Origin of the sequence: Pedobacter kyungheensis (assembly GCF_000812965.1) — a bacterium.
Classification (GTDB): Bacteria; Bacteroidota; Bacteroidia; order Sphingobacteriales; family Sphingobacteriaceae; genus Pedobacter; species Pedobacter kyungheensis.
Window position 1 is genome coordinate 1 of sequence record NZ_JSYN01000033.1, and the last position, 57,671, is coordinate 57,671.

At 39.5% G+C, this 57,671-nt stretch carries 47 protein-coding genes and 3 tRNA genes (1 of these 50 running past the window's edge); 18 read left to right on the forward strand and 32 right to left on the reverse strand.

What is annotated here, in order from left to right; genetic code table 11:
* Nucleotides 1-224: 224 nt before the first annotated feature.
* Nucleotides 225-1,304, reverse strand: a complete 1,080-nt coding sequence (locus tag OC25_RS22700) for a mechanosensitive ion channel family protein (RefSeq protein ID WP_039481182.1) — start codon at nt 1,302-1,304, stop codon at nt 225-227.
* Between the two features lie 148 nt (nt 1,305-1,452).
* Here OC25_RS22700 and pnuC point away from each other — a divergent pair, with 148 nt between their 5' ends.
* From pnuC to tsf, 6 genes are all read left to right on the forward strand, one after another.
* A complete protein-coding gene (gene pnuC, locus OC25_RS22705; protein ID WP_039481321.1) occupies nt 1,453-2,115 on the forward strand; it encodes a nicotinamide riboside transporter PnuC in 663 nt (220 codons plus the stop codon).
* Nucleotides 2,116-2,200: 85 nt separating this feature from the next.
* Nucleotides 2,201-2,734, forward strand: a complete 534-nt coding sequence (locus tag OC25_RS22710; RefSeq protein WP_209435624.1) for an ORF6N domain-containing protein — start codon at nt 2,201-2,203, stop codon at nt 2,732-2,734.
* A 207-nt stretch (nt 2,735-2,941) separates the two neighbouring features.
* Nucleotides 2,942-3,385, forward strand: coding sequence for a 50S ribosomal protein L13 (gene rplM / locus OC25_RS22715; RefSeq protein WP_039481184.1), 444 nt, complete (start codon nt 2,942-2,944; stop codon nt 3,383-3,385).
* A 3-nt stretch (nt 3,386-3,388) separates the two neighbouring features.
* Complete coding sequence (rpsI, locus tag OC25_RS22720) at nt 3,389-3,775, forward strand: 30S ribosomal protein S9 (RefSeq protein ID WP_039481187.1); 387 nt, start codon at nt 3,389-3,391, stop codon at nt 3,773-3,775.
* Nucleotides 3,776-3,793: 18 nt separating this feature from the next.
* Nucleotides 3,794-4,627, forward strand: coding sequence for a 30S ribosomal protein S2 (gene rpsB / locus OC25_RS22725; protein WP_039481189.1), 834 nt, complete (start codon nt 3,794-3,796; stop codon nt 4,625-4,627).
* Between the two features lie 129 nt (nt 4,628-4,756).
* On the forward strand, nt 4,757-5,602 hold the full coding sequence (tsf, locus tag OC25_RS22730; RefSeq protein ID WP_039481192.1) for a translation elongation factor Ts: 846 nt from the start codon (nt 4,757-4,759) through the stop codon (nt 5,600-5,602).
* Nucleotides 5,603-5,723: 121 nt separating this feature from the next.
* Here tsf and OC25_RS22735 read toward each other — a convergent pair whose 3' ends face one another.
* On the reverse strand, nt 5,724-6,929 hold the full coding sequence (locus OC25_RS22735) for a purple acid phosphatase family protein (protein WP_039481197.1): 1,206 nt from the start codon (nt 6,927-6,929) through the stop codon (nt 5,724-5,726).
* Between the two features lie 85 nt (nt 6,930-7,014).
* Between OC25_RS22735 and nagA the strand changes: the two genes are divergently transcribed.
* From nagA to frr, 3 genes are all read left to right on the forward strand, one after another.
* A complete protein-coding gene (gene nagA / locus OC25_RS22740) occupies nt 7,015-8,112 on the forward strand; it encodes an N-acetylglucosamine-6-phosphate deacetylase (protein ID WP_039481199.1) in 1,098 nt (365 codons plus the stop codon).
* A gap of 64 nt (nt 8,113-8,176) precedes the next feature.
* Complete coding sequence (gene pyrH / locus OC25_RS22745; RefSeq protein ID WP_039481204.1) at nt 8,177-8,881, forward strand: UMP kinase; 705 nt, start codon at nt 8,177-8,179, stop codon at nt 8,879-8,881.
* Nucleotides 8,882-8,920: 39 nt separating this feature from the next.
* On the forward strand, nt 8,921-9,484 hold the full coding sequence (gene frr, locus OC25_RS22750) for a ribosome recycling factor (RefSeq protein WP_039481207.1): 564 nt from the start codon (nt 8,921-8,923) through the stop codon (nt 9,482-9,484).
* A 60-nt stretch (nt 9,485-9,544) separates the two neighbouring features.
* On the opposite strand, the gene OC25_RS22755 is transcribed toward frr, so the two are convergent.
* From OC25_RS22755 to OC25_RS28015, 3 genes are all read right to left on the reverse strand, one after another.
* The gene (locus OC25_RS22755; RefSeq protein WP_039481211.1) at nt 9,545-10,561 is read right to left on the reverse strand and encodes a LacI family DNA-binding transcriptional regulator; all 1,017 of its coding nucleotides are present in this window, start codon (nt 10,559-10,561) and stop codon (nt 9,545-9,547) included.
* Nucleotides 10,562-10,706: 145 nt separating this feature from the next.
* Nucleotides 10,707-10,851, reverse strand: a tRNA-Asp gene (locus OC25_RS28010).
* Nucleotides 10,852-10,922: 71 nt separating this feature from the next.
* Nucleotides 10,923-11,039 (reverse strand) — tRNA-Asp (locus OC25_RS28015).
* A gap of 156 nt (nt 11,040-11,195) precedes the next feature.
* On the opposite strand from OC25_RS28015, the gene OC25_RS22760 reads away from it, so the two are divergent.
* Complete coding sequence (locus tag OC25_RS22760) at nt 11,196-11,672, forward strand: Lrp/AsnC ligand binding domain-containing protein (RefSeq protein ID WP_025145395.1); 477 nt, start codon at nt 11,196-11,198, stop codon at nt 11,670-11,672.
* Between the two features lie 258 nt (nt 11,673-11,930).
* Here OC25_RS22760 and feoB read toward each other — a convergent pair whose 3' ends face one another.
* The 24 genes from feoB to OC25_RS22880 all read right to left on the reverse strand — a co-directional run bounded on the left by feoB (nt 11,931) and on the right by OC25_RS22880 (nt 47,479).
* Nucleotides 11,931-14,039: a ferrous iron transport protein B gene (feoB, locus tag OC25_RS22765; protein ID WP_082018695.1), complete on the reverse strand. Its 2,109-nt coding sequence runs from the start codon at nt 14,037-14,039 to the stop codon at nt 11,931-11,933.
* A gap of 11 nt (nt 14,040-14,050) precedes the next feature.
* Nucleotides 14,051-14,266: a FeoA family protein gene (locus OC25_RS22770; RefSeq protein ID WP_039481214.1), complete on the reverse strand. Its 216-nt coding sequence runs from the start codon at nt 14,264-14,266 to the stop codon at nt 14,051-14,053.
* Between the two features lie 144 nt (nt 14,267-14,410).
* On the reverse strand, nt 14,411-17,182 hold the full coding sequence (locus OC25_RS22775; protein WP_039481218.1) for an outer membrane beta-barrel family protein: 2,772 nt from the start codon (nt 17,180-17,182) through the stop codon (nt 14,411-14,413).
* A 100-nt stretch (nt 17,183-17,282) separates the two neighbouring features.
* Nucleotides 17,283-18,197, reverse strand: coding sequence for a pentapeptide repeat-containing protein (locus tag OC25_RS22780; RefSeq protein WP_039481223.1), 915 nt, complete (start codon nt 18,195-18,197; stop codon nt 17,283-17,285).
* 218 nt (nt 18,198-18,415) lie between these two features.
* Nucleotides 18,416-21,217, reverse strand: coding sequence for an outer membrane beta-barrel protein (locus OC25_RS22785; RefSeq protein WP_039481226.1), 2,802 nt, complete (start codon nt 21,215-21,217; stop codon nt 18,416-18,418).
* A 260-nt stretch (nt 21,218-21,477) separates the two neighbouring features.
* On the reverse strand, nt 21,478-21,804 hold the full coding sequence (locus OC25_RS22790) for a VanZ family protein (protein WP_245222130.1): 327 nt from the start codon (nt 21,802-21,804) through the stop codon (nt 21,478-21,480).
* Between the two features lie 86 nt (nt 21,805-21,890).
* Nucleotides 21,891-22,271 (reverse strand): glycine cleavage system protein GcvH, encoded by a 381-nt coding sequence (gcvH, locus tag OC25_RS22795; RefSeq protein WP_039481232.1) that lies wholly within the window; start codon nt 22,269-22,271, stop codon nt 21,891-21,893.
* Nucleotides 22,272-22,512: 241 nt separating this feature from the next.
* Entirely contained in the window at nt 22,513-24,678 is a 2,166-nt protein-coding gene (locus tag OC25_RS22800; RefSeq protein WP_052266399.1) for a carboxy terminal-processing peptidase, read from the reverse strand.
* Between the two features lie 223 nt (nt 24,679-24,901).
* On the reverse strand, nt 24,902-32,098 hold the full coding sequence (gene sov, locus OC25_RS22805; protein ID WP_039481235.1) for a T9SS outer membrane translocon Sov/SprA: 7,197 nt from the start codon (nt 32,096-32,098) through the stop codon (nt 24,902-24,904).
* A 12-nt stretch (nt 32,099-32,110) separates the two neighbouring features.
* Entirely contained in the window at nt 32,111-32,695 is a 585-nt protein-coding gene (gene ruvA / locus OC25_RS22810) for a Holliday junction branch migration protein RuvA (RefSeq protein WP_039481238.1), read from the reverse strand.
* Between the two features lie 6 nt (nt 32,696-32,701).
* Entirely contained in the window at nt 32,702-35,020 is a 2,319-nt protein-coding gene (locus OC25_RS22815; RefSeq protein ID WP_039481240.1) for an NADP-dependent malic enzyme, read from the reverse strand.
* Nucleotides 35,021-35,156: 136 nt separating this feature from the next.
* Complete coding sequence (locus OC25_RS22820; protein WP_039481243.1) at nt 35,157-36,560, reverse strand: lytic transglycosylase domain-containing protein; 1,404 nt, start codon at nt 36,558-36,560, stop codon at nt 35,157-35,159.
* Nucleotides 36,561-36,769: 209 nt separating this feature from the next.
* A complete protein-coding gene (gene gatA, locus OC25_RS22825; protein ID WP_039481247.1) occupies nt 36,770-38,188 on the reverse strand; it encodes an Asp-tRNA(Asn)/Glu-tRNA(Gln) amidotransferase subunit GatA in 1,419 nt (472 codons plus the stop codon).
* 18 nt (nt 38,189-38,206) lie between these two features.
* Entirely contained in the window at nt 38,207-38,407 is a 201-nt protein-coding gene (locus OC25_RS22830; RefSeq protein ID WP_029986031.1) for a Sec-independent protein translocase subunit TatA/TatB, read from the reverse strand.
* A 12-nt stretch (nt 38,408-38,419) separates the two neighbouring features.
* On the reverse strand, nt 38,420-38,779 hold the full coding sequence (locus tag OC25_RS22835) for a Sec-independent protein translocase subunit TatA/TatB (RefSeq protein ID WP_039481250.1): 360 nt from the start codon (nt 38,777-38,779) through the stop codon (nt 38,420-38,422).
* A gap of 47 nt (nt 38,780-38,826) precedes the next feature.
* A complete protein-coding gene (locus OC25_RS22840; protein ID WP_039481253.1) occupies nt 38,827-40,122 on the reverse strand; it encodes a murein hydrolase activator EnvC family protein in 1,296 nt (431 codons plus the stop codon).
* A gap of 144 nt (nt 40,123-40,266) precedes the next feature.
* Nucleotides 40,267-41,058 (reverse strand): lipoprotein insertase outer membrane protein LolB1, encoded by a 792-nt coding sequence (gene lolB1, locus OC25_RS22845; RefSeq protein WP_039481256.1) that lies wholly within the window; start codon nt 41,056-41,058, stop codon nt 40,267-40,269.
* A complete protein-coding gene (locus tag OC25_RS22850; RefSeq protein ID WP_039481259.1) occupies nt 41,036-42,733 on the reverse strand; it encodes a tetratricopeptide repeat protein in 1,698 nt (565 codons plus the stop codon). Before OC25_RS22850 ends, lolB1 begins: the two co-directional genes overlap by 23 nt.
* 51 nt (nt 42,734-42,784) lie before the next feature.
* The gene (gene dut / locus OC25_RS22855; protein ID WP_039481262.1) at nt 42,785-43,216 is read right to left on the reverse strand and encodes a dUTP diphosphatase; all 432 of its coding nucleotides are present in this window, start codon (nt 43,214-43,216) and stop codon (nt 42,785-42,787) included.
* 43 nt (nt 43,217-43,259) lie between these two features.
* Nucleotides 43,260-44,738: a lipopolysaccharide biosynthesis protein gene (locus OC25_RS22860; RefSeq protein WP_082018694.1), complete on the reverse strand. Its 1,479-nt coding sequence runs from the start codon at nt 44,736-44,738 to the stop codon at nt 43,260-43,262.
* Between the two features lie 78 nt (nt 44,739-44,816).
* Complete coding sequence (locus tag OC25_RS22865; protein ID WP_039481267.1) at nt 44,817-45,089, reverse strand: acylphosphatase; 273 nt, start codon at nt 45,087-45,089, stop codon at nt 44,817-44,819.
* Between the two features lie 120 nt (nt 45,090-45,209).
* Nucleotides 45,210-46,166: an NAD(P)H-dependent flavin oxidoreductase gene (locus OC25_RS22870; RefSeq protein WP_039481272.1), complete on the reverse strand. Its 957-nt coding sequence runs from the start codon at nt 46,164-46,166 to the stop codon at nt 45,210-45,212.
* A gap of 3 nt (nt 46,167-46,169) precedes the next feature.
* The gene (locus OC25_RS22875; RefSeq protein ID WP_039481275.1) at nt 46,170-47,330 is read right to left on the reverse strand and encodes an amidohydrolase family protein; all 1,161 of its coding nucleotides are present in this window, start codon (nt 47,328-47,330) and stop codon (nt 46,170-46,172) included.
* A 76-nt stretch (nt 47,331-47,406) separates the two neighbouring features.
* Nucleotides 47,407-47,479, reverse strand: a tRNA-Thr gene (locus OC25_RS22880).
* Nucleotides 47,480-47,764: 285 nt separating this feature from the next.
* Between OC25_RS22880 and OC25_RS22890 the strand changes: the two genes are divergently transcribed.
* From OC25_RS22890 to OC25_RS22900, 3 genes are all read left to right on the forward strand, one after another.
* Nucleotides 47,765-48,079 (forward strand): hypothetical protein, encoded by a 315-nt coding sequence (locus OC25_RS22890; RefSeq protein WP_039481280.1) that lies wholly within the window; start codon nt 47,765-47,767, stop codon nt 48,077-48,079.
* Between the two features lie 84 nt (nt 48,080-48,163).
* A complete protein-coding gene (locus OC25_RS22895) occupies nt 48,164-48,478 on the forward strand; it encodes a hypothetical protein (protein WP_039481283.1) in 315 nt (104 codons plus the stop codon).
* A gap of 69 nt (nt 48,479-48,547) precedes the next feature.
* Nucleotides 48,548-49,879 carry a sigma-54-dependent transcriptional regulator gene (locus tag OC25_RS22900; RefSeq protein WP_039481287.1) on the forward strand — a complete coding sequence of 444 codons (1,332 nt, stop codon included), beginning with the start codon at nt 48,548-48,550 and terminating at the stop codon, nt 49,877-49,879.
* A 253-nt stretch (nt 49,880-50,132) separates the two neighbouring features.
* Here OC25_RS22900 and OC25_RS22905 read toward each other — a convergent pair whose 3' ends face one another.
* The gene (locus OC25_RS22905; RefSeq protein WP_039481290.1) at nt 50,133-51,230 is read right to left on the reverse strand and encodes a hypothetical protein; all 1,098 of its coding nucleotides are present in this window, start codon (nt 51,228-51,230) and stop codon (nt 50,133-50,135) included.
* Between the two features lies 1 nt (nt 51,231).
* Nucleotides 51,232-52,041, reverse strand: a complete 810-nt coding sequence (locus OC25_RS22910) for a hypothetical protein (protein WP_039481294.1) — start codon at nt 52,039-52,041, stop codon at nt 51,232-51,234.
* Between the two features lie 686 nt (nt 52,042-52,727).
* Between OC25_RS22910 and OC25_RS22915 the strand changes: the two genes are divergently transcribed.
* Nucleotides 52,728-52,976 (forward strand): helix-turn-helix domain-containing protein, encoded by a 249-nt coding sequence (locus OC25_RS22915; protein ID WP_039481298.1) that lies wholly within the window; start codon nt 52,728-52,730, stop codon nt 52,974-52,976.
* A gap of 78 nt (nt 52,977-53,054) precedes the next feature.
* Here the strand turns inward: OC25_RS22915 and OC25_RS22920 are convergent, their stop codons facing one another.
* Nucleotides 53,055-55,532, reverse strand: a complete 2,478-nt coding sequence (locus tag OC25_RS22920) for a hybrid sensor histidine kinase/response regulator (RefSeq protein ID WP_039481302.1) — start codon at nt 55,530-55,532, stop codon at nt 53,055-53,057.
* A gap of 139 nt (nt 55,533-55,671) precedes the next feature.
* On the opposite strand from OC25_RS22920, the gene OC25_RS22925 reads away from it, so the two are divergent.
* The 4 genes from OC25_RS22925 to rluF all read left to right on the forward strand — a co-directional run.
* Nucleotides 55,672-56,361, forward strand: a complete 690-nt coding sequence (locus OC25_RS22925; RefSeq protein ID WP_039481305.1) for a helix-turn-helix transcriptional regulator — start codon at nt 55,672-55,674, stop codon at nt 56,359-56,361.
* 129 nt (nt 56,362-56,490) lie between these two features.
* The gene (locus tag OC25_RS22930) at nt 56,491-56,988 is read left to right on the forward strand and encodes a DinB family protein (RefSeq protein ID WP_039481309.1); all 498 of its coding nucleotides are present in this window, start codon (nt 56,491-56,493) and stop codon (nt 56,986-56,988) included.
* Nucleotides 56,989-57,113: 125 nt separating this feature from the next.
* A complete protein-coding gene (locus OC25_RS22935; RefSeq protein ID WP_039481342.1) occupies nt 57,114-57,635 on the forward strand; it encodes an NADPH-dependent FMN reductase in 522 nt (173 codons plus the stop codon).
* Nucleotides 57,636-57,662: 27 nt separating this feature from the next.
* Nucleotides 57,663-57,671: the 5' end (the start) of a 23S rRNA pseudouridine(2604) synthase RluF gene (rluF, locus tag OC25_RS22940; protein WP_039481312.1), read on the forward strand. It continues 951 nt past the right edge of the window; only the first 9 of its 960 coding nucleotides appear in the window; its start codon is at nt 57,663-57,665; its stop codon lies beyond the right edge, outside the window.

Genomic DNA, 57,671 nt, shown 5'->3' on the forward strand with positions numbered 1-57,671 from the left:
CTGAGGTGTAATTTATTGTATAAAAATCAATATAAGCGACAGCCTCTTCGGGGGTCGTCATTTCGAGCGGAGTGCAACGTAGCCGAGAAATCTGTCTAAATAGATTTCTCCATTCCGCCACCGGTGAATAACCGGCCGGCTCCAGTCGAAATGACGATTTTTCTGTATGGTCTGTCAATGATAGCCTGTTGAAGTATCTTGTGATCTTCGACAGGCTCAATTTTCTATATCTGTTCTAACTTATCGCTAATCTCTAACCGCTTTCTCGGTAAACTTTCCGGATAATTGGCCTGTATAAAGGCAATCATTTTTTCCCTGACATAACAGCGTAAATCGAAAGCTTTTGAAGAACTGGCCGCACTCATTAAAAAACGCACTTCGATAGTACCATCTTTTGTGCTATCCGTTACCTGTACCACATTAACGCGTTTATCCCAAAAAGGACTCGAATTTAATAGCCGCGTCAGCTCGGCCCGCATGGGCTCAATAGGAATCGTATAGTCCAGGTAAAGAAAAACAGTACCCAGTAAATCGGCCGAAACCCGGGTCCAGTTTTGAAAAGGTTTTTCGATAAAATAAGTAATTGGTAAAATCAACCTGCGCTGATCCCAGATATTAACCACTACGTAGGTTAGCGTAATTTCCTCCACCTTTCCCCATTCGCCTTCTACAATCAAAACATCATCAATACGAATAGGTTGTGTAAAAGCAATCTGAAAGCCAGCCAATAAGTTCCCCAGCGATTTTTGTGCTGCAAAACCGATAATGATCCCGCCAATACCAACGCCGGTAAGTAAGCCCGCTCCTATTTTACGCATGCTTTCAAAACTCAGCAGAATAATGGCAGCCGTAATCAGAATAATTAAAGAAACTATAAACTTGCGCACAAATTGTAGCTGTGTCCTGATTTTACGCTCTTTCAGGTTATTTTCTTTGTTCAGATCGTATTTAAAATAAAAATAATCTTCCAGCACGTTGATCGTCCGAACCAGAATCAAAGCAAAGGTGATGGTCAATGCAATTTCTAAAACCTTTTCTAATGGGATGCGATAAACCAATGGCATTTCCATTAACGATAAAGAAAAATTTAACAGCAATAAAGGAATAAACACGCCAACAGGATAGCGTAAATGCCTGATAATGGATTTGATGAAGATAAAATCCCACCAGCGCGATAACAGGATAAAGATTTTATGAATTACAAACTTGATGAAGATCCCCAGCAGAACAGCAAGCAAGCCAATAATGATATTCTTTAGAAACAAGGGGATCGGCGAACCGAATAAATGATCGAGGTACTGCATAAAAAAACAAATTGATGAACTTACAAACCGAGAGGCATCAGCTCATAAATTAACAGCTGTGCTTTACTTTTTGTTTATGCCCGGGTGAGTACGGCAAATCAATAAATTGTATACTTTAGGAATTTATATTTCTAAAAAGAATCAGCAGATGGATTTTTTCAATGCCCAAAGCATATTTTTTACAGTCCTGGATTACAAAATGAGCTATTTAGAGTTCTTTGCGGTAATAACCGGAATTATCGCTGTTATCCTCTCGGCAAAAGCAAGTATCTGGAGCTGGCCTGCCGGAATCGTTAATGTGTTTCTCTCGGCATTCTTATATTATCAAACCCAGCTGTACCCCGATATGTTCCTGATGGCTTTCTTTTTTATCACCAACATTATGGGCTGGTGGCGCTGGGCTAACCCTAAACCAGAAGAAGAGGATAAAAACAAAGAGCTCAAAATCAGTTTTATGCCACTAAAGCAGTTTTTACTTTTACTAATTGTTGGTATTGCCGGCACATTGCTTATGGGTACTTTGGCCAGTCAGCTGCATAACTGGTTACCATTATTGTTTAATTTACCAAGTGCTTACCCTTTTGTCGATTCGTTTATTTTTGTGATGAGCGTAATCACCACTTTTTTAATGATCCAGAAAAGAGTAGAATGCTGGATTATCTGGCTTTTAATCGATATTGTAGCTACTTATCTTTATTTTCTGAAAGGAATTAAATTTATGGGTATTGAATATTTCATCTTTACCATTATTGCCGGCTTTGCCTTATGGAATTGGATTAAGGAGTATAGGAGTTATAGCAAAGCAAACTAATTAAAACATCATTTCGATAAGTGATTTCATTTTTTTCTTCAACAAATGTGATTTAATTCGTATCTTCAATTAAATCCAAAATGATATGACAGCTAAACAAATGCTTCCTATCATCCCTGACAATATTCTGGTTAACAAAATTTACGAACTGAGAGATCTCAAAGTGATGCTCGACAGTGATCTGGCGGAGCTATATGGTGTAGAAACTAAGCGCCTTAATGAGCAAGTGAGTAGAAACCCTGATCGATTCCCAGAAGATTTCATGTTTCAGCTCACTGAAGAAGAATGGTTAAACTTGAAGTCGCAAATTGCGACTTCAAGTTGGGGTGGTAGAAGAAAACTTCCTTATGTTTTTACCGAACATGGTATCCTGATGCTTTCGAGTGTATTGAACAGTAAACAAGCTATACAGGTAAACATTCAAATTGTAAGAATTTTTACCCGTATACGCCAGTTGTTTTCTGAAAATACTGAGCTTAAACTGGAAATAGAAGAAATAAAAAAGAAACTAAGCAACCATGATAAAAATATCGAATTGGTTTTCGGCTATTTAGATAAACTGATCGATCAGAAAAGCAAGCCCAGGAAAAGAATTGGTTTTATGCCCGACGAGTTATAATTTGATGCAAAAGAAACGTTAAAAATTCACTCCTACTGTGCCGATGCTGAAATAAATCCGATAGCTATCGGATCAGCATGATAATAGGTCATTATTTCAATAAAAATTTTTCTCTTCAACTATTTGATAATAAAAGTATTCTATCTATCTTTGCAGTCCCAATTTTAATGGGAATAATAAATTGTTTAATAAATTAAATACAAGCAAGTGAATACGTTAAGTTACAAAACTGTCTCGGCCAATGCTAAAACTGTAAACAAACAGTGGATTGTTGTTGATGCGGAAGGCGAGATTTTGGGGCGCTTGTCATCGAAGATCGCTATGATCATCCGTGGTAAAAACAAGCCTGAGTATACCCCACACGTAGATTGCGGAGATAACGTAATTGTTATCAATGCAGACAAGGTTAAATTGACAGGAAACAAATTCAGCGAAAAGCAATATGTTTCTTACACTGGTTATCCAGGTGGTCAACGTTTTATCTCTCCAAAAGAGTTAATGGCGAAACACCCTCAACGTGTAATCGAGAAAGCGGTACGTGGTATGTTACCGAAAACTAAATTGGGTAAAAAATTATACACCAATCTTTTTGTGTATGCTGGTGCAAACCACCCTCATGCAGCTCAATCTCCAAAAACCATTAAACTTTAAGAAATGTCAGTTACTAACACTTCAGGAAGAAGAAAAACAGCTGTTGCACGTATCTACTTAAAAGATGGTGCGGGAGCAATTACCGTTAACGGTAAAGATCACAAAGAATATTTCCCTACTTTACCTTTACAATATATCGTAAACCAAAGTTTAGAAGTTGCTGAACTTGCTGGCCGTTATGATATCACTGTAAACGTACAAGGCGGTGGAGTAAAAGGACAAGCAGAAGCTGTTCGTTTAGCTATTGCTAAAGCGATTGTTGAACTAGATGCGGAGAAAAAACCTGCATTACGTGCTAAAGGCCTAATGACGCGTGATATGCGTATGGTTGAGCGTAAGAAACCAGGACGTGCTAAAGCTCGTAAGAAATTCCAATTCAGTAAACGTTAATCACAGGAGGCAAAGACAATGGCAAGAACAACTTATCAAGACTTATTGGATGCAGGTGTACACTTTGGTCACCTTACCCGTAAATGGAATCCAAAAATGGCTCCTTACATTTTCATGGAGCGTAATGGAATTCACATTATAGATTTAAATAAAACTTTAACTAAAACTGAAGAAGCTGCGGCTGCGATTAAACAAATCGTAAAATCAGGACGTAAAGTTTTATTTGTATCAACAAAAAAACAAGCTAAAGGAATCGTAGCTGAACAAGCTAAAAAAGTAAATATGCCTTTCGTAACCGAGCGTTGGTTAGGTGGTATGTTAACTAACTTTGCTACTGTTCGTAAGTCAATCAAAAAGATGTCTAACATCGATAAAATGACTAAAGACGGTACTTATGCTATCCTTTCTAAAAAAGAGCGTTTAATGATCCAACGCGAGCGTATTAAATTAGAATCACTTTTAGGTGGTATTGCTGATTTAAACCGTTTACCTGCAGCTTTATTCTTAATTGATGTTAAGAAAGAGCACATCGCGGTAACTGAAGCGTTAAAATTAAACATCCCTACTTTTGCGATGGTTGATACTAACTCTGACCCTTCTAACATCGATTTCCCAATCCCTGCGAATGATGATGCTACAAAATCTATCTCTTTAATTACTGATGTAATTATCAAAGCGATTGAAGAAGGTTTAGAAGAGCGTAAACGCGAAAAAGATGATGAAGCAGAAAAAGAAGCAGTAGCTGCTAAAGCTGCAGCTGATGCGCCTGAAGCTAAAGAGCCAAGACGTAAAAAAGCTGCTGAAGCTGAGGTTGAAGCCTCTTCATCAGAAGAAACTAAAACAGAAGAATAGTAATATTTTTTAATTGCAGGTTACTGGTTTCAGGTTTTAAGTTGGCTTAACATGAGTTTAACTTAGCGCTTGTAACTTGTAACCTGTAGTTGTTATAACAAGATTGTAAATTTTAAAAAAGGAAATAAAATGTCTACAGTACAAATTTCTGCAGCAGATGTAAACAAATTGCGTCAACAAACTGGCGCTGGTATGATGGATTGCAAAAAAGCTTTAGTTGAAGCTAATGGTGATTTCGAAGCAGCTGTTGATTTATTGCGCAAAAAAGGTCAAAAAGTATCTGCCGCTCGTTCTGGTAATGCTACTTCTGAAGGTTTAGTATCAATCGCTGTTTCAGCAGACGGTACAAATGGTAAATTAGTTGCTTTAGCTTGCGAAACTGAGCCAGTTTCTAAAGTTGAAGATTTCCGTAACTTAGCTCAGGCTGTTTTAGCTGCTGCGGTTGCCAACAATCCAGCTAATGCTGAAGAATTATCAGCAATTACTTTAGAAGACGGACGTACAGTTGCCGAAACTATCACTGAATTAACCGGTAAAATCGGCGAGAAAATCGTTATCCAGGAGTATGCAAATATCTCTGGCGAAAAAATCGTTTCTTATATCCACTCTAACGGCAAAATGGGCGTTTTAGTAGTATTCGAAGGTGCTAACGGCGTAGATATTACTGAAGCTGGTAAAGATGTTGCGATGCAAATTGCTGCAATGAACCCGGTTGCTGTTGATAAAGAAGGTGTTGATCCTGCTACTATCGAGCGTGAAATCGAGATTGCTAAAGATGTTATCCGTCAGGAAGGTAAACCAGAAGAAATGGTTGAAAAAATCGCTGCTGGTAAATTAAACAAATTCTACAAAGACAGCACTTTATTAAACCAGGAGTTTGTTAAAGATAGCTCTGTAGATGTTCGTAAATTCTTAGACAACACTGTTAAAGGATTAACTGTATCTGCTTTCAAACGTGTACAATTAGGTGCATAAGCACTAAAAAACATATTAATAAGAGCTCCAAGAAATTGGGGCTTTTTTTTGATATAAGATTTTTAGAGTTGTCAACTTTAATGGCCAGTTTGCTAAAAAGTTGACAACTCTTATTCATCTCCTATTTCCTCGAGGCAGTATAAGTTCCTACTTCTTTGCCCGAATCATCAAGCATGTTTGCCACCAGCTTATTTTTATCTGCTTTGATTTTAGTAATGGTCCTTGTTCCTTTTTGAGGGCCGCCACCTATAATTAACGGATAATGATTCAGGTTTTTATCAGGCTGATGTACCATATATTTGTGGGTATGTCCGCTTAGTACCAAATCTACCTTCCCCTGGTTTAATAAGGGTTCAAACAATTCAGTACAATGTTTTGGTCCGTGTGCGTCGCCCGAATAACGTGGTGGAATATGCATCAACACAACACGGAAAGGTGCTTTTTTAAATTCCTTCGAATTGATTTCCGTTTTAAGCCACTCTGCCTGTTGAATGCGGTAATCGTCAAAATTTACAATTCCTGCATAAACCGGATGCGCATCTTCCTTGTCTTCTCCGGTATCGATAATCACAAAACGTACAGGCCCCAGGGTAAAAGCAGTATGACCCACATGCATATAATATTGTGCAAACTCACGCGCAAACTTACCACGTGTTTCGTGGTTTCCCCTCACGTAAATAAAAGGTGTATTTTTAGCAAAATTATCTACACAGGGTTGTAACATGTGGTCGATAATCTGCTTTTCATCCGTTTGGTAATCAAAAATATCACCGTTAAAGAAAACAAAATCCTGCTGGGCGGCCGGCACTAGTCCTAACAAATGTGGAATAGACTCGGGGCGATCGTGAATGTCGTTCATCATCACAAACGATACCTCTTCTTTAGCCTGATTGGCATTTAAAAACGATTCAACATTGCTGCTTACCGTTTCACCATAAGTTAATTTATAAGGCTGAAAATCTTTGATTTCTTTAGAAACGATTTTATAATAATACTTTGTTCCCGGTTTTAAATGATTAAGCGTTACAGCACTTAACTTGCTGTTGGCTTGCATTAAACCTAGTTCAGCTTTGCCATAAGCTTTCTGATTTAACTGATCGGCCTGCTCACCAAACTCAACCCAGCCTGCGGCATTTTTATTGGTTAACCACAAAATGGTCATCGAGTTATTAAAATTGGTTTGCAGGTAAGGCCCAACTGCAATTTTAAATGCATCTTCCCTTTCAGTAACATCTGCAATAGCTGCACCAGGAGCAACCAGCGTTGCCGCACTTAAAGTAAGTCCGGCCTTTAGAAAGCCCCTTCTATTAGACTGATTTTCATTCATTTGATTAGTTTATCTTATTAACCAAATATATCGTTACAATATTTAACTTTGATTGTGTAAGCTTAAATTTACTCAAACGTTTGTTATGTCTAAGATCATCCCCAATACCTCCTATTATAATAACGATACACGAATAACCGGTCAGGAAATTGAAATCAGCAATGCTGAAATCGTTGCAATCAGGCCGGCAAATACGATAGCCAGCGAACAGTCCATTACCGTACCGGGGTTTATAGATTTACAGATTTATGGTTCAGGCGGCCGTTTATTCTCAGCCGATCCAACAATCGAATCGTTAACCATTATGGAAGATGATTTGCTCAAAAAGGGAACTACCGGTTTTCTGGCCTGCCTGGCTACCAATACGCCTGAAGTTTTTAATGCCTGCATCGAAACTGTTAAAGCGCACAGGGCCTCAGCAAAAAATTGTCTGGGCTTGCATTTAGAAGGCCCGTTTTTAAATCCAAAGCGCTTAGGGGCACATGTTCCCGCATTTGTTCGCAAGGCCTCTTTAGATGAAATCAAACAATTGCTCGATTTTGGCGATGGTGTAATTAAGATGATGACCATTGCCCCCGAGCTTCAGGATGATGAGATAATACAATACCTGCTTGACAATGGCTTAGTGGTTTCTTTAGGCCATAGTAACGCTACTTTCGAAGAAGCCACAGCTGCCTACAATAAAGGTATACAAACCACCACACACCTTTTTAATGCCATGAGCCCGATTCATCACCGCGAGCCAGGTATTCCCACCGCTGTTTTTAACCACAATAAGGCAATGGCCAGCATTATTGCCGATGGGCAACATGTAGATTTTGAAGTGGTAAAGTTTGCGCAAAAATTATTAAAAGAGCGCTTGTTTCTTATTACAGATGCAGTTACTGCATGTGCCACAGGCCCGTACCAGCATGTTCAAAAAGGGAACAAATATGTTATGCCAGACGGAACGCTTTCCGGCTCATCGTTAACAATGCTCGAAGCCGTTATAAATTGTGTAACTCAATGCGACATCGATTTAAATGATGTACTGAAAATGGCCACACTTTACCCTGCAAAATTAATCGGTATAGAGCACTTAACAGCTAAAATAGAAGTGGGTGAAGCTGCTAATTTACTCGTACTTAATGATGCGCTCGAACTAAAAGAAGTGATATTTAAAGGCGAAAAAATTTCTATTTAAATATTTACATCAATTGTTGAAAAGCATAGCGAGGTATTAAAAAATTGTTAATATTTTTGGGGTCATGAAATACAAACGCATCCTACTAAAGCTTAGCGGAGAATCGCTAATGGGCGACAAACAATACGGCATTGATAATGAACGCGTTAAGCAATACGCTGAAGATATTAAAGCCGTACACGATAAAGGTTTAGAAATCGCAATCGTAATTGGTGGAGGAAACATTTTTAGAGGTTTAAGCGCCGAAAAAAGCGGGATGGACAGAGCACAGGCCGATTATATGGGTATGTTAGCTACTGTAATCAACTCAATGGCCTTACAAGATGCCTTAGAAAAAGTGGGTATTAAAACACGCTTACTTACAGCGATTAAAATGGAGCAGATTTGTGAGCCGTTTATCCGCAGAAGAGCTGTTCGCCATCTTGAAAAAGGACGTGTAGTTATTTTTGGTGCCGGTACAGGTAACCCTTACTTTACCACCGACTCTGCTGCGGCATTACGCGCAATAGAAATTAAAGCCGATGTGGTATTAAAAGGAACCCGTGTTGATGGTATTTACACCGCTGATCCGGAGAAAGATCCAACAGCAACAAAATTTGAAGAAATTTCTTTCAGAGAAGTGTATGATAAGGGGCTTAATGTTATGGATATGACCGCTTTTACACTTTGTGAAGAAAACCAGTTACCAATTATTGTGTTTGATATGAATAAACATGGTAACTTCATGAAAATTGCCAGTGGCGAACCAATTGGCACCCTGGTTAAATAAGTATTTAGAAAAAATTAAATTGTAGAAATACACACAATTATGAACGAACTCATACAATTACAATTAATGGATGCCCAGTCTTCAATGGATAAGGCCATTGATCATTGTGAAGCTGAATTAACTAAAATTAGAGCTGGTAAGGCATCAGCTGGAATGCTTGATGGCATTTTCGTTGATTATTATGGTGCTTCGACTGCTTTAGCACAGGTGGCCAGCATCAATACCCCTGATGCCAGAACAATTGTGATCCAGCCATGGGAAAAATCGCTTTTAACGGTAATCGAAAAAGCGATACAGGTGGCCAACATTGGCATTAACCCACAAAATGATGGTATTGTAATCCGTTTGGTTGTACCACCGCTTACAGAAGAGCGTAGAAAGGAATTGGTTAAAAAAGTGAAAGAGGAAGCTGAAAGAGGCCGTATCACCGTACGTAACATCCGTAAAGATGCCAATACCAAAATTCAAAAATTAAAAGGTGAAGGCGTATCTGACGATGAAATTAAAACCGGCGAGGGCGAAGTTCAGAAATTAACGGATGCGTATATCATTAAAGTAGATAAACACGCTGAAGCAAAAGAAAAAGACGTAATGACAGTTTAACCTGTTTAAACAACAATAAAAAAGGGAACGGACTAGAAATCGGTTCCCTTTTTTGTTATACTATCTTTTTGCGCTCGACGGCCTTACATTTAACGTGGTAGGGAGCGAAATTTGTGTATTTCCGGCGTTTTGCCCTGCTTTTTTAAGTTTGTTAAGCAAAACCTTCATAATGTTCTCTGCAATAGCTTCAAGGGGCTGTGCGATCGCCGTAACGGGTGGCTCGCAGAATTCCAGAATCTCAAAATCATCAAACGATACCACGGCCAGGTCTTTATGAATCCGGATTCCCGATTTTCTAAAGGTTCTTAAACCATCTAAACAGATATAGTTGGCTGCAAAAATTACTGCATCGAGCTGCTTTTCGGCTTTAAAAAAGCTAATCATCTCCTGAATCGAATCTTCAGATCCCATATATTTGATTTTCTTTACAACAGCTGGCAATTTATGTTTTTCAATTGCTGTTTCGTAGCCCGCTAAGCGATCAACCATTTGTAGTTGCTGTGTATCAATCGTAACAAAAGCTATATTTTTGTAGCCGTTGTTAATCAGATGCTCCGTAGCCTGAAAGGTACTTTTCTTATTGTCAATAATTACGTAATCGGTTTTTACCTCTTGTACATAGCGGTCAAATAAAACCACCGGCGCATCGGTTTGGATTAGTTTTTTCACTTCATCTTCCAAACCTTCTGGCAAGGCCATAATGTAACCATCAACATGACGGTCTTCAAAAATCTGAAGCAACTCTATGGCTTTTTCCGTATCGTTACGCGTACTGCTGAAAAGAATTTTATAACCCAGATTCGATGCAATTTCATCAATATGGCGGGCGATGCCTGAAAAAAACGGTTCGGAAATATCATCAACCAAAAAGCCAATAATTTTTGTTTTACCCGTTCGTAAACTTGTGGCAAGTGCATTTGGCTGATAGTTTAGCTCCGCAACCAGATCGAGAACTTTCTTGGTTAGGGCTTCACTAATATTTTTTTCACGCGCTTTTCCATTAATTACAAATGATACCGTTGTAATGGAAATATTTAATTGTTTGGCTATATCTTTTATTGAAACGCGTTTCTTCATCACAGGGTTTAGTCGTTTTGAATAATTTAAGCTGGTAATATAACAATAATCTGTAGTTTGTCAGCTAAACCAGCCGCACTAAACAAAAAAAAGAGCAACCTATCCAGGATTGCTCGATTAACTAACTTATTATTCATAAAAAATGCTGTTGGGGAAGGAGTCGAACCTTCAAGGGGTAGTTAGCTACAGTTCAAAAAATTAATTTGTGGTCAACCCAATAAACTGCGTTTGTCCCATTATTCCCCACCACCGAGACAAGGAGGCGTGTCTGCCAATTTCACCACCCAACATTTCAAAAGTTAACAGTTTTCAATTTGTAGTTTCGAATTTTAAACTCTTAACCGTAAATTGTCAACTGAACTGGCTGTAGGGGAAGGAATCGAACCTTCAAGGAGTGGTTAGTACCGAAACCGGTATATTCCCATTATTCTCCGCCACCGAGACAAGGAGGTGTGTCTGCCTGTTTCACCACCCTACAGTATGTTCAGCAATTTTGAAAGAACGTTTCCTTTTTGTTAATTGCTTGATACAAATGTAAAGGAACAACCAATACCTTGCAAATATTTTAAACATTTAATTTTATTTTTATAATATTGATAAATATTCGTAAATTCGCTTATCATAATTCAAAAATATGCTTAAAAAAGACAATTCCAATTTAGAAATTGACAACCTCGATATCGATATATTGAAACAATTGATGCAGGATGCCACTAAACCCTATACAGAAATAGCTAAAGATTTGATCGTTTCGGGCGGTACCATACACGTGCGGATGAAGAAGTTACAGGAAATGGGCATTATTAAAGGCTCTCACTTAATCATCGATCCGCAAAAAGCCGGCTACGATATTTGTGCCTTTTTGGGCATTTATCTCGAAAAAGGAATTCAGTATAAAGATGCGGTTGCGCAGCTCAGCAAAATTAAAGAGGTGGTAGAATTGCACTACACTACAGGAGCTTATAGTATGTTCGCTAAAATTATCTGCAGAGACACCAATCACCTGCGTCATGTTTTAAATGAAGAAATACAGGCAGTGAACGGCATTCAGCGTACAGAGACTTTAATCTCGTTAGAAGAAAGTATTAAAAGACAAATTGAGCTGGGTTAAGTGAAGACCAAAGCGTAAGTCAAGACTAAAGACCAAAGACTAAAGCTGTGCAATCATACTAGATGTTTAAAGGTTTAAATGTTGGAAGGTTTTAAATACCCAGCTTAAATGGCCTTATGTTGCTTATATGGTAAACCCGGGATTGCGTCTGAAAATGAAAACGCCTGGAATTTCCGGAACAGCACTCCGTTATTGGCTATAGCGCCGATTATAAACGGGAGCTGTTGCTACTATATTGAAACTACTCTTTTGATAAACTTATTTTAGCAGCTGGTAAGCAACCAGCGCAGCAACATAAGCCATAGCTGTCATATAAGCCAATTGAATAACCGGCCATTTCCAGCCTTTGGTTTCACGGTAAACAATGGCCACCGTACTCATGCATTGCATGGCAAAAGCGTAAAACAGCATTAGCGAAATACCGGTAGCAAAAGAGTAAACCGGCAACCCCGTACGGCTGTTAACCGAAGCGGCCATGCGCGCTCTTATGGTAGTGGTGTCCTCATCGCCCCCATCAACACTGTAAATGGTTGCCATGGTGCCTACAAAGGCCTCACGGGCGGCAAAAGAAGTAATTAAGCCTATACCAATTTTCCAATCGTAACCCAGCGGACGAATTACAGGCTCAATCCAGTGGCCGAGCACACCCACATAAGAATTTTCGAGCTTTTCGGTAGCTTCTAAAACCTTAATGTGATCGGTATTTTTTGTGGTATCGGCCAGTGCTGCAGCATATTTCTTTTCTATATTTTCGAAACGGTCTCCGGGCCCATAAGCCGCCATTACCCATAAAATAACCGAAATGGCAATAATTACTTTACCCGCTTCAAAAACAAAGGTTTTTGATTTCTCATACATGGTAAAAAGCACATTCTTCCACCTTGGCATGCGGTAAACAGGCAGTTCCATAATAAAATACGACCTTTCTTTGGTTTTGATGATGAATTTCATTACCCAGGCCACCAGTACCGCAGCCACGATACCTACCAAATACATGACCATTAAAGCTAAGCCCTGCAGGTTAAAAATACCCAATACATGCTTTTGTGGAATAATTAACGATATAATCAGGATATATACCGGCAATCGTGCCGAACAGCTAACCAAAGGGGTTACCATAATGGTTATCATCCGGTCTTTCCAGTTTTCGATATTTCTGGCAGCCATAATTGAAGGAACGGCGCAGGCCAGACCACCAATCATCGGCACTACAGATTTTCCGTTAAGGCCTACTTTACTCATGATTTTATCCATCATAAAAGTAACCCGGGCCATGTACCCCGTATCTTCTAAAATGGATATAAAGGCAAAAAGAATGGCAATTTGCGGAATAAACACAAAAATACCGCCCAAGCCTGCAATAACGCCATCCAATAATAAGTCGGTAAGCATGCCTGCAGGCAAATATTCGTGACCAAGCTCAGTAATAAAACCAAAGCCGCTTTCAATCCAATCCATCGGGTAGGATGACCAGGCGAAGATGGCATTGAAAATAACAAACAGAATGAATAAGAATATGGCAAAACCCCAAACTTTATGGGTAAGTACGGCATCGAGTTTATCGCTGAACGAAAATTTCTTCTCGGTTCCTTTATCCACCACCACATCTGCAAGGATTGTACTTAAATGTTTATAACGTGCAATGGTTTCGGCAGCCTGTATTTTGGCTGATTCGAAATGATTCGACTGCTCTATTTCCTCAATTTCTTCCTGCTCTTTTTCGGTAAAGAAAGTTAAATGCTCGTGCTGATGTAAAACCTGCAGGGCATAATAATCGTTATCAGAATTTAGCTTGGTTTTAATGGCTCCGATTGCTTCAGGTGCCAGGAAATTCAAATCAACTTCCTGAAGCTGGGTAGCTATTTTAGTGGTATTGGCAATTGCATTTTTAAGTTTATCAATCCCTATGTTGTTTCTCGCTGAAATAGAAACCACCTGAACACCCAATTTTTCGGCCAATTTATCCAAATTAATCTCAATACCTTGTTTGGCAGAAAGATCGATCATGTTTAAAGCCAGAATCATCGGGATGCCCAAATCAGCCACCTGCGAATACAAAAGCATGTTACGCTTAAGATTGGATGCATCAGTAACCAATACAATTACATCGGGATGGCTATTGTTTTGTTGATCGGCCAGTACCTGAAAAACAATGCTTTCATCGGCACTTTTGGGATAAAGGCTGTAGGTTCCTGGTAAATCGATAATTTCGGCATCTTTACCTCCTGAAAGTTTGGTAAAACCTGTTTTTTTATCGACTGTAATGCCTGGAAAATTACCTATTTTCTGATTTAACCCCGTTAAACGATTAAATAACGTAGACTTACCTGTATTGGGATTACCAACTAATGCAACTTTAATATCCAAACCCAACTTATTTATTGAATGATAACCACATCAGCTTCGCTTTTACGCAAACAAAGCTGATAACCCGCAACACGAATGGCCATTGGATCGCCAAGAGGGGCAAAACGCTCAACCTCTACAACTTCGCCCGGCAAGCAGCCCATCTCCATCAGCTTTACAGACATATCTAAATCTGTAAAAGCTACAATTGTTCCTTTTTCTCCAACTTTTAAGTGCGAAAGTTTCATCTGCGTTTATTTTATTTCATTAGCCAGATGGGGCCTAACGGGTTCATGTGCTAAATTGGGCGCAAGTTAACCTTTCTTTAGATTTATTCCAAATAACAACGCTTTTACATTCAGGAAATAATTGATGGTTTTACGGTATCATGATTAATTTCTTTGACGGCCTCCACCAAAGCCACCACCGCCACCACGGTTTCTACCGCCGCCGCCTTCTTCGTTACCACGGATCCGGTTTCTGCCACCCATCCGGTTAAGCGAATAGGTAAACGAAAACATGAAATAACGTTGCAAAACATTGTAGCTTTCATCGCGAATGGTATTGTTGTTAGCCGTCCGGCTTACCCCCTGGTTTTCGTTCAGCAAATCGTTTACCGAAACTTTGAAAGTACCACGGTTTTTGAAAAACTGCTTGCTTAAATACGAGTTTACGAGTGTAAAATGCGTATCGAATCCCTCGCCTCTGCCCGTATTCTGGTTGTAATCGGCATCAACAGACCAGCGAATATCGCCCGGAAACATATAACTTACACTGATATTTGGACTAAAGGTGTAATAACGCGTATTGGAATTGGGCTGAACAGAATAGGTAGCCCGATTAACCGAACCATTAATGCCGGCGGTTAAATCGAGTTTATCCAGGTTAGAAACCAACCTGTAGCCATTGCTGATTGACCAGCTGTTGGTTATATTTTTTAAGCTGTTGGTAAAGTTTACATCGCGGTTATAACTTCCGCCAACATTGATGTGAAAATTAAGCTTATTATCGGCCATAAGCGGTAAACTTAACGATGAAGACAGTGAACCTGAATAAACGCCATTCACGTTTACCGGTGTTACGGCCAGTTTACCCTGATCTTTTCCACTTTGAATTAGGCTGGTACTGTTTGCAATCTGGTTAGCGGTTTGCGCAAGATTCAGGTTAACAAATAGCGACCTGTTTTTACCTACGGTAAAGGTATTGTAGGCAATACGTAAGGTGTTGTTAAATTCAGGCTTTAAATCGGGGTTACCCACCGGAATACTTTGTGTATTGGTATTGTTCTGGATGGGTTGCAACTGTTGTATAGTAGGCTGGGTGGTACTACCACGGTAATTGAGCACCAAACGTTTGCTATTGCTAAAATTATACCTGAACATGGCAGAAGGCGTATAGTTGAAAACGTTTTGTTTTAATGTAAATCCTTGCGTAATGTTGTTGTTTTTGCGGTCGGTATTTTGAACGGCCATTCCTACATTCCAGTTATATTTTTTAGCCATCTTGTTAAAGCTAAAACCAGCCGCATTGGTTAAAATGGTATTTTCATACGAATTACTAAAGGTTTGATCCAATAAATCGTACTGAAGCGTAGCGGGATTAAAATTATAGGTAAAACGGTCGGAAGTATTGTGGTTATACCCGTTCTGATAGTGAAACTCTAAACTTAGCGTCTTATCTAAGGGCTCGGTATATACCAAACGGGTGTTCTGGTTCAGCGATTCACTTTCCTGATCATTGAACTGATTAATTACTTTTTGTGTGATTACCCCGCCTTCATCTCGGTTCTCGGGGTTATTGTTGTAATTATCAGCATCGTTATTGTTAATGCTGGTATTGAAATTTAGCGATAAAGTTCGCCCCCTGCGCATAAACTTCTTACGTAGTAAAATATTATTGCTGATAGACGGCGCTGTATTGTGGTTACTTAATATCTGCGATCCATTTGTTTTGTAAGTATTGTAATCGCGATTGTAAAAACTGCTGTTTAAGCTCTCGTTATCTGTATAGCTTAAATTGGGCTCTATCTTAAGTGAGGTTAATGAATCGAGCTTGGTATCGACCATAAAATTTAAACGGTGGTTTAAACGATCGGAAGTATTGGTTTGGTTATTATTGAAAACTGTTGTTACATTACCTAAAAGATTTTGGGTAACGCTGTTTCTTAAAATCAGATTATCAGATTTATTAACAAAATAGCTCATGCTGATTTCGGTTTGATCGGCATATTCATCAGAGAAGTTAAATCCGCCGGCCTTGGTATCAGTAATTCCACTGCGTCCACCATTTCCTCCGCTATTGCCACCACCTAAACCACCGCCAAAGTTTTGTTTATTTACGTTGTTAAACTGGGCAATCACACTTAATCTTTTATCCTGCTTAAAATGATTGATATTGGTATTTACATCGTAACGGTCGTTTGAGCCGTACCCTGCAGAAGTGTTGCCAAAATAACCGTTCTTTCGGTCTTTTTTGGTGGTGATGTTGATGATTTTGGTCCTCGATCCGTCATCAATTCCGGTAAACTGTGCCTGATCTGAAAGTTCATCGATAATCTGGATTTTATCAACCATATCTGCCGGCAGGTTTTTGGTTGCCAGTAGGGGGTCATTTCCAAAAAACAGCTTCCCATCTACTTTAACTTTAGTAATGGTTTCGCCCTGGGCTTTTACGGTACCCGATTTATCGACCTCTACTCCAGGTAATTTTTTCAACAAATCTTCCACCACTGCATTTTCAACCACTTTAAACGAGCCGGCGTTAAATTCAAGGGTGTCTTTTTTCACCACAATTGGTGGCACTTCAGCTTTGATATCAACAGTTTGAAGCTCTATTGCACCACCTTCTAAAACAATATCGCCTAAGTTTACATCTGATTTTTCGGCCGTAATGGTAAAATCTCTGGTAGTATTTTTTAAACCTAAAAACGCGGCGTATACCCGGTACTGACCTGGTTTTAGGTCTTTGAAAAGAAACTTTCCATCTTCGGTAGTACTCATTGCACCAACCATACTCGAATCGCTTAAATTCTTTACCGCCAGTGAGGCATAATCAATTGGTTTTTTATCTTTTGACTGGAGTACCCTGCCGCTCACGGAGCCGGTTTTCTGGGCATAAATAAAGGAAGAACATAGTATCAGCAGCAGCGTAAAGATTGATCTCATTCGGTTAGTTTGGTTTTTATAACATAGAGACTCTCAGCTGGTTTAAAGGTTTATTTTAGTTTAAGTAACAAATGGAATACACATTAAAGTGCGCTAATAACTATATAAGCGTTACCTGAGTCAGATCAGCACCCAGCCCCTTCAAAGAAGCATGGGTAAGTTTATCCATCGATGCACCGCCAAAGTGGATGGTTTTAATGGCGCGATAATATTTATTGGTCAGTGCGAAGGTTGACCGGAAAGAACAATTAATTAATGTTGCTCCTTTGAAACTGGTTTCATTAAGCGCAGCATTGTGGAACAGCACATTTGCGAAAGTCTGCTCATCAAGACAGAGCCCGCGCAGATCAGAATAATCAAAATCTACTCCCTCAAAGCCGCAATTCTCAAATATTGTATCCCTAAGATCTGTTTTGCTGAATTTTACATTTGAGAATTTAGTGTTACTGAATTTTGCCTCAGCCAGACCTAAGGCATAAAACCTGGTATTGATTAAAATTGCACTGCTGAATTCTGCCCCCCGTAAATCTGTTGCAGACAAATTGCAATCAGTTAGGTTTGCTCGCAGAAATACAGCCTCGTGTGCATTGCTCCCCTTAAATGTACTGCCCGTAATGTCGGCATCAGTAAAATCTGATCCTGCCAGATTACTTCCACTAAAGATTAGCCCATGAGCATTAATACCTGAAAAGTCGGTTTTGGCAAGTTCTGCTCCACTAAAATTGGTTAAAAGCTGGGTTTGCCCAGCTCCCGGAATGTTTTCTTCCAAAGCTACCTTTTCCTCAATTGGTTTACTGTTTTCAGGAAAGGAAAAGCTCTCTGAAAAATAGTTCAGGTCTACACCCAAAATCTTGGCAAGCTGATTTAAAGTTATAACATCTGGAAGAGATTCACCACGCTCCCATTTTCCAACTGCCTGAGGGCTTACAAACACCTGTGCTGCAAGTCCGGCTTGCGAGATATTAACTTTCTTCCTTGCTGAGGCAATTTTACTGCCAATCATTTTTGTATCCATAGTATTGTCTTTTATCTTTTTCGACATGACAAAGTTAGCCGGACTAACAGCAATGCTCCTAATATCGAACCCCTACCAATCGTTGTAATTTAGCTACTTTTAGTTGCTATTTGACAATCGAAGGTTGTATTGAGTTTAACGGCGGCCAAACCGGCAGATTTTCCCGGCACAAAAAAGGCCCGGAAAAACCAGGCCTTTAAATAGTTATTTGAAATGCTTTACATTCTCATGCGTCGGCCTTCGCCACCCTGGCCAGGCATTTGCATATCGCCACTCATGGTACGACCGCCAATACGGGTTAATGAATAAGTAAACGAGAACATGTAATAACGTTTTAAAACGTTATAGTTTAAATCGGTAATTGAAGTCCCCGAAGTAGTTCTGGAAATACCTGTATTTTGGTTCAACGCATCATTTACAGAGAATTTAAAGGTAGCTCTGTTTTTAAAGAACTGACGGCTGATGAAAGGGTTAAGAATGGTGTATTCCTGATTGTATAAATCGCCGCCACCAAAATTCCTGAAATAATCAATATCCATAGCCAGCCTGATATTTGCCGGGAACACATAACTTACATTAAAGCTAGGGTTAATGGTATAATACTGGGTATTTGCCGATTGCTGTGCCGAAAAGGTTGAGTTGGTATAGCTACCGGTAATACCACCGGTTAAATCAAACTTATCAACGTTGGTAACCAGTTTATAGCCATTGGATATGGTATAGCTATTGGTAACGTTTTTAACCAGTTGGGTACTTGCATTAGGGGCAATAAAGTTTACATTTCTGCTGTACGAACCATTACCCGAAATATTTAAGGTAAGCTTACGCTCAGGCATTAAAGGTAAAGACCAGGTAGCATTGGCATTACCGGCATACACACCATTAACGTTAATATAACTCACCTGCTGAAGGCCACCAGCTATTGGAACTACTGTATTACCAATACTGTTAAAAGTTTGCGTAAGGTTTAAACCTGCAAAGAAGAAACGGCCGCTTTCGATATTGAAATTATTGAAGTTAATTCTTAACTGGTTATTAAATGATGGTTTTAAGTCTGGATTACCTACATAACGGGTTTGCGAATTGGTATTATCTGGTATCGGTTGGATCTGATCAATACTTGGCTGAGTAGTAGAACCACGGTAATTGATAAATAATCGTTTACGGTTACTGAAATTATACCTGAACTGTGCAGACGGCGTAATGTTAATGAAGTTCTGTGTACGTTTCAGGCCCGTAGTTAAATTGGTATTTACCCTGTTGGTTTGCTGCGCTGCTACGCCGATATTCCAGTTATATTTTTTCTCGGTTGTAGTAAAGCTAAAACCTACCGCATTGGTTAAAGTACGGTTGTTATAGATATTTGAATAAAAATTATCTACTAAATCGTATTGCAGGGTAAGTGGATTGTAATTGTACACGTCTCTTTGCGAATCGCTGTTTGAATAACCGTTCTGATAATTAAACTCTACGCTTAAGGTTTTATTCAATGGTTCGGTATACACCAACCTTGTGGTATTGTTGATAGCGTGGCTATTGGTGTTGTTTAACTGGTTGGTTGTTGTATCTCTTGTACCTGCACTTGTCGTAATATGATCTAAACGGTAATTCTGATTGGTTCCGTCGTTATCGTTAATGCTGGTATTTACATTAAGCGAAAGGGTACGCCCTCTACGTTTAAAGCTTTTGCGCACCAATAAATTATTGGTAACCGCAGGTGTAGCGGCTGTAGTAGCATTACGTTGTAAACCATTTGTAAGGCTCGTTATGAAATCTCGGGTATAATCTGTCGCGATATTACCCTCGGTTTCGGTATAGGTTACATTGGGTTGAATTTTGATAGACAATGAAGGATCGATCTTCGTATCCACCATAAAATTGAAACGGTGATTGGTCCGATCGGTCGTATTGCTAGAATTTTGGGTAACATTGGTTGTACCACTTCCTAAAAGATTTTGGATATGCGAATCCTGGATAATATCGGCAGTCGATTTATTGAAGAAATAACTGGCCTGAAATTGCGTACCATCTTTGTAAGTATCGGCAAAGTTTAAACCTGCTGCATTGGTTGTGGTAATACCACCGCCGCCGCCAGCGTTACCTCCACCGCCGCCTCCAAAACCGCCACGGCCACCGCCTCCACCAAATCCATTTCCTAAACCACCGCCCTGGCCAAAGTTTTGTTTATTTACGTTGTTAAACTGACCAATAAAACTAATCTGACGGTCATCATCAAACTTGTTTACATTTAAACTGGCATCATAACGGTCGTTAGAACCGTAACCTACTGTACTGTTACCAAAATAGCCATGTTTCATGCCGTTTTTAGTGGTAATGTTCAGAATCTTATTTCGGGTTCCATCGTCAATGCCGGTAAACTGTGCCTGCTCTGAAAGCTCGTCAATTACCTGAATTTTATCAACCATGTCGGCTGGTAAGTTTTTCGTTGCCAACAAGGGATCATTACCAAAAAATTCTTTTCCATCAACTTTTACTTTGGTAACGGTTTCGCCTTGCGCCTTAATACTTCCGTCTTTTGCTACTTCAACACCGGGTACCTTTTGCAATAAATCTTCAACTACAGCATTTTCTCGCACTTTGATTGATTTGGCATCAAATTCTAAGGTATCCTTTTTTACCACAATCGGAATGGTAGCGGTAACATTAACGTCTTTCAAATCTACGCCATCATCGCTCATGGCAATTTCGCCGGCGTTTACTGCCGCTTTAGCCACTTCTACGTCTTTGGTTGCCGTTTTTAAGCCTAAAAAGGCTGCATAAATCCGGTATTTGCCCGGAGCGATGGCTTTAAAGCTAAATGATCCATCGGGATTGGTTTGGCCAGAGGCTACCACACTCGAATCTTTTAAACTCTTAATTGCTATGGAAGCAAAGTCGACAGGCTTTTTATCTTTTGCGTTAACTACTTTACCACTTATGGCGCCGGTATTTTGGGCCTGAGCAAGATATCCACAAAATAGGAGAACAATAAAAATTGCCCTCTGAACGTTCTTTTTCATCAAAAAAATTTAGGTCTTAAATACAAAACTAAGCTATCAGACTAGGCAAAAGCTTAAAGGTTTGTTAAGATGTGTTAAAAGCTTGGTAACATTTTAAATACAGCCGATCGACTGTACATCAAATCTAAAAAAGGAGTATCGATTTGACAGGTTACTTTTGAGGGGAAGGATAACTTTTATAGTATACTTTAGGGCAGTTACAATTCTTTTTAAAAATGCTGCACCCGCTTAAACCGATGGTTAAAATAATGCAGATAATACTAACTTTCGTGTTTTTCATTGAAGTTTAATTTATGGAGCAGTACATAACTGAAAACGGCCATTAACGAACCTAACATATCACAGGCAAAATCCCACCATTCGGCAGAGCGGTAGGTAAAAACTTTCCACTGTAATATTTCAATAGCGCCGCCAATAAGGGCATTAATCAGGAGAATTTTAAAAATCGTTAATGTTCTGAAAGCGAAAGTATGCTGGTACCTTATTTTACCATAAAAGAGCAGCACCGATAAAACAAAGAAAAAACCCAGGTGGGTCATTTTATCAAAGCCTTCGAAGAAAAACCCCGAACCTAAGGAGTCAGGCATCCTCATATTACAAAGCACTAAAATAACAATAGTCCAGATAATGGCCCATATTTGTCGTTTTAGTGCTTTGTACAAAAAATGACGAATTAAGCGCCTACTAATTCCTGGTAAGCAGCAGCAGTAAGCAAGCCTTCTACTTCTGAAGCATCTGCTAAAGATACTTTTACCATCCAGCCATCACCATAAGGATCAGAGTTAACCAATTCCGGATTATCATTTAATTCGGCATTAACTTCTAATACAGTTCCGGTAACAGGCATATATAAATCAGAAACAGTTTTAACAGCTTCAACGGTACCGAAAACTTCTTCTTTAGCTACTTCGCTACCTACAGTGTTGATATCAACATAAACGATATCGCCCAACTCGCGTTGTGCAAAATCAGTTACGCCAATATAAGCTTCGTTACCTTCAACTCTAACCCACTCGTGGTCTTTAGTGTACTTTAATTCTGATGGAAAATTCATTATTTTATAATTAATAAATATAAGTTTCTTAACACAAAACATCGTCTGATTTATACACAGATAACAATCAAATTTTGTTTGCCACCAAAAATACACATTACTTTTCCCAATTACAATGAACTTTTCTAAAGATTGTTTACGATCTTTTCAAAAACCAGGAAAGATTTCAAATTGAACTACCCGCTAAATAAATAAGATTTAGTTGTATTTAAAGATACGCTACACATCTGATGATGTAAATTTATTTTTTATTTTCAAAGGGATGCAGATTTATGGCGTAGCTACCCGATTGCTGCACAAAATCTCCCATTATTTTTAATGATTCATCTTCAATGTAATCGACAGTATCTTGTCTGGTAATTTTATCCTGGTTTTTAACAGCAGGTAAACCTCTTAAAGCCCTTAACTCGTTCAACCTGGCCAGTGATTTAGCTTCCTGAGCATCGCGCTCAACTTTCAGTTTGGCTTCGTTTAAAGTTACTGAAATTTCTGTTTCGCGTTTTTTAGAGTCGGCAATATCCTGTCTTAAGTATTTAAAATCTAAAGAGTTTGTTATTCGCTCTTCGCTGTTTTTAATCAACTGTGCTTTCACGGCGGTTAAGTCGGCAATCGGTTTAAAGTTAGCACCTGGAATAACATCCCATGGTAAAGCCGACGGCTCAGTATCTTCTCCTATTTTATTTATTGGATATACCGAAGGAAAAACCACATCCGGAATTACACCTTTGAGTTGCGTATTCCCACCCGTAATACGATAAAATCTGGCCATAGTTAAATTAATCTGCCCCAGGTTAATATCTGATGGATTGGTACTTCCTGAAGAAGCTCCAGCGGTTTTATCTTGCGAGATTAATCCAACAATTCTTTGCAACATACCAGGATTAATCAGTTTGTTTAAATCGATTGCAGATTGTACAGTACCTTTACCATAAGTTTGGCTACCTATAATAATGCCACGGCCATAGTCCTGAATCGCGGCTGCAAAAATCTCTGAAGCTGATGCACTTAAGCGGTCTACCATTACCCCGAATGGCCCATCCCAGACTACACCGCCATTTTCATCTTCATCTGCTTCAATCTTACCACGCAAATCTTTTACCTGAACTACGGGCCCTTTAATAAACAGGCCTGACAAGGAAATAGCTTCAGTCAGTGAGCCGCCACCATTTCCACGTAAATCCATCAAAATAGCATTCACTTTGTCGATGTTTTTTAACGAATCAATCAGTTTCCGAACATCGCGCGTAGTACTTTTGTAGTTTTTATCGCCAGCAGTCGCAGCTTTAAAATCAGCATAAAATGCTGGTATTGAAATGATACCGATTTTATATGCCTTGCCGTTGGTTGTAATCGTTTTTATCTTTTTCTTGGCTGATTGATCTTCAAGAATTATTTTCTCCCTCACAACCTCAATAATTACTGGTTTAGATGACATTTCTTTGCCTACAGGGATTACCTTTAAGCGTACTTTGGTACCTTTTGGACCTTTAATTTTGGTTACCGTAACATCTAACCTCCAACCCATGATGTTAACAAACTCGCCGTCGCCCTGCGCAACTGCAATAATCCTATCGCCAGCACTTAACTGTTTGCCTTTGTAAGCCGGTCCGCCAGGAATAATTTCAGAAACCTTAACCACTTCGTTTTCCAACTGTAAACGGGCACCAATACCTTCAAAAGATCGCGCCATTTCTTCGTTAAACTCGGCTGCCCTGGTTGGTATAAAATAATTGGTATGCGGATCCATGGATTCAGTAAAAGCGTTCATTAGTATCTGAAAAACATCCTCGTTGTTGGTTTTAGAAGCTTGCGATTGCAGGTCGTGATAACGTTTGGTTAAAGTTTCAATGTTTTTAGCCTCGGTTGTTCCTGCCAGGTTTAAGTTAACCAGTTCGTATTTTACCCGTTTTGTCCAGATATCGTTTAAGGCTGCAGAAGAAGTAGCCCATGGCATTTTTTCGCGATCGAAAACATAGCTATCAGCCTGGTTAAAATCGAATTTAGTTTTAATCTGTGCTAAAGAATAAGTAAAATATTCGTTTAATCTTTTCGCATAAACATTGTAGATGTAAAATGGCCCGCTTAAATCGCCGTTTTTAAAATCATCATCAAGGATATACCTGTATTTTTCAAACGCCTTAATATCACCTGACAAGAAGTAGTTTTTTCCGGGGTCAAGAGATTTGATGTATTTATCCAGGATAAGCGAGGAGATAGAATCGTTGATCGGTATTTGTTTGTAATGGTAACTTTCTATTAAATTTACCACCTCCCTGATAACAAGTTGTTGCTGCGGATCTGGTTTTACATTCGTAAGACCATCAACAATTGGCTGAGTTTTAGGGGCTGCATGGCAAGCCAGTATTGATGTGGTAAAAATTACCAGAAAAAATCCTTTTATCGTCATAATATATAATTATTTTATTTCCAGAAACAAAAATTCAGCTATTGCAATGCAATAGCTGAACTTAATTACACTTCCAGAAATCTAAAGCTATGAAAAATCTAAGCTTTCATAAATAGCATACAGACGAATAGGCATCATTACTCTATGGATGCCATACATTACTCGATGAATACAAAACCGATTAACCATTACGCTACAGAAATACATGTTATATGAAAAAACATTAATTCAATGTAAACCTTAAACTAAAACCAAAATTACTGAACGAAGTATTGAAAGTTTGCGAAGTATAAGGTTTGGTAATGTTTGAATCGTAAAACAACTTAATATTAAACTTCTGGTTTAACACATAATCTACACTTGGTCTAAGCGTAATATTTTTTGCTCCGGATGAAACTTCAGCTTCGGTAATATCGGCACGGTAAATAACCGTTTTATTATCGCGAATAGATACATCGAGTTTAAAATCCATGTTGTTATCCATTTTTAAACTTTTAAACCAGCCAAACGGGAAACGGAATTTATTGGTCCGGTAACCCAGGCCTAAAACCATATTATTTTCTGATAGCTGGGCCAACTGGCTGTTCGATAAACTTAAGCCTAACAAACGTGAGCGGTTTAACTCAAAAGAAGCTGTCAGGTTATTTTTAAACCTGGTATCAACCCCAACCAGTGGTGCAAAATATTCGGAGATGGTTACCTGTGCAAACTGATATTGTGGCAAAAAGTTATTGTTTACATCCCTGCTGCTCACGGCACCATTGGTTTCCTGATAACGCAATAATGAGTTATAGCCATTAATGTTGTAAGCAGAGCGGTATCCATGTCTGATATCAACCGACGAAAATTTATCGGCAATAAAAGGAATGCGCGTTAAACCGCTGTAGGTTAAGTTCCAGTTTGGAAGCGGAATTTTAGGGAAAGAATTCATTTTAACCTTACCGGCATCTTTACCCGCGTAAGCGGCCATAAAAGCCGAGATAATTACATCCTGACTCTCTTTGCTATAGCCATCGGCAAAGCCTCCGCTATTACCAGAAGAATTTGGATTTTGTGCACCCAATCTTCTCGAAATCACACTGCGGTTATTCATAAACTGCTGGAACAGGCCAGAAACCTGGGTGGCATTATTTTCTTTAAATGCAGTACCCAAAGCAATGTAAGAAATGCTGTAATCGCCGGTAGTAATGGCGCTCAGATTTTCGAACGATGATACGCTGGCAACATACCTGAAATTGGTCGAGAAATTTCTCGTTTGTGCCTTGTTTGCTTTCAAGGTAATCCGTAAATCTTTAAATGGCTCTACCTGACCGGTTAACTGTAAATCTTCGCGAAGCGTATTCACATATAACTGGGTTTGTAAAGTATCGGTAGTTAACCAACCATTATTCAGGGCCATTTCGCGTATATCGCGCTGACTACCAAAAGCAAAGCCTAAACCAGGTGCTCCTGTGGCATTATCGATACCAAAATATCTGGTGGTTGGCAGATAACCGGGCAAGAAAATACCCTTGGTTTGCACAAAGCTGGCATTTACATTTTTTACACTGGTTAAAAGGTTGATGAAAAAATTCTTCGCCTTATTTCCATTATCATCGTTACCGGCATTACGGATAAAGCCAAATTTATTGTATAGCGTGGTTAAGTTTAATGTGGGGTTAACCTGTATGGTACGGCTGTTTTGTACAGTATTACCTAAATTGATATTTGGATCGCGCAGGGTTGCCAAAGGCTCCGTTTGCCAGTTAAAATTGGTTCCGTAACGGGTTTTAACGGTAATCCAGTTTAAGCCCGGAATCTTATCAATCGGCAGGTTATAAGTAACGTTTAAATTGTGATTATAATCGGTTGTACGGCCTAAACGTTTTAAGTTTTCCCAAACGGTATCGCGTTTTAAACCTTCAATTCTACCGTCTGGTTCATCAATAATTGAGTAGTTGGTGGCATTAAAATCTAACTGTAATGAACGGGTAAGGTTCCAGGCAATACCATAAACCCTGCTCATGGTAAAGTTTTTATTAAAAGTGGTTCCGTAGCCGGTCTGGTAAACACCCAAAGTATTGTTCGGATCGTTATTTCTCAGAGTGTTTTCAGCATATAAGCGGTCTACGTCAATCCTGAAGTTAATGGCACTTGGGAAAATACTGAAATTAAAATCTTTCAATAATGCCAACATATTCGATTTTATAATCTTTTCGAATGGCGCTATGGTTTTGGCCTCTCTTGAATAACTGTATTGCAATGATGCCCTGTAAGTATTCTGAATACTGCTCTGGTTAATAAAATCGCGATGATTATATTGGGTATAAGCATAACTTGCAGAGAAGTTTTCGATATCCCATAACCTTACAGGCTTGCTGTTATTGATACGCTCTTTTCGAACATTGGTAAAGTTAATCCCCCTTCTGATGGTATAATCCTGAGCAAAATTTAAAATCGAATCTTTTTGCTCTTTAGTCGACCGGTCTAAAGCATTTTTAAGTTCAATATCTGGCGTTCTTGGGTTATACTGCGGTGTTGATACCTGTTTAGAATAACTTACAAACATGGGGATTTTAACACCCGATTTTTGTGGCAGGAATTTTCCGAGTTCCATCGCCGAAGATACATCAAGCAATACATTATCGGCACGGTTACGCTCGCTTACTTTCGAATCAATTGAACCAAAACCAATAGTAGATTTGCTACCCGAAATATTTACGTCAGCAAAATCGGCCAGTTTCAGGTTTAACCTTCCGGTAGCTGCCCATCCACCTTTTTCATCAAATTCGGTTAACCGTAGTTCATTAAACCAAACCAGGGCATTTTTATCCTGTCCGTCGTCATTACCTACATCGTTAGCCAAACGCAAAGGATTTTTAATACCTACCATGTAAACGCGAACTTTACTCATGTCGGGCTGTCCTTTTACCACAATGGTTCTGGCACCATCGGTATAAGTAAATGGTACGTTTATTGGCCATGGTTGGCCGTTAGCTTGTTTAGCCACATTACGGGCAAGTTTTGCATTTTGGAAAAGTGTTAAATCGATATCCATCCTATTGGCTTCAGGCCAAATGGCATCCGGATCGCTGGTGCCTGGCGTGGTTACCTTTAAAGGCATAACATATTCATAATAGTTATCCTGATTATCGGTTCCGATCCTTAAAAAGGCAGCCACATCACCATCATTTAACAACTGATTGTTAACAGCCTCGGCATGCACAAACATTTCTAAGTGTTTATAAGACCTGAAATCGCTATAAGCAGTTTTAAAAGCTGCACGGCCATAACCATCTCTTAACGATTTTACGGTTACCGACAATGATTGTTCATTTAGTCGGGTATCGCCGCGGTAGTTGCTGTAATCGCGCTCGCGCAGAATGCCCGGAGGGGTAACATAAGGAATAGGTGAACGTTTACCATTCTCTTCGATATTTACAGTTGATACCTCAATTGTTGAATTATCAGGCGTTAAAGCTGGCAAAGCCGGATCGACAATTACCTGAGCGGCCTGGTTAGATGCGTTGTATTCGCGCCATTCACCACGGATTAACTGTAATTTTGCAAAACGCATTACTGCTGTATCGGCGAAATTGGTCATGAACATCCTGAAGAAACGGATGGATTTAAAATCCTGAATACCACCAACTTTTTGCTGGTACTGCCCGATTGGAATACGGAACTGATACCAGGTTACCGCCTGGGTATTTCCGTTGGCCAGTTTAACCTGCGAGGTTACTTTATCGGTAATGAAATTCTGCCCTACATTTAAATCGCCCGGACGTATAGAAACTTTATACTGGAAATACTCATCACTTTGCGTCATGTTATTATCGCGGTTGATATCCTCACCATCAGGCAAAGAGGTCGACGCGGAATTTTCCAATCCAAGTTCGGCCTGCGATTGCTGCGAAGTTTTAGAGTTGCCTTCAGTACCGTTATATCTTTCGTAGCGCTTTAAAATTCCGGCATTAATCTGATCTAAAGCCGGACCTCTGAAATAAGCATAATTATCAGAAGCCGGGTCAGCATCTAATGTGGCGGCTGCATTGGCATTTAACTGCGATTTAATCTGATTGATTTCGGCAGCGAATTTTGTTTTCTCATCTGCATCAGCTAAACCATCCAAACCAACATCCTGTGCTTTACGCGAATCGGGATTGTTATCAAAAGCCTGCACCACGGGTTGTAGTTTGGGTACACGACCCCAAACGGTTTCATCATATTTAGTCGGATCGTTCGTAGCAGGCAAACCATTCTCTAACGATTTTCTGCCATCTTTCAGAATATCTTCCGAAATGTTTCCAAGGTTGAAATAGATATCACCACCGCTTGAATTTGGTTTGTAGATAAAAGGATCCATCATCCAAAGCTCAATAAAGCCCACGTTTAAGGCTTCGAAATCGTTGGTTTCGATCTTCCGCTGAAAACCTGCCCAATTATTTTGTGGTTGCAGTAATGATCCGTCAGGTTTAAAGCCAGTAGTACGGAAGTTGTACGGCCCCCTAACGGTTGGATAGTAGGCCACATCGAAGGTGGTAATATTCAATGCCTGTCCGGTTGCCGTTTCTTTAAAAGGAAAAACCTCCTGCTCTATTACTTCCCTAACGTAGTGGTTAGAAAGTTCGGCCCGGTTATTTCTGATGTTCGCCGGTGTAGTTGAAGCAGCAGAATTGTAAAAAGTCGGGTCGATATTATAAAAGGCTACCCTTGCCCGGTTGTAACCGTACGAAAGATCGTTAGACCGGTCGTACTCCTGAAATAACTGTGGGGTACCCGATAATTGCCACGCAATGGCGCTTTTTAAATCGATAACCGAACGCGATGCTTCAAAATCATCCAGATAACTCACCCCGTTTTTACTACCAGCAAAGTTCAGCGCCCTCGGGTGACCCGGAATCAGTTGCGCAAACTCGCCATAAAAAGTAACACTTGATGGTGCTTTGGTAGAGATAAGCGGAATTTTATCAACCAGTTTGGTTAAAAACCGTGACGGTGAACTATAGTTGATATCGGCACCCCAAATGGTATTAGAAATGGGTTCCTCGCCAATATTTACTTTTTGTGTAAGCGGCTTTTCGGTCAGGTTCATAATGGTACCGCCCAAATTCAGCTTGTTGTTTACGCGGTAATCTAAACGTGTACCAAAAAGCGATCGTTGCTGCAAGCCAAAGAGTTCGTTGTTTTCAGTTGTAATGCGAATAGGCTGACCCGAAATCAAAAGTGCCTGGTTAATTACACTTACCCGGCCGCCCTGATAATCTACAGTAAAATCTACCCCTTCTGTCAACGGCATGGTACCTGCAAACACCTTTACCGATCCTTCAGGAACGTTGATGGCATTTAAACTAAATTCAGAAGAAATATCAGACTGGTAATTAACTTTAATGACGTAACGGTTCTGGTTTTGGAACAATTGTTTGGCAATGGTTTGTGTCGAATCGTAAAGCGCCGTAAAAGTATATTTATCAATCAAAGCCTGCTCGCTTGGTAAAAATCTTGCGGCTAAATCCTTTCCAAAAGGTTCAATTACCGGGAATATAATTCTTCCGTTTGCCGGGTCGATGGTAATATAGCCGGTGTTGGTATTGGTTACCAGTGAGGTTTGACCGTTACTGCCGGTTCCGAATAAGCTAGGGGTATTGGCATTGCTGGCAGTAGAATAAGCACCAAAAGCGTTATTAGCCGCCACAAAATCGAAAACTCCATCGGGTTTACGTTCATTTTGCTGGTTTAAACGATCAAACTCGGTTAAGGCAATCCACTGTTTATTGGCTGTATTCTGGCCCTCAGTCATTACCGGATTATCAACACCGGTTTGGTTGTCGATACGGTAAATATCCAGTTTAAAATTCTGACTGCTGATCTGATATCCACCTATTGAATAGATGTTTTTCATCATCAAATCCCAAGTTGGCAGCGAAATTTTGTTGGTTTCGTTCTTTAATAATTTGGTATAAAGTACTTTTGGGTTTGCAGCATCGAAAGGCACATCGGTAGAAAACTCACCCACCTGGTACTCTACTCCATTATAGGTATAACGGTACGCCACAGCCAAAACCTCATCAGCATTGAGCGGATTATTTAGCGATAAATAACCTAACTGCGGCTGAAAGGTAAATTCTCTTTCGGTTAATCTCCTTGCATAGGTTAATTTGGCAAAGTTATCGGTACCGGCCATGTAGGGCGGACTTGACTGGAAGAAAGAAATAACCGCATTAGAATTGGTTTGCCTGATGGCACCACCCTGGTAAGCGTTTATTTGTGCCAGCAAGTTGTTAGATTGCTGGGCGAAACCTGTTGCCGTAGTTCCTGCAGGTAAACCAGAGGTACCTCCGGTAATTAGGTTGTTGTATGGTGTATTTTCACCCAAATCCAGTAAACCCAAAACATCACGCGAATCGGCAGTATTACCGGCCTTATTGGTAATCCATACCTCAATTTTAGTAATCTGGATCGGTGATGTAATAATTGGGGCGTTGGCCAGGTTTTTATTGTAATTATTTCTGAAATACTGCGAAAGGAAATAGTGTTTATTAGCCTCGTAGCTATCGATATTTACTGTTGTGGTATTTTGCTGTGCGCCATTGGTGATTTTAATTTCGCGCGATTCGGATTTTTGTTGCGTGTAAACACTTGTTACATTTAAACGCCCGAATTTTAGCTGCGTTTTAATACCAAAAAGGGCTTGTGTACCTGTAATTAAAGAAGTATTTAAAGGTAAACTAACGTTACCGGCTTCAATTTTCTGGATAATGTCATCCTTACCACCGGTATAATCGAGTTTAATCTGGTTTTCGAAATCGAACTGGGCTTCGGTATTGTAATTACTCTTGATTTTCAGTTTTGTTCCGATATTTCCAACCAGATCCATCTGAATCCTCTGGTTAAAATCGAAATTGGTTTGTACCCTTTGCCTTTCGTTAAAAAGCGGGTTTTCATTTTTATTTACGCGGCCCAAAAAAGTAAGCTCGGCCTCGCCACGTGGCTGAATATCAATGGTAGTACCGCCAAATAATTTTTCGAAGGCTTTGCTGTTTACCTGTATCTGCGGAATAATCCCGGTGCTCCGGTAATCGCTTACCTCGGCATTGGAAATACTGCGCCAGTTGCCACGTTTAATTTCGCTGTCTACGAGGCGCTGATACTCATCGATAGTTAAATATTGGGTATTGAGTACAAATTGCTCGCCAATCAGCTCTTTTACGATATAGCGTTTGTTTTTAGCATCGTATTCTACCACACGCCTTAAATTACTGGGCGCAGGATAAAACGGATTAACAGATGGCCCAAGGCCTAATCGTTCCTTTTCGCGTAAACTGAAGTTATTTTTTTTAACAACAGTATCCGTTTTGCTTGGAACAACTTGAGAGAAGGCGTTTTGAGTAGCAATTAATAAAAGTGGGATGAGAAACAGAAAGGTAGATATTCTCTTCAAAGGCGTTAGATCTTATAAGGTTTTCAAGGCATATTTAATTAGTTGTTCAACCGAAAGTGTTCCCTCACTCACTTTTAATATCTGATCTATAGTTTTTTCGGCGGTTTGTTTGGCAAATCCTAGCATTACCAATGCTGATAACGCTTCATCTTTAACAGTATTGTGTAAAGGCATAGAAATTAATGAATCTGCACCTTCTTTTTTTAATTTATCCTGTAATTCTAATACCAGACGCTGTGCTGTTTTCGCGCCCAGGCCCTTAATGCGTTGAATAAGTGGCAAATCAGCCTTTATAATAGCCGTTTGAATTTCCACAGGTGTGATGGATGATAAAATCATCCTTCCGGTATTTGGTCCGATTCCTGATACCGAAATCAGGTGTAAAAATAAACGGCGTTCGCCTTCATCGGCGAAGCCGTATAATGTATGTGCATCTTCTTTTACATGCAGCCAGGTATAAATTTTACACCTTTCTGCATCGCCCAAAGCGCTGTAAGTATTTAATGAAATATTGATATGATAGCCTATACCTCCGGCCTCTACCACAACATAAGCCGGGTTTTTAAATGTCAATTTACCGTCGATATAGGCGTACATGTAATGCTACTTCTTGTTTGTTTTTGTAAATATACCTTTTCGTTTCGAAGTTCCGGCAATTTCTTCTTTCGCCTGAACATCTACTACTGCAATAGTAACCATATTTACGATCTCCCGCACCGAACTTCCTAACTGAACAATATGAACAGGCTTGTTTAAACCCAATAAAATAGGTCCAACTGCCTCTGCCCCACCCAGCTCTTGTAACAATTTGTATGCAATGTTACCAGACTCTAAATTCGGGAACACCAAAGTGTTTGCAGGCGCATCAGCCAGGGTGCTGAAAGGGAAATTATCTTTCAATAATTCGTTGTTAATGGCAAAGTTTCCCTGCATCTCGCCATCAACCACTACATCAGGGTGATTTTTGTGCAAAAGATTTACTGTTTCTCTTACTTTATTTGGTGTTACCCCATCATTTGAACCAAAGTTCGAATAAGATAATAAAGCAATACGTGGTTTGATGTTAAACTGTTTAACCGATTTATCCAGTAATAAGGTAATATCTACCAGTTCATCTGCAGTTGGATCAACGTTTACAGTGGTATCGCCAAAGAAAACCGGACCTTTTTTGGTCATCATCATGTACATACCAGCCACACGTTTTACGCTTGGATCAACACCAATTACGTGTAATGCAGGCTTAATGGTCGATCCGTAATTTTTGGTTAAACCAGAAATCATGGCATCAGCTTCGCCAAATTCTACCATCGATGCACCATAATAGTTACGGTCTCTCAACAATTTAGTAGCATCGGTTAAAGAAACACCTTTACGCTGGCGTTTTTTATAAAGTGCCTCGGCGTATTGTTTGGTTTTATCAGGGTTTTGCATCTGATCGATAATCTCTACACCTTCCAGCTCCAAACCATGCTCATCAATAATAGCTTGTATTTTATCTTTATTTCCTAAAAGGATTGGAATAGCAATATTTTCATCGTTAACAATTTGTGCTGCCTTTAAGATTTTATAGTTATCTGCTTCAGCAAAAACCACACGTTTCGGATCGGTTTTGGCTTTAGTGGTAATGGCGCGCATAATGGCATCATCCAAACCTAAACGTTTTCTCAGCTCTTCAGTATAAGCATCCCAATCGGTAATGATTTTACGGGCAACACCACTTTCGATAGCTGCTTTGGCAACCGCTGTAGAAACCTCAGTAATTAACCTGAAATCAACCGGTTTTGGAATGATATAATCTTTACCAAATTTAAGGTTACGCGCGTTGTAAGCCAGGTTTACCGCTTCCGGAACTGATTTTTTAGCCAGCTCGGCAATTGCTTTAACCGCAGCAATTTTCATGGGCTCGTTAATGCTGGTTGCACGTACGTCAAGCGCTCCACGGAAAATATAAGGGAAACCTAAAACGTTGTTTACCTGGTTCGGATAATCAGAACGGCCAGTTGCCATAATGATATCTTTACGGGTTTTGATAGCCAGATCGTAAGCAATTTCCGGATTCGGATTCGACATGGCAAAAACGATCGGGTTTTTAGCCATCGAGTTCAGCATATCTACACTCACACAATCGGCAGAAGAAAGACCAATGAAAACATCCGAATCTTTCATGGCTTCTTCTAAAGTGTTGATTTTTCTGTCGGTAGCAAACTCTGCTTTAATCTCGTCAAGCGATGCGCGGTCTTTGCGGATTACGCCTGAACGGTCGCACATTACGATGTTCTCTTTTTTAGCACCTAAAGAAACGTATAATTTGGTACAAGAAATTGCAGCGGCACCAGCACCATTAACTACAATTTTAATCTTATCCATTTTTTTCTTTACGATTTCGCAGGCATTTAATAAGGCTGCTGCCGAAATAATGGCAGTACCATGCTGATCGTCGTGCATTACCGGAATGTTCATCTCTTCCTTTAAGCGGCGTTCGATTTCGAAACATTCTGGTGCTTTAATATCTTCGAGGTTTACACCACCAAAGGTTGGCTCTAAAGCTTTAACGATTTTTACAAAATCATCAACATTTTTGGTATCCAGCTCCAAATCGAATACGTCGATATCGGCAAAGATTTTGAAAAGTAAACCTTTACCTTCCATTACCGGTTTTCCGGCTTCAGGACCAATATCGCCCAAACCTAAAACGGCTGTACCATTACTGATTACCGCAACAAGGTTCCCTTTTGCGGTGTACTTATAAACATCTTCTGTATTTTCTGCTATTTGCAAGCAAGGCTCGGCTACTCCCGGTGAATACGCAAGGGTTAAATCTCTTTGCGAATTTGTAGGTTTTGTTGGAATTACCTGTATTTTTCCCGGACGGCCTTGTGCGTGATAATCAAGCGCATCTTGCTTTCTAGTGGTTTTACTCATTACGTAACTTATTAGTGACGGCGCAAAGGTACAATTCTTTTTATGAGGCATAAAATAAAAAAGCCTCTCAAAAAAAGTTAATGCACACTAATTCAACCGTTCTTTGATAATTTGAATTACGCTGGGTAAAATAATACTAACCTTTGCTAATTTTTAAGATCATACCTGCCTGCAAGCCAGCTTTGCTGAGTTTATTATCCCTTCTGATGCTCTGAACAGTTGCCCCTTCGAATTTCTCGGCAATTTCTGATAAGGTATCGCCGGTTTTTACTTTGTAGCTTAAAAACGATGCCGGCGCTTTGAGGGCTACCCGGTTTTTGGCGTAAATTTTAAGTTTTTGTCCGGGTACAATATTCTTACTTTTCAAACCGTTCCAAACCCTTAAATCCTGCACTTCAACTCCATATTTATTGGCAACTGAAATTAGGTTCTGACCGGCAGTAACTTTGTGGTAAACCACGGTATTAACTGGGGTACCCTTTGTTTTTTTCTTTCTTAATTCACGTACATCATCCGTACTGGCCTCAACTACGCGCATGTTTACATCCACATCAACATTGTTGAGTACTTCGTAAACGCCTGCAAAATCGATATCCTTTAACTTCGGCATTACAATGCGCTTGGGTTCCTCATCGGTACCGTTTACAATCTTTTTCTTGTATGAAGGATTTAGCGCAAACATGGCCGATTCTTCTACATTCAATGCTTTGGCCAGTGTAGCCAGTGATACAAACCTGGTGGTTTGCACAGTATCGGTTTTTAAGAACATATTGCAGGCCTGACTGGTAATCTGGTGCTTGTTCGAATAATTCATAACATACACCGCAGCAATAAATGCAGGCACATAATTCCGGGTTTCTTTAGGTAAAAACTGTCTGATTTCCCAAAAATCGCGCGATCCGGCTTTATCAATGGCACGGGTTACATTTCCTTTGCCGCAATTATAGGCTGCAATGGCCAAAAGCCAGTCGCCCAGTTCTTCAAAAGCATCTCTAAAATAAGCTGCTGCAGCGTAGCTGGCCTGAATCGGATCTTTGCGTTCATCTACAAAGTTATCCATCTTTAAACCATATGCCTTTCCGGTACCAAACATGAATTGCCAGATCCCTGTTGCGCCCACGCGCGAAATGGCATGCGGATTCATCTGCGACTCGACAATGGTCAGGTATTTTATCTCTTGCGGAATGTTGTAATCTTTTAGTGCTTTATCAAAAATCGGAAAATAATAGCTTGATAAGCCGATCATTTTACCGAACATATCTTTACGCTTGGCGTAGATATCGATATATTGCTGCACATACTCATTATATGGAAGCGGAACGGTTTTGGTAATGGAATCGAGCCGGAGTTTATAGATGAAATTCTGGCTCATCATTAACGGATTCTCGGTAACCAAGGGAACGGCTACGGTATCGGTATTGATGAAAATGTTGTTTTGCGCTTTACGAAGGCTATCTAACTGGAGGATTTGTTGTGCGGAAACGGAAGAAATCAATCCGAAGCAAACACAAACTGAAGCAAGAAGTAATTTTTTAATCATGGGCTATTGGTTTTAACTTCCACTGGCCGTAGTTTGTGTCACCACAAACCTTATACAAATCCCTTCTCTTTTTCCGATAGACGAAGCCAGAACAGCAATTTGATAATTTCTAAACGATGTTTAGAAAACAACTCATGAAATGCCATTGCCATACTTAACGATAATGCTTTTGCATTAAGATTGCTTCGTACCTCGCAATGACGATAATACTATGATAAAAATGCCTGAGAAAAAGCCAGAAGCTTATCTTCCTCAAAATGTTTGGCTGTAAATTGTATACTTAACGGTAAATCTGCTTCGTTATTGCCCAAAGGCAGCGCAATAGCCGGGTTACCACTTAAAGATGGCAACACAGTAAAAATATCGGCCATGTACATCACCAACGCATCCTGCACGTTATCGCCAATTTTGAAAGCTGCTGTAGGTGCTACAGGCGATAAAACAAAATCATATTCTTCGAAAAGCTGATCCATTTTTTCGCGGATTAAGCGGCGAACCTGTTGTGCTTTTTGATAGTAAGCATCGTAATATCCGGCACTTAAAACAAATGTTCCTAAAAGGATGCGGCGTTTTACCTCTTCACCAAAACCTTCTGCCCGCGATAATTTGTAGAGTTCGTTTAACGATTTCGCTTCCATATTACGGTGCCCGTAATGCACACCATCGTAACGCGAAAGGTTAGATGAAGCCTCGGCTGTAGTTAAAATATAGTATGCCGGAACAAGATAGTCTAACAGATCAAAAGAAACGTACTCAATGGTATGGCCCTGCGCTTCCAATTCAGCAATCGATTTTAAAATGGCCGATTTGATTTCAGGATCAAGCGCCTCGCTTTCAATCGTTTCTCTTAAAACCGCTATTTTTTGTTTTTTAGCCTGGTTTAAATGTGTCGGATAATCCGGAACAGCTGAAGCCGAAGCGGTAGAATCGTGATCGTCGCTACCCGCCAATACCTGAAGTAAAATGGCAGCATCTTCTACCGATGAAGTAATTGGTCCAACCTGATCAAAAGAAGAGGCATAGGCAATTACCCCATAACGGGAAATACGTCCGTAAGTTGGTTTAAGACCAATCTGACCGCAAAAAGCAGCCGGTTGCCTTACCGAGCCACCGGTATCGGTACCTAAAGCAGATAAGCACATATCGGCCTGCACCGCAACTGCCGAACCACCTGAAGAGCCACCCGGAACCAGTTCATGATTGGCTGCATTTCTAACCGCTCCATAGAAAGAAGTTTCGTTTGAGCCGCCCATAGCAAATTCATCGCAATTTAAGCGGCCAATAATAACGGCATCTTCCTGCAATAAACGTTCAACAACGGTAGCCGAATAGGGAGAGATAAAACCTTCGAGCATTTTGGATGATGCAGTTACCTCATGGTCTTTGTAACAGATATTATCTTTAATACCAATAACCATTCCCGCAAGTTTTCCGGCAGTACCTGCTTCTATTTTCTGCTGTACCGCTTTTGCCTGAACTTCGGCCGTATAAAAAAACACCTCATTAAATGCATTGAGGTGTTCATTATCTTTAATCTGCTTAAAATAATAAGCTAATAAATCGGGTAAAGTTAACTGCTTTTGCGAAATGAGCGATTGAATCTCTTTAAGAGAACTGTATTTCTTCAAAACAAAAAATTATTGCAATTAAACAGTCTTATCGCGGTTAGATGGATCTACCTGATCGCCATCAACGCCATCTTTACCATCTTTAAATTCTTTAACACCTTTGCCTAAACCTCTCATCAGTTCAGGAATTTTTTTACCACCAAATAATAACAATACCACTACCGCAATAATGATAATTTCTGGTGTTCCAAGCATTGCTGCTATTGTTGTATTTAACATAATATTTTTTGATTAAACTTTTTGATTGTCGCTAACATTTTTTTCGTCAACAGGTTTACTTTCAGGTGTGTGCGCTGTTTGTGCTTCTACCTTTTCATCTACCGGTGCTTCTTCAGTTGGGTGATGACGTTGACTATGGTTTACTGCTGTTTCTTCCGCTTCTTCTTTATCCAGATCCATGGCGTTAATATTTCTGTGGATTTCGCGCTTCACACCATCTGAGGCATCTTTGAACTCTCTGATCCCTTTCCCTAATCCTCTAGCCAGTTCGGGTAATTTTTTACCTCCAAATAACAAAAGAACTACCACTAAAATGAGTATGATCTCCGATCCACCCATGTTTAAAAACTCTAATAACGTGCCTTGATACATCACTAATATAATTTATACAAATATAGACATTTTAACTTGTCTTCAGTTTATTTACTAATCCAGGCCTCGGGGTTTAGTTTTGTCTGGCCTCTCATAATTTCAAAATGCAGTTCTGCAATATCTCCTGTATTGGCCAACACCCCTATGGTTTGGCGGGTACTTACTTTATCGCCTTTACTTACGCTGGCAGATTTAAGGTTTTGGTATATGGTAAAATAGTTACCATGCATTAATATCACCACATATTTACCATAAATAAGACTTACGCCTAAAACCTCGCCATCAAACACGGCCCTTACTGCAGCACCTTCCGAAGCGGTAATATTTACCCCTTCATTATTCATTGTGGCCTGATCTACCTTGTGTACACCAAAATGTTCAGTAATGGTGCCCGAAACGGGGTAAGGTAAACGCCCTCTGTTATTTTCAAATCCTGCAGCCAGTTTTGCCGATCCGGCATCGCTGGTAAGCAGTTCGTTAGCATTCTTTTCTTTTGCTGCTGCTGGTGCTGCCGGAACAGGTTTGTTTTCTGCTCTTGCTTTTGCTGCAGCTGCCTTAGCCTCTGCCGCGGCCTTCGCTGCCGCTATACGTGCTTCTTCGGCTGCTTTTCTTCTTGCTTCTTCAATAGCACGTTGAATAGCCAAACGAATGGCTTTATCAATCTGCGCCTGTTGTTTTACACGGGTGCTAATATCTTGTTTAAACTGCTTTTCTTGCTTGCTTAGTTTATTAAGCACCACAGATTGCTCGCTTTTATCTTTCCCCAAACGCTCACGCTCTTTTTCCTGTTCTTTTAACAGCTCACTTTTTTCCCTTAAAGTTTTATCCAACACTTTAATTTTACCGTTCAGATCTTGCTGTGTATTTTCAATATAACCGGCCTGTTTTTTACGGTACTGACTAAACTGCTGCAAATATTTTATCCGCTTATAAGCTTGGTTAAAATCTTTAGCTGCAAAAATAAACATCATCTTATCGTAAGCATTTCTGTTACGCTGTGCAAAACGGATCATGCCGGCATACTCTTTTTTAAGATCGCCTAGCTGACCTTGTAAAGTATGTACGGTATTGGTGTTCTGAGAGATTTGGTTATCCAGATTTTTTATTTCAGAATTGATGGTACCAATCTTATCCTGGCGCAACCGAATCTGGGCATTGATGGTGTTAATCTGCTGTATGGTAAGCTTTTTACCACTGGCAGCTTTGTTCAAATTTTTCTGAAGTTGTTCAATTTCGCGCTGTATAGCTTCTTTTTTCCTTCTAAGTTGGCTTTCAGTTTGTGCTACCGCCGAAAGGGTAAGCACGCTTAAAAAAAGGATAAATAGATATTTGTGTAGCTTCATTAAGCCAAAAGTATAAAAATTTTGGAGTAAAAAATATTAAAATTGAGATACTCAGCTCATAATTACTTATAACAGAACTGTCTTCACCTAATCTTCATGCACCAGGTGAACTTGAAAACCAGAATGGATTATTTTGTTGGGTAATTACTTTACTACAGTAAATCTCTTTGGTACACTAAACGGAAAATCGACCGGAACATTGCCATCAATTTTAACAAACTGCATGTCGATGTTTATCCGCTTTGCTTTTGATAAGGTTTTGATTTGCAAAGTGCTTGGAAATAAATATTCGTTTAATTTCTGGTAATCGGTATACGTTACTTTTAAGGCCTGTCCGTTTTGCGAATCATTTAAATTAGTTTCGGCTACTTTAAAAAGCGTATTGAAAAGTAACTTATAATCGAGCGATTGTTTGCTGCCAGAAACTACCCAGGCGCCATTTTCCTGCTTAACATCCGATTGGTCGGTTAAAAATTCGCCCATGGCATTACCGGTTAAAATGGCTTGCAGGGTGTTAAAATTAACCTGTTTATTGGTAAAATTATAAATGTAACTGAAAGGCTTTTTCAGGTATTCGCTTTTCATCCGGTTCATAATTTTAATGCTATCAGGCGTAATTAAAGCCCTGGCTACCTCGGCCATTCCACCTAATGCCGTAATGCTTACCCAAATGGTTTCCTTGTCTTTCATTTTGAAATTCATGGTCACATCATTGGCATCGCCGGCAATATCGAGCGTGGCTTTTGCCTTAAGCGAAAGCGTATTAAATTTAAGTTGTTTACTGTTTAATAAAGTTAAGGCCTCGGCTTTAGAATTATCAACTTTGGTTTCTGTTTTGGTTGGCGGTGCAACTACAATTTCTTTCTTGGGCTTACATGCCGAAACAAAAACTACAGTACCTAATACAAACAGGCTATTTAAAATATTTCTTCTCATTTATTTTCTTATTTAATACTTCAGAGCTGTTTCCAGCTTCTTTTGCTTTTTGCCATTGAATTAATGCAGCATCTTTTTCACCCTTCATAAACAGGATATCGCCATAACGCTCCAGATAAACACCGTTCTTGCTGCTATTGTTTTGTAACGCCTTTTCAATCCAGGTTTTGGCCAGATCGTATTTTTGCTGCTTAAACAAGATAAAAGCATAAGTATCGGTAATCGACGAGTTATTGGGCATGGCATTGGCCGCAGTTTCTGCATATTTAGCCGCTTTGTTTAAATCATCATTCCTTAAAGCCAGATAGTAGGCATAATTGTTCATGATGAGGTAATTGTCGGGCTCGACTGCAATAGCCTTTTCAAATGCTGTTTTGGCCTGTGTAAAATTATTCTGGTTGATATAAATATCGCCTTGCAGGGCATAAACCTGTGCCTGCAAACTTTTATTCTCCACATCCAGCTGCAACGATGTTTTCAAATTACTTAAAGCCGAATCGAATTTACCGGTTTTAAAAAGGGCATAAGCCATGTAGTAATATAAACTGGCCTGATTTGGATAAATAGTTAAAGCCTCATCACCAACTTTTACTGCTTCATCATAGTGCCCCAATAAGGTATGGATATTAATAATCTGCTCCCAGACTGCGTAGACTTGTTCGTTCAGTTTAAGCGCGGCCTGATATTGCGTTAATGCTTCTTTTAAGCTGTTTTGCTGATACAGCACATCGGCATAGAGCGCCAAAGCTTTTGCGTCAGAAGGGTTTTTCTCTGCAACCAATTTACTCAGTTCGGTTACATTTTTAGCCACAACAGGCTGGCTGAGTTTTGGAAAAAGGGCTGCAATGATTTTTATTTTCTCGTTTATTGGCATTTCGGCACTTTCGAAAGCCATTTTTAAGGAAGCAAATGCCGCTTCATCGTTTTTCTGCTTGCGGTAAATATCGGCCAGGCCTAAATTCACTTCAAAATTTTGAGGTTCCAGCTGTTGTGCCTTTACCAGTACCTTTAAAGCTTCGGGGTCGTTGCCTTTTTGCAGGAGCAAACCTGCGGCATACAGATAGTTTTTTACATCGGCCTGGTTACCTTCCAGCAACTTAACAATATCGCTTTCTTTGGTGCTCCCGTTTTGGTCCATCCTTCTTTTGGCTACCAGTAACTCTTTCGATTCGCCAAATTTCGCTTCAATTTCGTTATAGGTTTTCTTAGCCGCATCGAGCTGGTTGGCTAAAAACTGGGCATTAGCTTTATCAAAATAATAGGCATCGTTTTGCGGATCGAGGCGAATGAGTTGATTAAACACCTCAACAAGCTCAGGCATTTTATTGTTGCGTTTATACACCTCACCTAATAAACGCCAGTACCAGAGGTTATCCTGATTTATTTTTAGCGCCTGCTTAATATTTTGTTCTGCTTCAGTAAGTTTATCTAAACGCAAATTGGCATTAGCCAGTTCGAAATAGGCCGCATGGTTATTGGGATCTAAACTTACAATCTTGTTAAAATTGGTTGAAGCCACTGCATAATTTTCAGACATTTTTTCGCGCAGACCGGCAAAGAACAACTGTTTTACCATATTGCTGTCGCGGTTCGTAGCTGGCATAACCGTTTCCTGACCAAAAGCCTGGAAACCAGTAAAAGCAAGCCCGAGAAGAAAATGCATTTTGTACTTCATATCATCCAAAAATTAACGCCAAACTCCCAACTGAAAACTGCCAACTCCAAACTATTTCCCGGTATGTCCGTAACCACCTTCGCCCCTATCGGTTTTGCCAAGTACATCAACCGGCTGCCAGGTTATCGTTTCGTGTTTTGCAACAACCATTTGCGCAATCCTGTCGCCATTAACAATTTTAAAATCTGTATCGGATAAATTTACCAATAAAACTTTGATCTCACCACGGTAATCAGCATCAATTGTACCGGGAGCATTCACAATACTAATGCCATGTTTATAAGCCAGTCCGCTTCTCGGCCTAATCTGTGCTTCGTAGCCAATGGGCAACTCGATAAACAGTCCGGTTGGCACCAATAAGCGCTGCAAAGGTTTAAGTGTAATTTCTTCGGTTATTGCTGCACGCAAATCCATGCCTGCGGCATGTGCAGTTTCGTATTGTGGCAGCGCATGCCCTGATTTATTGATAATTTTGATTTCCATTTTGACAGATGTAAGATTTTAGACAATTACCAGAGAGACCTGATTACTTCTTTAAAAGCTTTAATAAATTATTTTTTTCGAAATAAAACATGCCGAGTAAAAAGATGATCAACAATCCGTTACCGAAGTAAATATTTTGTTTAAATACCCAAAAGGAAAGGTAAACTAAAAATATAGAAACCACAAGGTAGGCAACCATTCGCTTTAAATTATAAGGAATAGGGTAGTGCTTTTGTCCCAATACGTAAGAAATAACCATAATAATCAGGTAAGCAAACATCGATACCCAGGCCGAGCCCATATAACTGTACTTTGGAATCAAAATGATATTCATTATAATGGTAAATACCGCACCTACCAGCGAAATATATAAACCGAAACGTGTTTGATCCGACAAACGGTACCAAACAGATAAATTCATATATATACCCAGGCAAACGTATCCAAATAACAGGTACGGAACAGCGGTAAGACCGACCCAATATTTATCTGAAATAAAATGTTTAATGATTTCGATGTTTGCAGTTAAACCAACAAACAGGATAGATAAGGCCAGCACAAAATAGTACAGGATGGTTGCATAAGTTTGTTTTGCATTGGCATTTTTAGCATGACTAAAAAAGAAAGGTTCAGCCCCGAGTCTGAATGCGGTATTGAAAATACTGATGAAAATAGCCAGTTTACAAACTGCACCATAAATACCAATGTCGTGATCGGCTATATTGGTGGGCAGGTATTTACTCAATAAAATTTTATCGAGGTTTTCGTTGATGATAAAAGACAGGTTGGCAACCAAAACAGGCCAGCTGTAACCAAACATATTACCAAATAAGGCCTTGTTAAACTTAAATTCAATTTCTAAAAATTGAGGAAAAAGCATAACGAAGGTAACAATGCTCGCAATTAAATTGGAAATAAACACATAGCCAACCCAACGTCCTTTATACCATGAAGCCAGCCAGCCACTTCCAATATCATTTTTAATTAACCAGGGGATAACAAAAATGAAAATCAGGTTGAAACCCACAAATACGCCAATATTTAAAAACTTAATGAGGCTATAGCGAAATGGTTTTCCATCAGCCCTGAGTTTGGCAAACGGAATTACACTAATGGCATCTACAAATAAGATCCATATAAAGTATTGCACATACAATTTTTGATTAGCAAGTTCCGAAATGCTTCCATTTAAGGTAAAACGGGCAAAATAATCTGAAAAAACTAATCCGGTTATTAAGAAAAGAGTAGAAATAAAAGCAATAACCAAAAAGCTGTTGTTATATACTTCCTGTTTTTTATCTTCATGCTTATTCAGATACCGGAAATAGGTAGTTTCCATCCCAAATGCCAAAATTGGGTTGATAATGGAAACATAACTGAACATTTTGGTAAATATCCCGTACACACTTGTTGGGTAAACCCTGGTATAAATGGGGGTGAGGATAAAATTGAATAAGCGCGAAAAGATGGTACTTAAACCATAAATAAGCGTTTGTCCGGCAAACTTTTTATATACAGACATTTAATATTGAGATTTGGGCATTGCGCATTGAAATTAGCTCCTTACCGGAACAATAAAGCAATCGAACAATTCGGCAATTTATTTCCTTAAAACTTCAAAATTACGATAGTTTTTCACTTCGGCTTCGCTTACCGCAACATTTTCCACACGAGAGCGATCAGGCCCTTCGTGGCACCAGTTTACAAATTCTTCGAGAAAAATTTCCTCACCTTCCGCTTCGATATATACTGAGCCATCCTTTTCGTTTCGTACAAAGCCATTTACCATCATTTGGTTGGCGATAATTTTGGTGGTTTCCCTAAAACCAACGCCCTGCACTTTACCTGTTACTATTATATTGAGGTGTTTCATTTATTGTTGTAAAGTTGAAATGTTTTAGTTGCAAAGTTAGTAAACCAATTGTTTATCGTTAGCCTCAGGCGTTCTAAAGTTTAAATGTTGTAAGGTTGAAACCGTCATGTGCCATTAAGTTTATAAATCTAATTCACCTTGTAAATGGTCAATTTTTTGTACTGCTAATTTAAAATCCGACCAGATTTCTTCCAAAATGGCTTTAGCCGGTCTAATTTCTTTCAGCATAGCCGAAACCTGACCAATTTCGAGTTCGCCATTTTTCATGTCTCCTTCAAACATGCCCAGCTTTGCCTTTGCCCTGCCCAAAAGTTCCATTAAACGCGACCTATCTGCCCCTTCGGCTTCTGCTATCGATATGGCATCGGCAAATTCATTTTTCAATAATCTTACCGGAACCAGTTTTTTCATCGCCAGTTTGGTATCGCCTTCAGCCGCTGCTATAATTTTGTGTTTAAATTCCGGGTGCGCCGACGATTCTTCGGCTACGGCAAAGGCCGAGCCTACCTGAACAGCATCAGCTCCTAAAGCAAAAGTAGCCAGCATGGCCTGGCCACTACCAATGCCACCTGCGGCAATTACCGGAATATTAACTGCTGCTTTAATCATTGGGATTAAACATAAAGTAGTGGTTTCCTCACGCCCATTATGTCCACCAGCTTCGAAGCCTTCAGCCACAATCGCATCTACCCCGGCTTCTTCTGCTTTTAACGCAAATTTGGTATTGGCAATAACATGCACCACAATAATGCCCCTTTCCTTTAAAGTTTTAGTCCAGGTAGCCGGATTACCAGCCGAAGAAAAAACAATTTTTACTTCTTCTTCAATTACGATATCAATAATCTCCTGAATATTGGGATAAAGCAGTGGAATATTAACCCCAAAAGGTTTATCGGTAGCGTTTTTGCATTTTTGGATATGGGTTCGCAACACTTCGGGATACATAGAGCCTGCACCAATAATGCCTAAACCACCTGCATTTGATACCGCCGAAGCCAGTTTCCAGCCACTACACCATACCATACCCGCCTGAATAATGGGATATTTAATATTAAAAAGTTTACAGATTGGATTCATCCTTTAGATTATTTTTGTTATCCGGTCACTTTCAATCACAAAATCTTCTCCCAACTGAATAAGATTTAAGCCCGGTGTTTTACCAATTGCTATTGAACCCAACTGTTTATCCAATCCGAGAAACTCGGCTCCGTTAATGGTGCCCCATTGTAAAAGCTGTTCAAAGCCTACCTTTTTGTGCTGCTGAAGGGTGATCATTTCAGCCAAAATACTCAACTGATGATTGCTGGCCAAACTATCGGTACCCAAAGTAATTTTTACCCCCTCTTCCATAAGCAGATCAACATCGGGCAATGTATTCTCTATATATAAATTGGCCTGTGGACATAAGCACCAGTATAAATTTGGATTGCTTTGTTTAGCAAATTCAATATCCGACTTACTTGTAACCGTATTGTGTACCAGTAGCGTTTTTTGTTCCTTAATATAAGGTAGCCAGGTTTTTAACGAAGTTTTGTGTGTTGGTTCAAAAAAAGAGATATCCATCCCTAAAAACTCATAAAGCTTTAGAAATCCACCAGTTTTGCCTTCGAAAAAAGCATTTTCGTCGACAGTTTCCTGATTGTGTACACTGATAAAAGCATTTGCCTTTTCGGCTTCCTGCTTAATTAATTCGAATAGTTGAGGCGAAACCGTGTAAGGCGCATGAGGAACGATAGATGCAGGCAGGGGTTCAAAACCCTGCTTAATTTCCTTCAAGTAATCCATTATGGCAGCTGCACGTTCAGGGTTAAAGCCCAAAGCCTCTATAAAGGTGTGATAATGGATCTTACTTTTTTCTTTTACTTTTTTAGAAGCAATCTGGTTAGCAATATCACCAACAGCAACAATCCCGCTATCGAACATTTGCTGATCAGCATTTTGCATCGCTAAATCAATCTGGCTGGCTTCGCTCTGCCTGTTCTTAATAATATGCTGTACAAATTCTACCAGACCAGTCTTTTCTGGAATTTGCCCCAACATGTGCGAAAGCTCCAAATGACAATGCGTATTAATAAAACCGGGAACAATTGCACCTTTATAATGCGTAACATCAAAGTTTTTGGCCTCACCGGCAGTTAATATCTGTTGTATTTCACCAGAGTCATTTACTGCAACCACGCCATTTTTAACCGGCGAACTACTTACGGGGAAAATCCAATCGGCAGAAAAGTATTTAAGCATACCTGCAAATTAAGCTGATTAAAGCAAGGCATCAAAATATTTAAGGGAAAATAGAATGGGAATGGGAAAGAAAAAGAGCCTCCTATCGGAATCGAACCAATGACCTACTGATTACAAGTCAGTTGCTCTACCAGCTGAGCTAAGGAGGCTTTTAATCGGGCTGCAATGATAGAAAAAAAATTTCTTTTTAAAAAAATAAATAAAAAATACCTGAAAGCTGGCCGGCTTACCACACACATTTATTGTTTAACTGCAAAAGTTGACTTTTTGTGTAGTTATTCTCCCCAATATGTGGAGGAACTCCCCAATCAGCAATACCACGTAAAAACACAACACAATCATAACCAACACGTTAATTAGTCGTGCCAGTTTTGGCACCATTATGAAACCTTAGCAAGTATTGTTACACAAATTAAAATTTAAAAAATCATACTATGAAAAAGTTCGTATTAGCAGCAACAGTATTAGCATTAGCAGGATTCTCAACCGTAAAAGCAAGTGAAGTTAAAGATTTAAAACCCACTGCAATTGTAGCAGTTCAAGATAGCGCCGTAAAAACTCCGGTTAAATTAGAAGAATTACCTGAGCCAGTTACAACAGCATTAAAATCTGATGCTTACAAAGGATGGACTGCTACCGAAGCTTGGTCAGTAAAAGAAGGTGCCAAAGAGTATTACTTAATCAATGTTAAAAAAGAAGCAGAAACTGGTTCTGTGAAAATTGACAAAGACGGTAAACCCGTTCAATAATTAAAATTTGTATAAACGCCGTTCAGGCATAATTAACATAAGCGTAGCCTCAGCGCTACGCATCACCTTAAAATTAAAAACAAGATGAAAAAATTAATTTTATCAGCTGCGTTCTTAGCTTTTGCAGGATTCTCAGCAGTACAGGCAAGTGAAGTAAATACAATGAAAAATGCTGCAATTGTTGCAGTTCAAGATAGCGCAGTAAAAACTCCGGTTAAACTAGAAGAGTTACCTGAGCCAGTTAAAACAGCATTAAAATCTGATGCTTACAAAGGATGGACTGCTACCGAAGCTTGGTCAGTAAAAGAAGGAACCAAAGAGTACTATCTGATCAATGTTAAAAAAGAAGCAGAAACTGGTTCTGTAAAAATTGACAAAGACGGTAAACCCGTACAATAAAAACCCAAATATTACATCTACCTAGTATAAGAAAGCCGGATTATGTCCGGCTTTTCTTATTTTTGTTACATGGCGAGAATCCTGATTTTAGAAGACGATACTACTTTTGCTCAATTACTTGAAGGTTTTTTAACAAAAAACGGTCATGCAGTTACACTCGTAACCCATGTAAAACAATCTTTTAAACAGCTCGAAAACAGCGAATTTGAACTACTCTTAATCGATTACCGCCTTCCTGACGGAACAGGTTTTGAAGTATTAGAGCACCTACGCGACCGGGGTCTTTCTATTCCGGTAATTGTTATGACCAGCTTTAACGATGTGCGTACCGCCGTAAAATCAATTCAGTTAGGTGCTTTCGATTACATCACGAAGCCGGTTAATCCCGATGAGCTTTTAATGGTGATTAAAAATTCTCTTGCTAAAAAAGATTTAAAAAGTAGTGAGCCTAAAGAAGTAAACAGCGATTTTATTAAAGGCAAAAGTGCCATTGCCGATAAATTATACGGTCACATTAACCTGGTAGCGCCTACCGATATGTCGGTTATTATACAGGGTGAAAGTGGAACCGGTAAAGAATTCGCCGCCAGAACTTTGCACCAGCAGAGCAAACGTGCCGATAAACCTTTTGTGGCCATAGATTGTGGCGCATTATCTAAAGATTTGGCTGCGAGCGAATTGTTCGGGCATGTTAAAGGTGCTTTTACAGGCGCATTAAATGATAAAAAAGGACAATTTGAAGCTGCAAATGGCGGAACCTTATTTTTAGATGAGGTGGGTAACCTGAGCTACGAAGTACAGATTAAACTTCTCAGGGCTTTGCAGGAAAGGGTTATCCAACCGCTCGGTAGCACCAAACAGATTCCGGTTAATGTACGCATTGTTACCGCAACAAACGACGACCTGGCAAACAGCATACAGCAAGGCGAGTTTCGCGAAGATTTATACCACCGCCTAAACGAATTTAAAATCCAGCTTCCACCATTGCGCGAGCGCGGGGGAGATTTAGAGTTATTCATCAATCATTTTATACAATTGGCTAACCGCGATCTGGAACGGAATGTGAAGAGTGTTTCGGCTGAGGCAAAATCACTCTTATTGCAATACGATTGGCCTGGTAACCTACGCGAGCTCAGTAATGTAATTAAGCGTATGGTTTTGTTGAGCCCGGGCGATGTAGCACAGGTAGAGGCATTGCCCGATGAAATGATGATTGCTGTTCATCAGCAAACACAGCCCGGAAATTCTTCTGATTTAAAAGCTGTAAATGAGCAGAATGAGAAAACACTCATAACTGAAACCTTAATTAAGGTAAAACACAACAAATCAAAGGCAGCAAAAATGTTAAACATTGATCGTAAAACATTGTATGCCAAGATGGAGCGATACGGCATTGAGTAATCTTCATTTCAAATGAGTTATACTGCGCGCCATTCTGGTCTTACACTCAAACAAGAAAAACTCAATGAGTATTAAAAATATACTCTCCCTAAGGCTGTACTGGTAGCATCTTATATCCTAAAAATGTTCACCATACTATTTACGTTTTTGCTTTTTACATGCTTACATGAAGTCCGCCATTGCATTGCTTGATTTTTCAGCTCGATGAGGATAATACCTCACCCTACGGTTCTGCAAAAAACCTCTTTTTTTCTTATTCAACAATCACTTGTATACCTGCTTTAGCTGCCTTATAGCTAATCTTTGCCTTTAAACTGTAATAGCTCCAATTCTGCAACAGATAATGATCCTCCCTGGCTATTTCCTCTTTTTCCTGCTGGTTGACCAAAAGCAGAGTTGCGGCCTGGTTTTTAAGACAAAAATCGATCAGCATCTTGCTGTAAACATGCAGTTTTTGTTCCACATACCGCCTTTCCATATGCCGATAATCCTCTACACATTTCATTTTCTTCTTTCTTCCATGGCCACCGCTGTTAAAATGAACTGCTTTTTTGACCCTATTTACCGCCGACTGTATGGCAAGCCTTCGGTGGAGAAATTCCTCCTTATTCCCTATAGCATATTCCTGGCTACCGACCTTAACAGTTACCGGATGTTCTATCGATAGGGAGGCTTCGGCTATTATAGTCGGGTCGAGTACATGGTGCTCCTTCTCAATCCGTATTGCAGCCAATAGAAATATTTTTCCTTTGTCCAATTGGATATGGCTGGCACAAAGCTTCAATGCACCACTTATAACCTTATCAAACATGGCCTTCTTATCCGACCTGTCCTTTCCAAGGTAAGTTCTAAAAGGGATCTGAAAAAGCCTGAAAGTGAAATTTTTATTGTCAACTGCCCGGGTTAGTTTGGAGATTACCTCTGCACCAAAGGGCAACGGGATATTACGTTTATAGTTCCTTAGTGATTTTTCGCCTTTCCAATAAGCATCCTTTTCTTTATTGAAATTGGATATTAGCGTATTGTTGAGGTTGCTCAAAATATTTGCAGGGATCTGCCCTTTGAAATGATTGGAGAGCAAACGGTAGGTGGTATTCTGGCGTGAGGATTTCAAAATACCGTTCGCCTCTTTTTTCTCATCAGCTATCTTTAACTTGATATCCTCCGTTAAATAAAAGAAATCCTTCACCCTTTCCTGTACGAAATGATGGCTCATGATCATATTCGCTGCCCTGAAACAGATCCATTGCCAGTTATACAATTGATCAATCGCGTGTTTGACCACCTCCCGATCTTCGGAATCGATTACTAACTGTATTTTGCGGGTAACAACCGTAGTACTATTTTCCATATCACCTGATTTTTATTTTCCTTATTCTCAATGAAGCAGCAGCGAAAGCCTGCTGGATGTATCCCTGATTGAGGTTTAAGGCCTCCGCAATCTCTGTAAAACTATACTGAAGCTCATAACGCATTTGAAGGATCTTATACTGCTCTTCGCTCACATCTCCTTCAAACCTGAATCTGCTTGTTTTTTCAATTTGATCAAGTTTTTGCGAATCGGTGATTACTGCCTTTAAGCACTCGAGCGTCCGTTCCACTCTTCTTGCAACCTGATAATCAGAAATTCCTCCAATATGCCAGGCCATCTGGCCGTAATCAAACGAATACTTGATGCAGAGCCTGATAAAAAGCTGCTGGTCCTGACTCAGGTTAGGAATTACCGCTTTTATCTGCTCCCATTGTTTTATTTCCTCTTCTCCCGGTGCTTGATGATAAACAAACTCACCTTCATCCTCTTGGAAAGGATCATGACCTGCAATAAATTCCTGGTAGTTTTCAATTTCGTCTAGTCGAAGCATATTGCGGTGGAATCTGTTGCAAGATGTTTTAAAGTACGCCCTGCAGCCCTCAGAAGTCAATTTTCTGACAAAAGTTTCAATATGTTCCGGACAGGTTATATTTTCTCTGCATAACCAAAGCCTTAGGAAAGCTTCATTTACAATACAATCCGCATTAACATCATCCTTTATATATTTAAAACCATAGTAATATATAGGGCGATATAAAAGTTTGTAGAAAAATTCAAGCCCTTTCTCATTCCCTTGCTTAAACCTGATGAAATTTATGTTACGATTTGAGTTTGATTGCGCGTATTCCATGATGAATATATTTAATTTAGATATGATGCGTTTTCCGTCGTGGCAGACTATAAGGTTTGATCGTGTACATTTTTGAGCCTGTCTTCAAATATGAACGCATCCAATATTTAGATGGATGCTCAAGATCTAGCCTTTAAACCAGCCTGCCTATCCTTGCAAAAAAGGCATAACAATGCCAGTGCGATGGTTTTTATCGTTTTTCGATGACTAATCGACTCAATATCGAAAAGTAAAGAAATTAATGCGGGAGGGCTATTAAACAACTTGCCTAAAATCGTCCAATAGAAATTACCTCCTCAAATTAAAACTATTCAGGCGCACAGATTACCACCGAAATGAGGCAATTGAAAAAATGTTTTGATTTTAAAATCATACTCGTATGGGTTATACGAGTCCTGCATAATGGATGCAATACATGTGAGGCTGCAAACCACGGCCGCTATAAAAGTTCTGACCCCTTAAGCTAACATGGATTTACAGCAGCCTCACATCTATTCGGACGTGCTAATATAGCACATCTTTAAATAGACGTGAGTATTAATCTGCTGTCTTGCACTAGCGGGGTCAGAAAAAGCAGCTACAAGACTCTTATTAATACACAATTATATAATCAAATATAAAAAAAATACCCAAAAAGTCAACATAAATATTGACTTATTATTTTTTTTATATTAACAGCTTGCCAAATGGAAAATTTGGACGTTAAAGATTTTAAAGTTTCTTTGGCAAAGCGTATAAAACAAAGAAGAGTGGAATTAGGTTTAACCCAAGCCTCCTTAGCTTTAAGGATAGGTTTTAAGGATAAACAAATTGTTAATAATTATGAAATACAGGGAGCCAACCCTACAGCTTACAACCTTGTACTGATTGCAAAGGCACTAGATATAACGGTGAACGATCTACTTGATTTTAGCAAACTTGAAAATTCCAAGTAAGTTCTAAAATATTTCGCCATAAAGTTTTATGGGAAGTCATTCCGTTTTAATTTTCCAATTCAACCTTATTTTAGAATTTTACATAGAACCCGAATAATTCATTTCTTCCATCACCGCAATTAAGCCTTCCAGCTTCTTAATTTGCAGGGAAACATCAGACTTAACAACATCCGTTAACCCGTTTTTGGCAATATCAATTTCCAGGAGTCTGAGTGCATTGGCTAAGGTTTTAGCACCCAATTGTCCGGTTCGGCCTGCAAGGCGATGCACAATCAGTCTGCTGTTATCCTGATCATTTTTTTGCAGGTGAAGCTTTAACTCGGCTGCATCATCAATAGAATCTTGCTTAAACCGGTTCAGTATTTTTTCCAGCATCTGCTGATCGCCAAAAGTCATTTTTTCTATTGTGGAGAAATCAAACTCTGGTTGCTCGGCTAAAATCGCTGTTTTCTCAAAAATAGATAAAATATCCGCTGCTCTGAAAGGTTTCATAATCAACCCGTCAAAACCCTCGCTTAAAACCATTTCACGTTCTTCGGGCAAAACCTGTGCGGTTATGGCGTAAAATTTAACTGATTCGGGTAGTTTTTTCCTTAGCAAATGGCAAAGCTCAAAACCTGTCATTTCAGGCATGCGCATATCCATCAATACATATTTCAAATCATTCTCGGGTGTAGCCTGCAAAATATCTGCTATCTGGCTAAAACTTCTGAAAGCAATATTGTTCTTTTCGAAAATTATTCCGCAAAGTTCCAAAATCAGTTTATCATCGTCAATTACCCATACAGTTCCAGGGTTTACAATAGCGTAATGCTCTAAATCCAGTTCATTTTGAGCGCGCTCATCCGTATATTCGTATTTAAGGTAAATGTTAAACGTAGTACCTGCACCCGGTTTGCTCTTTACATAAATCCTTCCACCCTGGGTTTCGATTAACGATTTAACAATAGGTAAGCCCAAACCCGTGCCTGCCTGATTGATGATGTATTTTTCTGGCGATTCAATTTGTTCAAACTCGTTAAAAATCTTTGCCCGGTCTTTTTCTTCAAAACCAATTCCTGTATCCTTTATGATAAAATGGAAATGCAGGTCGTTGCCTTGTTTTTTATAAGAAACCGCTAATTTAATTTCGCCTTTAAGCGTAAATTTCACTGCATTACCCAATAGATTAAATAAAATCTGTTTTAACCTGAAAGCATCCCCCTTTACCGATTCGAGGTGATCGAGACCTAGATCGACATTTAGTTGCAAAGATTTCTGCTCAGCCAACGGGCGCATCACCGAAACCACTTCGTCCAAAACTTTTTTAATATCGAACACCTGATGATTGAAACGGAATTCGCCCGAGATGATGCGGTTATAGTCCAATACCTCGTTAACAATCTGCAGCAAATGGATGGATGATTGATAAATGGCATCGACATCCTTTTTCTTCGGAACATCCTGTTGGGTAATGAGTTCGGCATAACCCAGTATAGATTGGAGGGGAGTCCGGATTTCGTGGCTCATATTCGAAAGGAATCGTTGCTTGGCTTTTCCGTGGTATTCGGCTTCATCTTTGGCTTGCTCCAATGCTCTACGGTATTTATTACTTCGGGTAATATCGGCCAGAATTAAATAGAGCAAAATAACGGTAAGCAGAAAAAATGCAAGGATAATGATGGTAATTTGCGTAATCCCATCGTTCACCACTTCTTTTGCCTGTATACCATTTAAATCAACCTGCGCTACCGCTTCGCCTTCTACTTCGCGTAAAATCTGTAGCATTTGTGCGGTTAATGCGTTACTGGCATTGGACAAGTCAGCCTCTCGTTTTAAAAACTTCTGGCTTTTCTGTCGCTGTTCCTGTTCGATATTTTTTAACGAACCGGTCATGCTTTTCATAATGCTATCCTCAGCCTTAGCATTTAAAGTATCACGTTTAACTTTAAATTCTTCGTTAATAATCTTGTAGGCTTCTGATTTTTTCTTCCCGAAAAGTTTGGCAAAAAAATTACGCGATTTCTTATCTTCTTCAGGAGCAACAGTAGTGGTAGAAGTGGTGGTTTCGGTTGTTAATATTGCACTATCCGTTTGCCTGGTGCGTGTAGCTACCAGTTCGTTAAGTTTCTTCACTTCTTCCGAAAACGACTTGGTATTTACCAGCGTTTCGCGCACTTTCAGGTAATTTATAAATTGCTTATCACGATCGGAAAGCAGGTTTTTGATCGATTTTATTCTCACCAGCTGGGCCGAATCGCCACGGTATAATTTCCGCAGGGTATCCAGGCTTGATCTTAATTTACGCGATTCTTTTAAAAAACTATAATTGCCTTGCTTATTAAATGCCTCATCGCGCTGCAGCTGATCGAGCCTGGCAATTTTATGCGAAAGATCATTCACAATTCGCAGGCGGTCGTTGGGTGCCGAAATTTCTTCTACCGTATCCAACATACGGGTAAAGGCAAATTTACTAATGCCCCATGCCATCAACAAGGCAAAACAGGCCAATAAGAAGCCTATAATTACTTTACTTTTTACTGCCCGGAAAAAACGTTTTTGAATAACGGCCGCCATCTAATTCAGATTATATCCCCAACACCTATATAATGGTTTAAGAGGTAAATTGATATCTTTTTATTGTTTACAAATAACGTACCACAAGAAATCTGCTCAAAAAACTTTAATTTTATAAATCGCCTAATCAAACAAAAACATGAACCGTATCGATCGCCTTTTCGGCATATTAACCCTCCTTCAATCTAAAAAATACATTACTGCCGAAAAAATTGCTGAACGCTTTGATATGAGTATCCGCACGGTTTACCGCGATATTAAAGCCCTGGGCGAGCAGGGTATTCCGGTAAGTTTCGAGCAGCACAAAGGCTATTATTTGGTACAGGGCTATTTTCTACCTCCTGTTTCTTTTAATATGGAAGAAGCCAATGCATTGCTTTTGGTAGAGAGTCTGGTAAACGGCTTTGCCGATCATTCCATCCGAGCGCATTATTCTACTGCACTTACCAAAGTTAAATCGGTGCTCAAAAGCAATCAGAAAGAAAAGCTCGAAACCATGAACCAGCACATTAAGCTTCAGATCCCCGAAAGACTTAACTTTAATTTCGAATATTTATCGCTCATTCAACAAGCCATTGCCGAAAAACACATTATCGCCCTCGATTATAAAAATAACAAGGAGGAAGTAAGCAAGCGGGAGGTAGAACCAATTGGCTTAATTTTTTATGCTTTCAGCTGGCATTTAATTGCCTGGTGTCATTACCGGAACGAATATCGCGACTTTAACCTCACCCGGATTATCTGCATTAAAAACCTGGGCATTTCATTCAGAAAAGCTTCACACATGCCTTTAAACGACTATATGCACCTCCTACCGGTAAATTATTAAAATATTTTTTTTACACTGCCATAGGGTTGTCAGTCGCCACTGTTTTCTTTGCTTAAACAAACATCAAAATCATGAGCATCGCCGATTTATTACTGATGGATTTACACACAGCAGAAAAAACAAAAAAATATGGACATTATTAAAGCATTATTGAAAGAGTTAGCGGCTGAATTTAACACCACTAAAAAATTTCTGGCCCTGGTACCAGTTGATAAATTTGATTGGGCTCCGCACGAAAAAAGCATGAAAATGAAATCGTTGGCCAGCCATATTGCCGAGTTACCTAGTTGGGTTTCCCTGGCACTTACCACGGACGGGCTTGATTTTGCCGCTGCACCATACGAGGAAAAGCACATCGAAACTACCGATGATTTATTGAAATTACTAGAAGAAAGCTATGCTGGTGGAAAAGCAGAACTGGAGAAAGCCAATGAAGGATTGTTAAGCGAAAAATGGATACTGAGAAACGGTGATCAGATTCTGGCCGACTACACCAAATACGAAACCATTCGCCATTCACTTAGTCAAACCGCACACCACCGTGCTCAATTGGGCGTTTATTTCAGATTATTAAACATCCCGGTACCTGGCAGCTATGGCCCGAGTGCCGATGATCAGAACTTTTAAGTAACTCTCTCGTATAACCGTCATTTCAATAGCAACAGATTTGGTGCATTTCTCTGTCCTTTTGAAATGACGGTTGTATTACCTGCGCATATTTGTATTACATTTCTGCTTTGCTAATTTTAGCCATGAAGAAAATCTTTGCCATTTGCGGTAGTACAAAAGCATCATCTACCAACCTGCTTTATATTGCAGCCATTACTAAACTTCTGAGGCATGAATACGAAGTAGTTACGCTCAGTTCCATAGCAGATCTTCCGCATTTTAACCCTGATTTAGATACTGATGATGCACCTCAATCCGTTGTACAGCTCCGCAAAAATATCAGCCTAGCCGATGGAATTTTAATTTGTACCCCTGAGTATGCCATGGGCCTGCCTGGCAGCTTAAAAAATGTATTAGACTGGACAGTAAGTTCGGCTTCATTTTCCAGAAAACCTGTTTTGTCTATTGTGGCCTCCTCGCAAGGTGAAAAAGCATACCAATCACTCATCGATGTATTAACTGTTATCGAGGCTAGAGTTTTTCCTTTACTGGTACCCTTCGCTAAAGCTAAAATTAATCCCGAAGCAAGTATTACCGATTCAACAACTTTATCGGCCATTGAAGCAACGCTCAAGCAATTTGTTGCCAACCTATCCAATGAATAACACAATTTATTTGCGTAAAATTGCAGCATGAACAAC

Bases quoted from the DNA above. Each gene is read 5' to 3' on its own strand.
- OC25_RS22700 (WP_039481182.1), bottom strand. From the start codon at position 1,304: ATGCAGTACCTCGATCATTTATTCGGTTCGCCGATCCCCTTGTTTCTA.
- pnuC (WP_039481321.1), top strand. From the start codon at position 1,453: ATGGATTTTTTCAATGCCCAAAGCATATTTTTTACAGTCCTGGATTAC.
- OC25_RS22710 (WP_209435624.1), top strand. From the start codon at position 2,201: ATGACAGCTAAACAAATGCTTCCTATCATCCCTGACAATATTCTGGTT.
- rpsI (WP_039481187.1), top strand. From the start codon at position 3,389: ATGTCAGTTACTAACACTTCAGGAAGAAGAAAAACAGCTGTTGCACGT.
- rpsB (WP_039481189.1), top strand. From the start codon at position 3,794: ATGGCAAGAACAACTTATCAAGACTTATTGGATGCAGGTGTACACTTT.
- tsf (WP_039481192.1), top strand. From the start codon at position 4,757: ATGTCTACAGTACAAATTTCTGCAGCAGATGTAAACAAATTGCGTCAA.
- OC25_RS22735 (WP_039481197.1), bottom strand. From the start codon at position 6,929: ATGAATGAAAATCAGTCTAATAGAAGGGGCTTTCTAAAGGCCGGACTT.
- nagA (WP_039481199.1), top strand. From the start codon at position 7,015: ATGTCTAAGATCATCCCCAATACCTCCTATTATAATAACGATACACGA.
- pyrH (WP_039481204.1), top strand. From the start codon at position 8,177: ATGAAATACAAACGCATCCTACTAAAGCTTAGCGGAGAATCGCTAATG.
- frr (WP_039481207.1), top strand. From the start codon at position 8,921: ATGAACGAACTCATACAATTACAATTAATGGATGCCCAGTCTTCAATG.
- OC25_RS22755 (WP_039481211.1), bottom strand. From the start codon at position 10,561: ATGAAGAAACGCGTTTCAATAAAAGATATAGCCAAACAATTAAATATT.
- OC25_RS22760 (WP_025145395.1), top strand. From the start codon at position 11,196: ATGCTTAAAAAAGACAATTCCAATTTAGAAATTGACAACCTCGATATC.
- OC25_RS22770 (WP_039481214.1), bottom strand. From the start codon at position 14,266: ATGAAACTTTCGCACTTAAAAGTTGGAGAAAAAGGAACAATTGTAGCT.
- OC25_RS22775 (WP_039481218.1), bottom strand. From the start codon at position 17,182: ATGAGATCAATCTTTACGCTGCTGCTGATACTATGTTCTTCCTTTATT.
- OC25_RS22780 (WP_039481223.1), bottom strand. From the start codon at position 18,197: ATGGATACAAAAATGATTGGCAGTAAAATTGCCTCAGCAAGGAAGAAA.
- OC25_RS22785 (WP_039481226.1), bottom strand. From the start codon at position 21,217: ATGAAAAAGAACGTTCAGAGGGCAATTTTTATTGTTCTCCTATTTTGT.
- OC25_RS22790 (WP_245222130.1), bottom strand. From the start codon at position 21,804: ATGCCTGACTCCTTAGGTTCGGGGTTTTTCTTCGAAGGCTTTGATAAA.
- gcvH (WP_039481232.1), bottom strand. From the start codon at position 22,271: ATGAATTTTCCATCAGAATTAAAGTACACTAAAGACCACGAGTGGGTT.
- OC25_RS22800 (WP_052266399.1), bottom strand. From the start codon at position 24,678: ATGACGATAAAAGGATTTTTTCTGGTAATTTTTACCACATCAATACTG.
- ruvA (WP_039481238.1), bottom strand. From the start codon at position 32,695: ATGTACGCCTATATCGACGGTAAATTGACATTTAAAAACCCGGCTTAT.
- OC25_RS22815 (WP_039481240.1), bottom strand. From the start codon at position 35,020: ATGAGTAAAACCACTAGAAAGCAAGATGCGCTTGATTATCACGCACAA.
- OC25_RS22820 (WP_039481243.1), bottom strand. From the start codon at position 36,560: ATGATTAAAAAATTACTTCTTGCTTCAGTTTGTGTTTGCTTCGGATTG.
- OC25_RS22830 (WP_029986031.1), bottom strand. From the start codon at position 38,407: ATGTTAAATACAACAATAGCAGCAATGCTTGGAACACCAGAAATTATC.
- OC25_RS22835 (WP_039481250.1), bottom strand. From the start codon at position 38,779: ATGTATCAAGGCACGTTATTAGAGTTTTTAAACATGGGTGGATCGGAG.
- OC25_RS22840 (WP_039481253.1), bottom strand. From the start codon at position 40,122: ATGAAGCTACACAAATATCTATTTATCCTTTTTTTAAGCGTGCTTACC.
- lolB1 (WP_039481256.1), bottom strand. From the start codon at position 41,058: ATGAGAAGAAATATTTTAAATAGCCTGTTTGTATTAGGTACTGTAGTT.
- OC25_RS22850 (WP_039481259.1), bottom strand. From the start codon at position 42,733: ATGAAGTACAAAATGCATTTTCTTCTCGGGCTTGCTTTTACTGGTTTC.
- dut (WP_039481262.1), bottom strand. From the start codon at position 43,216: ATGGAAATCAAAATTATCAATAAATCAGGGCATGCGCTGCCACAATAC.
- OC25_RS22860 (WP_082018694.1), bottom strand. From the start codon at position 44,738: ATGTCTGTATATAAAAAGTTTGCCGGACAAACGCTTATTTATGGTTTA.
- OC25_RS22865 (WP_039481267.1), bottom strand. From the start codon at position 45,089: ATGAAACACCTCAATATAATAGTAACAGGTAAAGTGCAGGGCGTTGGT.
- OC25_RS22870 (WP_039481272.1), bottom strand. From the start codon at position 46,166: ATGAATCCAATCTGTAAACTTTTTAATATTAAATATCCCATTATTCAG.
- OC25_RS22875 (WP_039481275.1), bottom strand. From the start codon at position 47,330: ATGCTTAAATACTTTTCTGCCGATTGGATTTTCCCCGTAAGTAGTTCG.
- OC25_RS22890 (WP_039481280.1), top strand. From the start codon at position 47,765: ATGAAAAAGTTCGTATTAGCAGCAACAGTATTAGCATTAGCAGGATTC.
- OC25_RS22895 (WP_039481283.1), top strand. From the start codon at position 48,164: ATGAAAAAATTAATTTTATCAGCTGCGTTCTTAGCTTTTGCAGGATTC.
- OC25_RS22900 (WP_039481287.1), top strand. From the start codon at position 48,548: ATGGCGAGAATCCTGATTTTAGAAGACGATACTACTTTTGCTCAATTA.
- OC25_RS22905 (WP_039481290.1), bottom strand. From the start codon at position 51,230: ATGGAAAATAGTACTACGGTTGTTACCCGCAAAATACAGTTAGTAATC.
- OC25_RS22910 (WP_039481294.1), bottom strand. From the start codon at position 52,041: ATGGAATACGCGCAATCAAACTCAAATCGTAACATAAATTTCATCAGG.
- OC25_RS22915 (WP_039481298.1), top strand. From the start codon at position 52,728: ATGGAAAATTTGGACGTTAAAGATTTTAAAGTTTCTTTGGCAAAGCGT.
- OC25_RS22920 (WP_039481302.1), bottom strand. From the start codon at position 55,532: ATGGCGGCCGTTATTCAAAAACGTTTTTTCCGGGCAGTAAAAAGTAAA.
- OC25_RS22925 (WP_039481305.1), top strand. From the start codon at position 55,672: ATGAACCGTATCGATCGCCTTTTCGGCATATTAACCCTCCTTCAATCT.
- OC25_RS22930 (WP_039481309.1), top strand. From the start codon at position 56,491: ATGGACATTATTAAAGCATTATTGAAAGAGTTAGCGGCTGAATTTAAC.
- OC25_RS22935 (WP_039481342.1), top strand. From the start codon at position 57,114: ATGAAGAAAATCTTTGCCATTTGCGGTAGTACAAAAGCATCATCTACC.